Raw genomic sequence first — 57,671 nt, 5'->3', positions numbered from 1 at the left:
GTGCTTGGGCGATATCGACACTGGCTTTTTGTGCGTCAATTTCGGTTTGGGTGATGGCATTGCGGCTGATCAGCTTTTCAAACTCTTTGAGTTTACGTTTTTCATCGTTGAGAAAGGCATTAGCCTCAGCAACGGCGGCTTGGGCTTTCATATCATCGAGTTCGATAAGCAACTGACCTTTTTTCACCGCTTGGTTTGAGGTCACGGCGACTTGTTTAATCTTACCTGTGACTTGCGGCGCGATCACCACAGCGCGTTCGGCAGCGAGCTTGCCGATAAGTGAAATAGATTGTGCTAACGGATATTCAACGACTTCACCCGTGACCACTGGAACGGTTCGCATAAGATGAGGTGCGCTTTCGGGTTTAGCCGCTTGAAGGACATCACTAAAACTTACCGCTGTGGCGATAACCGCAAGCAGGGCAATGGCAATAATGGTTTTTTTCATTGTAATTATTATCTCGCGCAAAGGCAGTTTAAAAAGGTAATCGCTCTAATGGCGCTATTCTAGTGAATAACGTACGCCAGTTGGGTAAAAGTTTGTAAAGGTAAGCGAACGAAAATGAAAGAAATTGTGTTTTTTGAGCCTTGAGCACAATTCAACGCAGCTTTTGTGGTTTTTTTGTGCAAATGGCCTGAGCGAGAAGCCCCTCGAGCGCTAGGGATGGACCTCTGTAGGCGATTTTTCGACAGGTGCTTGAGTCGTTTCCACCTGAGGAAATTGGCTTAAAATAGAAGCTAAGCGACCATCGCTGCGCATACTGTCTAAGCCTTGATTAAAATCCGTCACTAACTGCTGATGATCCGTCACGGCCAAAGACACCCCTAAGTGAAATACCTCTGTCGCTATGGGTTGACCGACTTGTTCAAAGGCATCGTCATATTCAGCGGGGCCTTTTTTGATTAAGTATCTGGCTAAGTTATGGCCAATCAAGACTAAGTCGATACGCTTTAAAAATAGCTTCTTGAGGTTTATTTCATCCGAATTGCTTTCTTCGGTGGTGAGCCCAGCGGCGAAGATTTCGGGTGGATTAGCGTAACCGCGGCCTATGCCAATCGTGTAGGGTTTGAGCTCTGAGAGCTGACTGAAACTCAGCGGCGCATCTTTACGTTTATAAAACACGATTTGTACGGGTTGGATTGGCGCAGAATATTGGGCCCATTGCTCACGCTCTTTACGATACCAGAGTCCAATAATACCATCAGCTTGGCCTGTTTTAACGAGTAGGGCTGCGCGAGCGAAGGGATAAAACTTGAGGCTGGCATTGTAGCCTTGGCGTTTAAAGGCTTCTTTGACGACTTGGGCAACGCCGCCTTGTTCGGGTAAAGCATCGGCATAAAAAGGAGGGTAGTTAGTGGCGACTAAATGGAGTTCTCGACCCGCAAATGCGGGGTGGATAAAGCCGAGCATAAACAAGCAAAAGCCAGATAATGTGAGTAATTTTTTCCCCATATCTACTCCAGCACTTAGGTGAGTCGCACTTGGCTTGAGTATAGTCAGAGTTAATAAAAACTGGCGAACTTATGAGTACTAAGATGAGTGCATGTTGAGAGCAATATAGATTTAGAACTATGCCGATTAAGAGCCATGCAGATTGAGAACGCTACAGATTTAGAACCATGGTGGGTGCCCGTTTTACCTTTGCTTATTTATACATTCGCGCCCTAACTTATTCATGCATTAGGGCGCTTGGGCATTCACATATTATGGCGAAGATATTAGTGAGGTATTTTATAGCGAAACCTGCTCACCCTGATACAGACCGCGGCTGAGTTTGCCGGCGTCAATAAGTAACAGTTCACCGGATTGACCATTCTTAATGCTGCTGTCTATCGCAATGATTTTATTGTGATAGAGACCAAGCACTTGCTCCTGCGATGTGTGTCCAACGACAATATGCTCGACCTTGAAATAGTTCAGTATGCTATCGATATCCGACTCTTTCAGTTCATCTTTAAAGTAACCGCGATACCAAGTCGGGCCATTGGTAAAAAACAGAAAGTTGAGTAAATCATCTTTCTTCAACTCGGCTTTTTTATCATCTAAATGCTGACGAAATAGTTGGTTAGCCTCGCTGATATGTAATTTACGCTCGACCCATTCAGGGCTGATGCCGCCGTGCATAAACAAGATATTATTGATTTTGACTAAGGTGTGTTTGCTGCGAAGCCATTGGCCGATTTCGGTGTTTTTGTTGTAGAGCGCATCGTAGTGGCGTTTGAGTAAATCTGCCGAGACTTGATAGCGTTCGTTGACGTAGCGTAAGTCGCCGCGAAACACCATTTGCTCGTGGTTGCCCATGAGTAGATGTAAGCGCCCGCCCGCAGCTTGGGCTTCTTGATCTAAGGCATATAAAAACCACAATACTTCATTGACTTGATGGCCACGGTCAAACATGTCACCCGTCATTACCATATGACCGTCACCAAAGGCCCAGTGGTTATCTTTGTCGATAATCTTATGGGCTTTTAGCAAGTTAATCATTACATCAAACTGGCCGTGTACATCGCTAAGGGCGACAATTTTGCTGACATGAGTAAAGGTATCGGGCTCAACGGTGGCAGCTAGTGTGTGAAGATGGGGCTCTGGTAATTCACCGCAACTGGCAGGGCGAGTTAACTGCGCCTTCGCAATCGGCGTTTGTTTAAGCTCACTCTGGCAAATCCAATAGGCAGTGTCTTTTTGAGCATTGTCCAAAAACACATAAGGGCCATCGGTGACGCTGCTTTCTTGAATCTTTAGTTCTGGCTCGGCCTCACTGGTATTGGCCGCGAATGAGTTAAAGGAGAGTGAGACAAAGGGAAGCGCGGTAACAAGCCATAACAGGGACGTGAATTTTCTATGTCGCTTGAGTATCCATTGGCTGGCTCGGCTCAGTCGGGTATTAGAGTGTGTTATGGGGGGAGCCCCGACTGGTATCGAATTGATTCGCATTAGACCGCATCCTTGTTCTTGTTTTAGTTATTCATTCTGTCATTTTAGACACTTGAGTTGATGAGTCTTCGCATGTGTAACTTTACGAAGTTAATCTCAAGTGTTCAATTTTAAACGTTCAGTCTCAAAGGCTTAATCTTAAGCGCTCAAGATATTCAAAACACTAAATCATACGGATAAGGCTTAATATCGACAAGTCACGAGGCGGGCTAAATTAAACTTGCCCACCTCACTATTCAGTTATTTCATGTCTCAATATCATGACTTCAGTTACATGATATTGACCGTTACATGGCATTGACGACGGTATGACTATCGACAAACTGTTCGAAACTGACGATTTTGCCGCTGTGTATCTTCCATAAATGGGCGACTCGGGCGCTAAAATACTTGCCCGTTTTGACATAGGTACCTGAATAAGTGCCGAAGGCAAAAACCTTATCGCCTTGGGCGACATAGTCTTCGATATCGACGCGGTAGTTATCCCATTCAGTTTCGAGGCGAGCGAACACCTTGGTGGCTATCGCGCTAAAGCCTACGTAAGTGCCCGCATAGGGAAAACCTGCCGCCTCTGTCCAGCGTGCGTCACTCGCTAAGGCATGCTGAAGATTTTTGGCGTTCTCGGCTGAGCGACTTCCCTCATAGGTGCTTTTAACCAGTGCAAGATTCGCATCAGTCTGCCTTGCTGTTTCGATAAGACTTAACTGAGCAGGCTCACTCACTAATGAAGCTGTTGAAACACCATTAAGCATTGGCATGATTATGACTCAAATTGCGCTTCAAGATGGCTTAACCACTGAGCGGGTTGGCCGTAGAAGCGATTGATATTAATGGCGGTGATGTTGCCGTCATCACCCTCTATAGCCATCGAAGGGAAACCTTGGGCACCTATCAGATTCAATAATGCTCTGGACTCAACGATATGCTCATACAGCTTGTCTTCACCTTGGGCATAATGCTGCGCAAAGCTTATCGGGTCGAGCCCAAGTTCAGCGGCTAACCTTGCGAGATTACCTTCATCACTGGCGCTGTGACCATCGCGGTAATGGGCGAGTTGTACTGAGTGTAGATAAGCCAAACTATCGCCGCCCATCGCATCGACTGCGAGCATGGCTTTAATGGGGGGCGCCGAGTCGAGTACGACTGTGGTATCGCGCAGCAGACCATCAAAGTAGTTCTCACCAAAAGGCTGGCCAGTTAGTTCGGCAATGCGCAGATCGTGGGGCATAACATAGTCGCGCCAGTTGGCATCGATTTGTTTGCGTCTTGGTCCTGTAAGCATACCGCCGCCGTGGAGCTTAATGCTAAAGCCAGCTTTTGCGGCTGCATCGAGTAACGGCGCTGCGGCATAACACCAACCACATAAAGGGTCGATAATGGCGTGCAGAGTACGCACTTTGGCCGTTGCTGTGCTGTTGGCCGTGCGAGTAGAAGGAGTTGTTGGGGTAGTCATAGTGTTAAACCTTTTGGCTTAAGTTCGTCGTTACATTAGCGACTTAAGCCCTTTGAAATCATCGATTAAAATCGTTAGTTTGGTACCGTTATTTAGGTGCAGTCATTTAGCTAAAAAAGTGGCACGCAATCGAGCACGTGCCTGTCTTTAACTGTTTGCACTTAACTATCTTTTACACCTAACTAGCTGTACTTCATCGCCGAGATAGGTATGGCTGGACTTACATAGGCCAGGTCATTTCGCCCATGTAAACTTTGGCGCTAATTTCAAGCCCTGCATCGGCTGGCATTTGTGGGTATAGCGCCAGCATCTTTTGGATTAATTCGGCTGAATCTTTCGAGGCTTTTGCTGCGATTTCAAAGGCTTTTACATAGTCACAGGTAAAACCGATGGCACGGGTATCAAATCGCGCTTCGCCTAAATAGTGCCCCGGGATCACTGTGGTCGGCAGCAGTTTTTCCATCGCATCTAAATGAGTTAACCATTCCTGACGCTCTGCGGTAGTTTGAGTGTCAGCCATCCAAACATGCGTGTTATCAAATACTTCTACGCCACCTGTAATGGTTTTTGCCGATGGTACCCACAGGAAAGTGTGTTTAGGATGTTTATCATTGAAACCTTCGATAATCACTTGCTCACCGTCGATGGTGAAAGTGTCGCTGTGAATCGCCTTAGGTAACACTAATTCACTTGGCGCATTGTCCTTTAAAATCGGACCCCAGTAGGCGAGCTTGCCTTCCATTGAGGCTTTAATGGCATCGACTGTGGTTTGAGTCGCGACGATTTGTGCATCGGGGAAATTCTTTTTAATCACGGCTAAACCGAAATAAAAGTCAGGATCGCTATGACTGATATACACCTGAGTCAGTTTTTTACCGCTGGCCTTGATGGTATCAACCAAGGTTTGGGCATCGTTATTTTGAAATTGTGCATCGACTAACATCATTTCGTGTTCGCCGCTGATAAAGCTCGATGACACGGCAAAGATGCTGTTTTCGCCCGGATTAAAATGGCTCACTTGCAATGGTGCCGCATTGACCGCGCCCAGTCCCGTTAGCAGTAAGGTAGCGGCTAGGCTGATTTTAGACGAGGCCTTCAATGTGGCGTTAACTGTGTTGCGTATAGCATAGGTCGATGTGTTCATTTGGCTCACTTATAGTCACAGGATGAAAGAGTAAAAAGGTTCGATTTAGCATTCATTGATTTGCAGTTGCTGCAAAAAGTGAGTTAAGTATAGGTTGCAATAATCAATAGATAAATGCGAGTATCTGCCCATGTTTGTTGCATAAATCGGACGAATTGCCGCGTGCGTCCTTGGACTCTGACTTACCTTGAACTCTGAGTTATTGTTATGCGGGAACGCGAAAATGTGAGTGGAGATAAATCATGGATAGACTCGAAGCGGCTAAGGTGTTTATGACTATTGTTGAGCGCGGCAGCATGGTAAGCGCCGCCAATGCCTTAGATATGTCGCGTTCTATGGTGACCCGTTACTTGAGCGAAATGGAGGAATGGTCTGGTGCTAGGTTATTGCATCGCTCGACGCGAAGCCTCAGCTTAACGCCAGCGGGCGAGCAAGTGCTGGACTATTGCCATCGGCTGCTCGAACTGGCAAATGAAGTGCCCGCGGTGAGTCATGCTGCGGTGGCGATTCCGCGCGGATTATTGCGCATTAGTTGCTCCCAGTTTTTGGCGCATCAGATTTTAGCGCCCGTGGTGCGGCAATACTTAGCCAGTTATCCGCAGGCGAGTGTGAATATCCACGTGAGTAGCCAAACCGTCGATCTGGTCGCCGAGCGGATTGATCTGGCGATTCGCATCACCAATGAACTCGATCCCAATCTTATCGCGAGGCGCTTAGGTGAATGTGAATCTGTGGTGTGCGCTGCACCGAGTTATCTTGCCGCGCGTGCCGCCGTGCTGCATCCCGAAGATTTGACCCAGCATAATTGCTTAACCTATTCCTATTTTGGCGATGTGATGTGGCGCTTTTATCAAACCGATGTGGCTGCGAAACAGGCTCTGGTGCAGTACTCAGATCCTAAGTTAAACCAAGGCAAGGCGTTTAATGTGCCTGTGAATGGTAATTTCAGCGCCAATGATTCCATGGTGGTACTCAATGCTACGCTGGCAGGAGAAGGGATTGCGATGCAGCCGCTATGGGCGGCGAAACCCTATTTAGACTCGGGTCAGTTGGTGCCTTTATTGACTGAGTTTAAGCCGCAGTCCCTTGGAGTGTATGGCGTGTATCAATCTCGCAAACATATGCAGCCCGCATTAAGAGTGATGATGGATATGCTGGTGGCCTACTTTGCTAGTTTGAAATAGTGCCAGTTTGAAATAGTGCCAGTTTGAAATAGTGCCAAAGCTTGCGGCACTCATAGCCTAACGGGATGCCATAAAAAAGGAGCTTACCCTTTCGAGTTAAACTCCTCAGAGACATGCTTGATTAGATTCTATATCTACTTAATCATGCGCTTGTATTTCAAGCGGTGTGGCTCAACCACATCGGCGCCATAGGTGTTTTTCAACCATGCCGAGTATTCTGTGTAGTTACCTTCGTAGAAGTTCACTTGGCCTTCGTCACGGTAATCCAGAATGTGGGTCGCGATACGGTCGAGGAACCAACGGTCATGCGAAATCACCATAGCGCAACCTGGGAATTCCAGAATCGCTTCTTCCAGTGCGCGCAGGGTTTCAACGTCTAAGTCGTTGGTGGGTTCGTCGAGTAATAAGACGTTACCGCCCGCTTGCAGCAGTTTGGCTAAATGCACGCGGTTACGTTCACCACCCGACAGAGTGCCGATGACTTTTTGCTGATCGCCACCACGGAAGTTGAAGCGGCCCACATAGGCGCGGCTCGGGATTTCCATGTTGTTGATACGCATAATGTCTTGACCACCGGAGATTTCTTCCCAAATGGTGTTCTTATCATTCATCGAATCGCGGAACTGCTCAACCGAGGCCAGTTGCACAGTATCACCCAGCTCAATGCTGCCGCTGTCAGGCGTTTCAGCGCCGGATAACATGCGGAACAGGGTCGATTTACCCGCGCCGTTGGCACCGATAATGCCGACGATCGCGCCCTTAGGCACAGAGAACGACAGGTTGTCGATCAATACGCGGTCACCGTAAGACTTGGTCAGGTTATTCACTTCAATAACCTTGTCGCCTAAACGTGGTCCGGGTGGAATAAACAGCTCGTTGGTTTCGTTACGTTTTTGGTAATCGTTAGTGTTCAGTTCTTCAAAGCGCGCCATACGGGCCTTGCCTTTAGACTGACGGCCTTTGGCACCTTGGCGTACCCATTCTAATTCCTTGGCAATGGTTTTTTGGCGAGCACTTTCGGTGGCAGATTCTTGCTTCAGACGGGCATCTTTCTGCTCAAGCCATGAAGAATAGTTACCTTCCCACGGAATTCCTTCACCGCGGTCGAGTTCTAAAATCCAGCCAGCAGCATTGTCGAGGAAGTATCTGTCATGGGTAATCGCGACCACAGTACCAGCATATTCCTGCAGGAAGTGCTCAAGCCACGCCACAGATTCAGCATCCAAGTGGTTGGTCGGTTCGTCCAGTAACAGCATTTCTGGTTTTTCAAGCAGCAAGCGACAAATCGCCACGCGGCGACGTTCACCACCCGATAATACTTCGATTTTCTCATCCCAATCTGGCAGACGCAGGGCGTTGGCGGCGCGCTCAAGGACGTACTCTAAGTTATGGGCATCTTGGGCTTGGATAATGGCTTCGAGTTCGCCTTGCTCTTTTGCAAGGGCGTCGAAATCGGCGTCCGGCTCGGCGTAGGCTGCGTAAACGGCATCGAGGCGAGTCAGGGCATTTTTTGCCTCTGCTACCGCTTCTTCAATCGCTTCACGCACGGTTTGATTCGGATCGAGTTTAGGTTCCTGCGGTAGGTAACCGATTTTCAATCCCGGCATTGGGCGCGCTTCACCTTCAATTTCGGTGTCGATACCCGCCATAATGCGCAGTAGTGTCGACTTACCTGAACCGTTGAGGCCGAGTACGCCAATTTTGGCGCCGGGGAAAAAGCTTAAAGAAATATCTTTAAGGATCTGCTTCTTAGGCGGAACAATTTTACCCACCCGCAGCATGCTGTAAACAAACTGAGCCATTTTTCTCTATCTTAAGTGACTAATGATGCGGCTAATTCTACTCGATTGTGCGCCGAACTCAACTCGACAATGAGCCAAGTTCAAGTACTATCCACAGGAATTTCATGTTTCAAATACTGGGATTGTGGTCGCGATCCGAGTAGAATACCGCGCAACCCTACCTATAAGAATTGGCAGCTGGAGTAAGCAATGCTGAAAAAAGATATGAATATCGCAGATTATGATCCGGAACTGTTTAAGGCAATTCAGAATGAAACTCTGCGTCAAGAAGAGCATATTGAGCTGATTGCTTCTGAAAACTACACCAGTCCACGCGTGATGGAAGCGCAAGGTTCACAGTTAACCAATAAGTACGCAGAAGGCTATCCAGGCAAGCGTTATTACGGTGGTTGTGAGTATGTGGACGTAGTTGAAACCTTAGCGATTGAACGTGCGAAAGAACTGTTTGGCGCAACTTACGCTAACGTACAACCTCATTCTGGTTCTCAGGCAAACAGCGCTGTTTACATGGCATTGTTAAAACCTGGCGATACTGTACTGGGCATGAACTTAGCCCACGGTGGTCACTTGACCCACGGTTCACCCGTTAACTTCTCTGGCAAACTGTACAACATCATTCCTTACGGTATCGACGAGTCTGGCAAAATTGACTACGACGAAATGGAACGTCTGGCCGTAGAACATAAGCCTAAGATGATGATCGGCGGTTTCTCTGCCTATTCTGGTATCGTTGACTGGGCAAAAATGCGTGAAATCGCAGACAAAATAGGTGCTTACCTATTTGTCGATATGGCGCACGTTGCCGGTCTTATCGCTGCTGGCGTTTATCCAAACCCAGTTCCACACGCACACGTTGTGACGTCAACGACCCACAAAACCTTAGCCGGTCCTCGTGGTGGCGTGATCCTGTCTGCTGCTGACGATGAAGACTTGTACAAAAAGTTGAATTCAGCGGTATTCCCAGGCGGTCAAGGTGGCCCATTAATGCACGTTATCGCTGGTAAAGCGGTTGCGTTCAAAGAAGCACTAGAGCCAGAATTTAAAGTGTACCAACAGCAAGTGGTTAAAAACGCTAAAGCTATGGTTGAAGTGTTCCTTGAGCGCGGTTACAAAATCGTCTCTGGTGGAACCAGCAACCACTTAATGTTAGTTGACCTGATTGGTCGTGACTTAACCGGTAAAGAAGCCGATGCCGCCTTAGGTAGCGCTAACATTACTGTGAACAAAAACTCAGTGCCAAACGACCCACGTTCACCTTTTGTGACCTCAGGTGTGCGTATCGGTACGCCAGCGATTACGCGCCGCGGCTTTAAAGAAGCGGAATCGAAAGAGCTGACTGGTTGGATTTGTGACATCCTTGATGATGCAAGCAATCCTGCTGTGATTGAGCGTGTGAAGGGCCAAGTACTGGCACTGTGTGCACGTTTCCCTGTTTACGGCTAATTTGCTGACGCATCTACGCTAAGTAGATGATTGGCTGAGAGTGATCGCTTGCTGACTAGGTACTTACATGAGGTACTTACATCAGGTACTTACATCAGGTACTTAGCATCCGGTAGTTAACCTCAGCCCATAAATAGGATAAAATCCCATGGCCGCATCAAGCGGCCATTTTTATTGGTAAAATCTTAGGCTTAAATCCATTGCGTTTAGCTGAGATTTAACAGGTAAAGCCATTAACGCTTTACTCGCATTCACTGGCAGGAGGCTCAATGCATTGTCCATTTTGCAGCGCGACAGATACTAAAGTCATCGATTCTCGATTAGTGGCGGAAGGCCATCAAGTGCGCCGTCGCCGAGAATGCACCGAATGCCATGAAAGATTTACCACCTTCGAAGGCGCCGAGTTAGTCATGCCTAGGGTGATTAAACGTGATGGTTCACGCCAACCCTTCGATGAAGAAAAACTCCAAGGTGGCATGCTGCGCGCCGTTGAAAAACGCCCCGTGTCTATGGATGAAATCGAGCAAGCGCTTAGCAAAATCAAATCTACCCTACGCGCCACTGGTGAGCGGGAAGTGCCGTCAGAAATGGTGGGTAACTTGATGATGGAGCAATTGATGAGTCTCGATAAAGTCGCCTACATACGTTTTGCTTCTGTGTACCGCGCTTTTGAAGACGTGTCTGAATTTGGTGAAGCCATCGCCAAACTGCAAAAGTAGTTATTCGATTTTTGTGGCCTGTCGTTCAGGCTTCTGGTTGCGTTAGCTTTAAAAGAGGCTTTTGATTAATAGCTTCTGCAAGACAGGTTTTAAACACAGATTTACAAGACTGGTGAAAGCCGAAACCTTTAACAACAGGGTTGAACATGAGCTTGAACATAAGTTGGTCCGTACTCGATACCCAAATGATGAGCCGCGCGATTCAATTGGCGCGCAAAGGCTTTTACACCACGAGACCCAATCCCAGTGTGGGCTGCGTTATCGTTAAAGATAATCAGATTGTCGGCGAAGGTTATCATCAAAAAGCGGGTGAGCCCCACGCCGAAGTTCATGCCTTACGCATGGCAGGTGAACACGCCCGCGGCGCAACAGCCTATGTCACCTTAGAGCCGTGCAGTCATTATGGCCGCACGCCGCCCTGCGCCTTGGCGCTGATCAATATTGGCGTTAAACGTGTGGTGGTAGCGGTAGAAGATCCTAATCCGCAAGTGGCTGGTCGCGGTATTCAAATGCTGCGCGACGCTGGTATTGAAGTGGATGTGGGATTACACCGCGATGAAGCTTATGCCTTGAATTTAGGTTTTATGAAGCGCATGGAATCGGGTTTACCCAGAGTTACAGTCAAATTGGCTGCGAGTCTCGATGGTAAAACCGCGCTGTCTAACGGTGTGTCTAAATGGATTACCGGGCCTGAATCTCGCCGCGACGTGCAGCGCTTACGCTTACGTTCCTGCGCGTTGGTGACTGGGATTGAAACCATACTGGCTGACGATCCCTCACTCAATGTACGATATCAAGAGCTTGGCGGCATAAAAGACAGCGTAACCGAGGCGCAATTACTGCAGCCATTAAGAGTCATACTCGATAGTCGCGCCCGTTTGCCGTTATCGGCTGCCTGTTTGGCTATCGTATCGCCGATACTCTTGGTCTCGACCGTGGCTTATCCCGCAGAGTTTCAAGCACAATTGCCCTCCCATGTGAGTTGCCTCGTGTTACCTGCAATTGCAGGTCGCGTATCCTTACCTGAACTATTAAGCTATTTAGGCCAAAGTTGTAATCACGTGCTGGTGGAAGCGGGTGCAACCTTAGCGGGCGCTTTTTTAGCAGAGGGGCTGGCCGATGAATTAGTGCTATACCAAGCGATGAAAATCCTTGGTGGGCAAGGGCGCAATCTGCTGCAGCTACCCGATTATAAAACCATGGCGCAAATTCCTGCATTAACTTTGGTCGATGAGCGCAAATTAGGGCCAGATACCCGTTTAATCTTGAGCGTTAAGCCTGATACTTCTTTATTTAATTAAGTGAGTTAACCATGTTTACTGGGATTATTGAAGCCGTTGGCACCCTGCGCAAATTGGAGCGTAAAGGCGATGATATTCGTCTTACCGTGGCGAGTGGCAAACTGGATTTAAACGATGTGCGTTTAGGCGACAGTATTGCCACTAACGGTGTGTGCTTAACGGTTGTGCAGCAATTAGCCGACGGTTATGTGGCTGATGTCTCTGCCGAAACCGTGAGTCTAACCGGTTTTGCTAACTACAAAGTGGGCACTAAGGTGAATCTTGAAAAAGCCGTCACCCCAACCACACGCTTAGGCGGACACATGGTCAGCGGCCATGTAGACGGTATTGCTATGGTTGAGCAACGCCTAGTGCGTGGTCAAGCTATCGAGTTTTGGTTAGTCGCACCCGCAGAGCTTGGGCGTTATATTGCCCATAAAGGTTCCATCACCATTGATGGCGTGAGTTTGACGGTTAACGAAGTGGACGGCAGTCGATTCCGCCTGACCATAGTGCCGCATACCGCAGGGGAAACCACGTTAATCGATCTGCAAGCGGGCGATAAGGTGAATATCGAAGTGGATTTAATCGCCCGTTATCTTGAACGCTTGATGAATTATGATGGCAAAGACAGCAAGAGCGGTGGTGTTACCATGGAAATGTTAGCCCGTGCCGGCTTTGTGCGTTAGTGCACTGGTAATCGTACTGCTAAGGTATAGAATTTCATAACAACAGCAAAATCATAAGGTCCTACAATGGCGCTGCACAGTATAGAAGAGATCATCGAAGATATTCGTCAAGGCAAAATGGTTATTTTGATGGATGACGAAGACAGAGAAAACGAAGGTGATTTGATCATGGCGGCCGAAATGGTCACGCCAGAAGCGATTAACTTTATGGCGAAATATGGCCGTGGACTCATTTGCCAGACCATGACCAAAGCCCGTTGCCAGCAGTTAAATCTGCCCTTAATGGTCACGAATAACAACGCCCAGTTCTCGACTAACTTTACGGTTTCTATTGAAGCAGCCGAAGGCGTGACTACCGGTATTTCGGCCCATGATCGCGCGGTAACGGTAAAAGCTGCCGTGGCTAAAGAGGCTAAAGCGTCGGATTTAGTGCAACCTGGGCATATCTTCCCGTTAATGGCACAGGACGGCGGCGTATTAACCCGCGCAGGCCACACTGAAGCCGGTTGTGATTTAGCCCGTCTTGCGGGACTTGAGCCATCGGGCGTTATCGTTGAGATTTTGAACGAAGACGGCACTATGGCACGCCGCCCAGATTTAGAGGTTTTCTCTGAGTTGCACGGTATTAAAATCGGCACCATCGCGGCATTAATTGAGTATCGCAACACCAAAGAAACCACGGTTGTGCGTGAAGCTAAATGCAAACTACCGACCCGTTTCGGCGAGTTCGACATGGTGACTTTCAGAGACACTATCGACAATCAACTGCATTTTGCCTTAGTCAAAGGTGAGGTGAAGAGTGATTGTTTGGTGCGCGTGCATCTGCAAAACACCTTCAACGATTTACTCCATTCAGAGCGCGATCAGCAACGCAGCTGGCCACTCGAAAAGGCGATGGAGCGTATTTCTGCAGAAGGTGGCGTATTGGTTTTATTAGGGAATCAAGAACATCCCTGTGAAATCCTCTCTAAGGTGAAAGCCTTTGAAGCCGAAGATCAAGGCCAAGCGCCTGCTTCTGCAAAATGGCAGGGGACGTCGCGCCGTGTGGGTGTGGGTTCGCAAATCCTCGCTAGCCTTGGCGTGACTAAGATGCGTCTGCTCAGCTCGCCTAAACGTTACCATTCACTTTCGGGCTTTGGCCTTGAAGTGACTGAGTATGTGGCGGACTAAAACCCAAAGTTACACTGAAGTAAAATTAACAATTTCTGATAATTTGCATAGGGCTCTGGGCAATTGGCTGTGATATCATGTCGCCACTTTTCGCCCCGAGCTGGGTGCTTTAGCTAAATTAGGTAAGATAATGAACGTAGTTCAAGGTAATATCGAAGCGAAAAATGCCAAAGTTGCGATTGTAATTTCGCGTTTCAACAGCTTTTTAGTTGAGAGCTTGCTTGAAGGTGCACTTGACACGCTGAAACGTTTTGGCCAAGTCAGCGACGACAATATCACTGTTGTCCGTGTACCAGGTGCGGTTGAGTTGCCGCTAGCTGCGCGTCGCGTAGCTGCCAGTGGTAAATTCGACGGTATTATCGCATTAGGTGCGGTGATCCGTGGTGGTACTCCTCATTTTGATTTTGTTGCAGGCGAATGTAATAAAGGTCTAGCTCAAGTTGCTTTAGAATTTGATCTGCCTGTTGCTTTCGGTGTTTTGACCACAGATACCATTGAACAAGCTATTGAACGTTCAGGTACCAAAGCGGGTAACAAAGGCGGCGAAGCTGCTTTAAGTCTGCTTGAAATGGTCAATGTTCTGCAAGAACTTGAACAACAGTTGTTATAGTAGGAAAAATAATGAAGCCTTCTGAGCGCCGCAAGGCCCGCCGTTTAGCCGTTCAAGCCATCTATTCATGGCAACTAAGCGGGAATAATATTGCCGATGTCGAGCATGAGTTTTTAACTGAACAAAGTCTCGACGGTGTTGATGTAGCTTATTTTCGTGAGCTATTTTCAGGCGTTGCAACGAAGAAAACCCAATTGGATGAGCTGATCATCCCGCATCTGGAACGCCCGATTGATGAAGTGTCTCCAGTAGAGAAAGCCATAGTTCGTTTAGCGACCTATGAGCTGACTTTCCGTAAAGATGTGCCATACAAGGTCGCGATTAACGAAGCGATTGAGTTGGCAAAAGCTTTCGGTGCGGACGAGAGTCATAAGTTTGTGAACGGACTGCTCGACAAACTGGTTGCACGCAAGTAATAAAGACAAACGGTATCTTAGGATACCGTTTTTCATTGCTAACAAAGGTGGCCGATGTAAGTCGTGCCAAACTGTACAGTGAAAGAATTCCAATTAATTGAATGTTATTTTAGCAACCGCGGCCCCACTCGCCGCGATGTGAAGCTTGGCATCGGTGACGATTGCGCTTTAGTGCAACCCGCAGAAAATAAGTCGATTGCTATCTCCTGTGACACCTTAGTCGAAAATGTCCACTTCTTCCCCGATATGCCTCCCGCTGCCTTAGGTTACAAAGCCTTAGCGGTAAATTTATCTGATCTGGCTGCCATGGGTGCTGAACCTGCGTGGATGACGCTTGCCTTGACGTTACCCGCAGTCGATGAAACTTGGCTCAGTGGTTTTAGCGAAGGTTTATTTGAAGCGGCCGATTACTATGGCATCGCCTTAATTGGCGGCGATACGACGCGTGGCCCACGGGCGATTAATATCACAGTGCACGGCCAAGTCCCACAGGGGAAGGCCCTCACGCGTCATGGTGCTAAAGCCGGTGATTGGATTTATGTTACGGGCACGCTCGGAGATTCGGCCTTAGGTCTGGATATCATTCGCGGTGCGCAGCAAGCCAGAGCCGAACATAAAGAATTCCTGATTAATCGCCATTATCGTCCAACACCAAGAGTCTTAGCCGGCCAAGCTTTGCGCTCGCTTGCCTCCAGTGCAATCGATCTTTCCGACGGGTTTATCTCGGATATCGGTCATGTGCTTAAGGCTTCGGCAGTCGGTGCGGTTGTCGATGTTAATTGCATCCCGCTGTCACGCGCGATGCAAGATACCGTCAGCGAGGAAAGTGCTTTAGGTTATGCGCTGACAGGGGGCGAAGATTACGAACTGCTGTTCACCGTTCCTGAGGCGCAAAAGGGCGCACTGGAAACTGCCTTGAGCCATGCAGGAGCAAAGTTTGTTCGTGTTGGACAAATTTGTGCGGGCAGTAAGCTCAAGTTGCAACTCAATGGCGAGCCGTTTGCGCCGCCTTATAACGGTTTCGAGCACTTTTAAGCTAAGAGCATGTTAATGAAATGGTTGTCAAAGGATCAGGTGCTAACGCGCCTGTCATTAAAAAATCCTGTCCACTTTTTGGCACTCGGATTTGGTAGCGGACTCGCGGCTAAAGCGCCCGGAACCTTTGGTACCTTAGCTGCTATTCCCCTCTATTTATTGATGGCGCCCTTACCACTTGCTTGGTATATCGGCTTAACCTTAGTGGGGGTATTCGCAGGATTTTATATCTGTGGTAAAGCGGCGCAAGACATGGGTGTTCACGATCACGGTGCTATTGTGTGGGATGAAGTGGTTGGACTACTGATCACTATGCTAGCGGCACCAAGTGGTTGGGGTTGGTTGTTAGTGGGCTTTGGTTTATTTCGCTTTTTCGACATCATCAAACCTTGGCCTATTCGATGGCTTGATGCCAAAGTTCATGGTGGCTTTGGCATTATGATTGATGATGTGTTAGCGGGCGTGTTTTCGTTTATTTGTCTGCAAGGGCTAGTCTGGTGTGTTAGCTAACATTTTCGCTAGTCTGACATGATAGCTAATCTAACTTGTTAGTTAACATGGGCAACAACTAACCCTTACTCTTGATTTTGCATTTTTCTGATTGAAGCTTGATTGAAGGGATTCGCTGCTTATCCCTTTTCTGTTTGATTCTACTATTGCAGCAGTTCCCTTGCGTTCGCTAGGGTATTGCTGGTGATAGTATCGCCACCTAACAGCCTTGCCAGCTCTTGAATACGTTGCTCACGATCGAGCGACTTCATTGTGGTCTCAGTATTGCCCGCCTTATTAAATTTATCGACGAACATGTGTTGATGACCATTGCCCGCAACTTGCGGCAAGTGAGTCACGCACAGTACTTGGGTCGATTCCCCTAAGCTACGTAACATGCGGCCCACCACTGCGGCGGTGGGGCCGGAAATCCCAACATCCACCTCATCGAAAATTAATGTCGGCGTGGCAACTTTCTTCGCGGTAATCACTTGGATACCTAAGCCTATCCGTGAAAGTTCACCGCCAGATGCGACTTTCGAAATCGGTTGCAAGGGTTGGCCAGGGTTAGTGGTGACCATAAATTCGATATTGTCACTGCCATTGGCTGACATTTGCTCTGGGTTGAAATTGACTTCGATAGTAAATTTCCCCTTAGGCATATTCAGTTCGTGGATTGACTGAGTCACCAGTTTGTCGAGTTCTTTGGCATATCGAGCGCGGCTTTGACTGAGCTTTTGTGCGTTGCTAAGGTAAGCGGCTCTGCTGGCATCGACCTGCAATTGAATTTCTTCGAGCTTGCTTTCGTCACTGTCTAAGGTGCTCAGTTCTGCCTTTAATGCTAAATGATGTTCGGCCAGTTTATTTGGGCTGACATGGTGCTTACGCGCCAGTTGCATGGCTTTTGATAGCCGTTCTTCTAAATAGGCAAAATGAGCTGGATCGAGTTCAAGCTTACTCAAATAGTGCTGTAATTCGCCTGCGCTTTCTTGCACTTGGATTAATGCATCATTGAGCATAGTGTTGATATTGCTTAATGCAGGATCGTAGCTTTGCAGATCTTCGGCGAGGGAAACGACTCGATTAAGCAGCAACTCTATATTGTTCTCTTCGCCTTCAGTGAGTATATCTAAGCTCGCCTGACAGGTATCAATCAACTCAGTGCCATTGGCCAGACGTTTGTGTTCTTGCTCAATTTCATCGAACTCATCGACTTTAAGATCAAACTCATCGAGTTCTTCTACTTGATATTGCACTAATTGCTTACGGGCAATACGTTCATGCTGGGAGGCTTCGAGTTGTTTTAGATCGGCCTCAATTTGCTTGCAGCGTTGAAAGCTGGCGGCAACCGTATCGATAAGCAATCTATGGTTGGCATAACTGTCGAGCAAGGTGAGTTGATGTTCACTTTTTAACATTGCATGGTGCGCATGTTGACCGTGAATACCGATAAGCAACTGACCCAGTAATTTGAGCTGTGTCAGTGGTACTGGATTACCATTGATGTAGGCGCGTGAGCGGCCATCGCTACCAATCGTTCGACGTAGGATGCACTCATCATCGAGTTCAAGATCGTTATCTTCTAACCAACGTTTTGCCAGTGGAATATCGTCCAAGGAAAAGCGGGCGCTGACCTCGGTTTTATTGGCTCCGGGGCGAACACTGCTGGCATCGGCGCGATTGCCTAGGCACAGGCCTAGCGCATCGATGGCGATTGATTTACCTGCACCGGTTTCACCTGTGATGCTGGTCATACCGGGGCGAAAATCCAGTTCTAAAAAACGGACGATAGCGAAGTTATTAATGCTGAGTTGGCAAAGCATAGTGAATTCCTGTCGAAAAACATACCAAACCACTGTATTGATAAACAGTATATACTGATTTTATATACAGTAAAGTGGCTTGGGTAAATAATCGGCATTATTGGCAGTAAATATTTTTAATTAACTGATTATGCATGGGTTCTTACTAAGCTTTCTAAGATAGGCAAACTAAAAAAAGTAACTAAGGTGCCAAATAGAATGCCCTGAGCACTGGTTGAAGCCTGAGTATTATAACGCTGGGCGAGTAAGTACACGCTAGCGGCTGTGGGCAGTGCGCTCAAGATCACGCCCATGATCAGGTAGTCGCCGCTCACGCCAAAACGGTTAAGCATAAAGTAGACGAGTGCCGGTTGGATAGCCAGCTTGAAGAGGTTGATAAGGCTCAGTTCGATAAAATTCTTGGGGCTAAATACGCTGCTATCTTTCTGGTAGCGCATCGCTTTGGCGAGTACCATGCCGATAGCAAATAGTGCGCAGGGGCTTGAGGTATTGCCAATTTGCTGGATCATTAGCGCCAGCCCAGAAGGTAGTTTTATCTCTAGCGCCGAAATGCCGACACCAATTAAGCTACCAATAACGATAGGGTTTTTACCGACCGCCATCGCCATTATGACTAAGGCGTGGTGTTGTCTTTGGGTGTTTGTGGCCAGTTCCATCGAGACTAAGGCGACGGCAAACATCAGCACGGATAATAAGCTGGCAATCGCGGCGGCGACTAAGGCACTTTGCTGCTGCGGGAATAAGAGGATAAGCAGTGGAATACCAATAAATGCCGTATTACCAAAGGTGGCATTGAGGGCTCGAATGGCGGCAACCGCATGCTGTTTAGGGGTAGCAAGCAGCGAGAGCCCAAGGCAGACAAGATAAGTAATCACCATAGCCGTGCTGTAGCCTGCAATAAATCCCCATTGCAAAATTTCATCAATCGGCTGCTGGGCGAGGGCGATAAGCATGATCGCAGGGAACGCAATATAGTACACATATTGGTTCAGGACTTGATCCGTATCGACGGGCAAGATTTTTAATTTTTGCACTAGTGTGCCGAGCAACATGATCCCGAAGACGGCAAACAGAGGGGTTAAAATGGTCATTTCCCTCACTCATCCTTACGATTAAATTTGAATAAACTCAGCCACCACCGTCATTTCTACTATCGCTCTGATTTTAGGTGGGCGCTTGCCTTTTTTATGTCACGTTAGAACCAGAACTAGCGCCAGCGCAGTAAAACTCGCCACAAAATAACATATCATTTCAGTCTAAGGCTATTGCGCTATGGTCGTATAAGTGGATTAATTGATGTTTAAAACACAATGACTTAGCGTACGCTGTGATTGTTGATGACTTTATATAGTGCCTAAAGTGGGCAGCTAGAACAGAATTAGGACATGCAATGAGTGATGATTTAGGCGCTGAACTACAACTTGTCTATCTTTTTGTGCATTTAGTCAATGCGGGCAGTTTTTCGCAGGCGGCGAAGGAGCTTGATATGCCCATTGCCACAGTGAGCCGCAAGTTAGCGAAGTTGGAAGAGAAGCTCGATAAGCAGCTTTTTATGCGCAGCACACGCAAGTTACGACTGACGGAGGAAGGACTGGCGCTCTTTCAACGCTACCAGAGTGTGGTTACCCAATTTGATGAACTGAGTGGTGCGGGCAGCGATAAACCCGAGGGCACCCTGCGCATCGCCGCGCCAATTTCGATTATTTCCATCGTGTTTATTCAAGCTTTGAATGAATTTGGCCGCCTGTATCCCGATATCCGTTTGCACATTTCCCAGAGCAATGAGTTAGTCGATTTGATTGACAAGGGCATAGATGTGGCGATTGTCGGCGGGGCTCAGCCTGATTCTTCTTGGGTGTCGAGTACCTTAGGCGAGCTGGATTATTGCCTGTTTGCCACGCCAGAATACTTGGCTCAGGCACCTAAACTTGAGCATCCCGACGATCTCGAAGCCCATCAACTGATAAAAGTCTGGCCGCTGTTTAATTGGCATTTAAAGCATCCGAGCGGTGAGTCTTTCTATTTTAATGGCCCAACTAAGTTGACCCTCACTGATTTACACGGTGCGATTCAGGCGACCTTAGGCCATGGCGGGATCTTGTATGGTCCCGAACTATTTGTAAAACAGCAGATTAAAGAAGGGAAACTTAAAGTATTATTACCAGAATGGATTGGCGAGCAGAGGCGGATTTCGATTTTATATCATCAGCGCAGTCAGCAGCCGCTAAAGGTAAGAGTCTTTATTGAGTTTATGCAGTCAAAAGCGCCAGAGTTATTCTCTATGCGTTGATTTAACGAGGGGAACGGATGCTTAACGTCTTTTAGGTTTTACCGTGTTTTTGCTCATGGTATTTTGCGTTTGTTTCGCGTCCTGCAGGCTGGAGCGTGTCGCGGGTAATATGCCGAGCTCTAAAAAGTATCCCACTAAACGACGCAGTTCGAATAAAGAACCGATACGCTGTTGATCTTTGATGGTCAGTTTCCAACTGTCGGTTCGTCCTTCGCTATTGGTTAAGACAAATCCTTGATAAACAATCTTTTTCATTGGAATAACTCAATATTGGCTGATGGAACTTGCTAGATTTGGTCTTACTCGTTTTGTGGCTTGCTTGAAAGTGATTGCAGTCGAGACTAGAGGCTTATTGTTTCTAAACATTGTTTAGACATACTGTTTAGAAATAAAGGTGCTTGAGTTACCCCAAGCACCCCATCAATTAAGCGATGCTGATGCCGATATTTGATACGCCAGCTTCGATAATGTCTTTGCGTAAACCTTTAACCAGTTCCGCTGTGATCTTGGGATTTTCTTCGATAATTTCCAGCAGAGAATTTTGTAACTCTTTTTCTTCTTCCATAACTTCATGGGCAAAAACGAAATCATCTAATGCTTCATCGACTAAATCGACATCGCTGATGGCTTCGATATAGTTAGCCACAGTGCTCGATGACAGTTTGCTGATATTGACGATATCTTCTTCAATCTTGCCTTGAATCGCCCCCAGTAAGGTCGATATGGCGACCACAGCATCCATGGCTGGATAGACGCCATAGGCTTCAAAATCAGCGGGTTCTGGGGTGTTATCCTCAAGACGTTGCAGATGCACATCGATATTGAATTTAAGCTTAGGGTCGTACAGGGATTGCCAGAGTAGTTCTAACGCAGTACTCAACACAGCAGGGTCACCAAACTCACAGACTTCGGAAAACAGTTGATAGTTGGGCAACATGCGTTGGCAAAGTGCAGTGGCGAAGAGTTGTTTTTGTGGCAATGTTAACGCCTTAAGACGTTTAAAGAAGCCCGTTTTTTTGGTCATCTGTTATTTCCGCTGATAGCTGTGATATCACTTGATTTGCCGCAGATTCTACCTTAGTTAACTCATCAAGTAACTCTAGTATTTCGGGTTCGAGATCTTCGACCGCTGTTTCACGTTTTAGCGCCGATTCTATTTCTTGGCATAATCTTTGGGTTGTTGGCACGCCGCAGTAGCAGCTCGCACCATGCAGTTTATGGATAGTACTGAGCATGACGGGATGATCGTTTTGACTCAGCGCCGTCTGAATTGTCGTCACGGTTTGCGGCAAGGAGTCGAGCAACATTCTCAGCATGTCTAAGGCGAGGTCTGCCTTGTGATTAGCTTGGGTTAAGCATAAATCCCAGTTCAGCGTATGCAGGTCAAAATGGGTGAATTTAGGCCGAGTGATCCAGCGATGGATAACGTCTTTGAGCGCCGCTTCATCAATAGGTTTCGGTAAATATCCATCCATGCCACTGCCTAAAATTAGCTCGCGTTCTTCAGCAATCGCATGGGCCGTCACGGCAATAATCGGCGTGTTACGGTTCATCGAGCCTTGGCGAATTTGCTTAGTGGCGCTGATGCCATCTGTACCTGGCATCTGAATATCCATAAAAATCAAATCGAAGGTGCGAGTCTTCGCCTGTTTAACCGCTTCATCGCCACTGTTTACCGCAACTACCGTTGTCACTAACTCACTAAGCAAGGTGTCGATTAGCTTTAAGTTGGCAAAGTTATCATCCACCGCCAGTACGGTTAAGGATTGGCGCGCCGCCGGCGTGGCTATGGTCACTGGGGCTATGATGTCGTATTCCATCGGTGGATAGAGTAAGTTGCGGGCAAGCTGGTGCTCACTCACGGGCAGAGACAACACCACATCGGCATTCGGGCGGATAAACTGGGTTAAGGCGTCTTGTTCTTGGCAATCGTATAGCACCACAAGGCAATCGGTTTTGGTCTTTGCCAAGTTAAGTGTGCTTACCAGTTGTCCAGCATCGCTAAACCCATGGCAACTCAATAGAACATAGTCGTATGGCGCTTCGGCCGTGTTGAGTGTGGTCAGCAAGCTTGGGATATGCTGATGGTGAGTCACTTTGGTATCCCATTGATTCAATTGGCGACTCAAGACAGCATGAGTCAGCACTCGGGGCTCATAAAATAGTATGGTTTTGTCTTTGAGTTTTTCGAGCGGCAGTGAGTCACCGATTTGGAACTGACCTAAGCCGAGCGGTAAACTGAACCAGAAGTTTGAGCCTTTTTCTGGGGATGAAGTAAAGCCAATTTGGCCGCCCATTTGATTCACTAAACGTTTAGTGATCACTAAACCTAAGCCCGTGCCACCAAAGCGGCGTGAAATCGACGAATCGGCTTGGCCAAAGGCTTGGAATAAAAAGTCCTGCTGACTTTCATCGATACCGATACCTGTGTCGACCACATCACAACGCAGTACCACTTGTTCTTCCGACTGGCTTTGCAGTTCGATTTTGACCATCACGCTGCCAGAGTCGGTGAATTTAATCGCGTTACCGACCAAGTTATTGATGATTTGGCACACACGCATTGCATCGCCATTCACATTGTCCGGTACGTTAGGAGCGATATCGACGACGAGTTCTAGGCCCTTAGCCTGAGCGCTGCCCGAGATTAGCGTGATGGTATCGCCTATGGTTTCCCTTAGACCGAAGGGCATGTTTTCCAACACCATTTTACCGGCTTCGAGTTTAGAAAAGTCGAGAATATCGTTGATGATGCCCAGCAGGTTAGTGGCGCTGCGTTCAATGGTTTTGATGTAATCGACTTGGCTCGAATGCAAAGGGGTTTTCACCAATTGCCGCGCAAAACCGATAACGCCATTGAGCGGCGTACGTAACTCGTGGGACATGTTGGCTAAGAATTCTGATTTAATTCGGCTGGCTTCTAGGGCGCGTTTTTTCGCTAAATCTAACTCTACGTTTTGGATTTCAATCTGCTCTAAGGTTTCCCGCAGATCCGAAGTCGCTTGGTCGATATTTTGCTGCATCTCATCATGGTATTCCGACAACGACCCCGCCATGGCATTGATGCCGCGTTTGAGTAAGTCGAGCTCACCAATCAAGTTGCCATCTAAGCGGGCGTCCAACTTACCTTCACGGATTTTAGCGACGACGCGCACCATCTCAGTAATGGGCTGAGTGACGTTTTTCACCAGCCGGAAAGTGAACAGCAAGTTCAACTGCACCCCGATCAACACGATTATAAAGGCGGCGACGGCGGCTCTATGTTGCTCGAGCAAGGCGCGTTCTTTATTGATGATGATGGAGATATAACCTAACAGCTGACCATCGTCGGTTTGGATATCGTAATTTGCGGGAGCGGCGCTGGGCCCGGTGGAGAAAATCGGTGTCCGTAAAATCAGGCTGTCGCCCACATGCTCTATTTCGGTTTTATGCAGTGTGTTAAGCGCTTCTTTGTAGCGCATAATTTCAAAGTCTTTGTGGTAGTGCGAGGTCACAAAGAGCTGATTGTTGGCATCGAAAATCGCGATGGATTTCACGAGGGTGGACTTGTTGAGCTGCGCCGCGGCGAGTAAGCGTTTGGTCGCCTCGCGATCATTAGCCACTAAACCGATTTCACTGGCAATCGACAGCGGCTCGATAATATTGCTGCCCTGTTCGACGAGCGTATCTTCGAGCTCATAAAAACGGTTTATGGTAAAGTAGCTGCCCAGAAGGATACCGACCAAGATTGTTGGCGCGAGCGCCAGTACAAGAACCCAAGAACGTAGGCTGTATTTGGTCATGTTGTTGACTGGGTTCATAGCAGCGGCGGTGTTTCCTGTGACAGAGACTAAGATAATTTTATAAGACTGCCAGAAAGAGGGCGGTCTTTGCCAGTATTTTATTGATTTAGAGGCCGAAATGGCGCAATTTTTTAAAGCAAAACCAAATAGTTCCAAACAGTTGTCGGCTAAGTTATCGCTGAGCGTCAATCAGCTCGATCACTTAGGGGCAGGTATAGCACAACATCAAGGTAAAGTCGTGTTTATCCCCGGCGCACTGCCCGATGAAACCGTGACGGTACAACTCACCGAGCAAAAGAAAAATTATGCCCGCGCTAAGTTAATTAAAGTCGATTCATCAAGTCCTGAGCGCGTCGAGCCCGAGTGTCCACACTATCACACCTGCGGCGGCTGCGACTTACAGCATATGTCATTACCGGGCCAGCGGGAGCATAAAGAAGCGGCGTTGCTGGATATTATGGCTAAGTTTGCCGGCGCCGAAGGCGGCGCGTTATCGCCCGCACTCACGGGTGAAGGTTGGCATTATCGTCGTCGTGCGCGTCTTGCGACTTTATTTGATAAAAATACCAAACACTTAAGCTTAGGTTTTCGTGCCGCCAGTAGCAGCAATGTGGTGCCGATCAGCCAGTGTCAGGTGTTAGCTAAGCCGTTATCGGACTTAATCGTCCCCTTTGCTAAGTTGCTGAATCAATTGTCGGCTAAAGCCAGCTTAGGCCACCTTGAGTTGATTGCCGCCGATAATGGTCACTTTGCCGTGCTGCGTATCACTAAGGCGCTCAACGATAAAGATCTCGCTAAGCTGTCAGCCTTTGCCGAGCAGCATCAGATCCACATTTGTCTGCAGGATAATGAAGGCCAATTCCAAGGAGTTGGCGCCGATTTAGTGTTACCGGTTTATCAGCTGTTAGATGACAAAGCTGAGTCGGATGCGGTGAGTTTAAGTTTCACCCCAGGTAACTTTGTGCAAGTGAACGGACAGATTAACAAGGCCATGGTCGCTCAAGCGATGGATTGGTTAGCGCCAGCGCCTGATGAGCGCATTTTGGATTTGTTCTGCGGCATGGGGAATTTCAGTTTGCCCTTAGCGAAAATGGGCGCGGATGTGATTGGCGTCGAAGGGGTTGCCGAGATGGTGATTCAGGCACGGGTGAACGCTAAAGCTAACAATTTGGATAAACTGACCTTTTATCACGGCGACTTGAGTGCGGATTTATCCCTTGAGCCTTGGATGGGCAAAATTGATAAATTACTGCTCGATCCCGCCCGCGCTGGGGCGTTTGAAAGCTTGCAATGGCTGAAGAAAATGAAGCCGCGCAAAGTCGTGTATGTATCTTGTAATCCTGCGAGCTTGGCCCGCGATAGCGCTGTACTGTTAGAGCGCGGTTACCGCTTACAGCAATTGGGACTTATCGACATGTTCCCACAAACACACCATATCGAAGCCATGGCACTGTTTGAATTAACCAAGTAATTTGCGCTGGCAAAGTAAGCAAAGCGTTTGAATAACGTAAAAAATGTGATTATTACGTCGGTTGGGTTTGACAAGTTCGCGCCAATGCTGAAGATAGGAGAGCTGAAGTGGTGCCCACTTTCTCTCTGAGCACGGATAAGGAAATAAATTAGATGGTCTCTGTTCGCGAAGCGCACTTTAATGATCCCGATTTTCACTTAGAAGATTGGGTGGCTCGCTATATCGGTCATGCCGATGAAGCGCAGATGCTGCTCTCCTTGATAGGGCAGATTGACGCCTTACCCGCTAAGAGTCCTGCGGCGAAGAGAGAACTGCTCGAACGTGCTCGAGAGATGATCGAAATCCTCGCACCGCTGAACATGGACATTGAAACCCTGCAAGCGGCGATTCTGTTTGTGGTGTTCGATGCTGGGTTACTGACTGAAGAAGCCATCAAAGAAAAATTTGGTGAGCCGCTGGCGCGTTTAGTGGCGAGCGTTGTGACCATGAATGCCATCGGCGCCTTAAAAATCAATCCCAACAGTCGCTCCACCGAGCCGCAAATCGACAACATCCGCCGCATGTTATTGGCGATGGTTGAAGATGTGCGCGCTGTGGTCATCAAACTGGCCGAGCGTGTGTGCTTGCTGCGGGCAGTGAAAAATGCCGATGAAGAAACTCGCGTGCTGCTGGCCCGCGAAATTGCCGATATTTATGCGCCGCTGGCCAACCGTTTAGGTATAGGTCAACTAAAGTGGGAGCTGGAAGATATTTCTTTCCGCTACCTACATCCAGATACCTATAAAGACATCGCTAAGCAATTAGATGGCAAACGACTGGACCGTGAAGTCTTTATCGACAAGTTTGTCAGCCAGTTGCAACAAAGACTAGATGAAGACCAAATTCGCGCTAAGGTCTACGGCCGGCCGAAACATATCTACAGCATCTGGCGCAAGATGAAGGGCAAACACCTCAAATTTGATGAGTTGTTTGACGTGCGCGCCGTGCGTATCGTGACCGATCGTCTGCAGGATTGTTATGGCGCGTTAGGTGTGGTGCATACGCTTTGGCATCATATTCCGCGGGAATTTGACGACTATGTCGCTAACCCTAAACCTAACGGTTATCAATCGATTCATACCGTAGTGGTGGGGCCTGAGGGCAAAACCGTTGAAATTCAAATTCGCACCCAAGATATGCATGAAGATGCAGAGCTGGGTGTGGCTGCGCATTGGAAATACAAAGAAGGCAATAATCATTCCGGTAAGCAAAGCGGCTACGAAGAAAAAATTAACTGGCTGCGTAAAATTCTGCAATGGCAGGAAGACGTGGTCGAAAGTGGCAACTTGGTCGACGAAGTCCGCAGCCAAGTGTTTGAAGACAGAGTCTATGTGTTCACCCCAAGCGGTGAAGTTGTCGACTTGCCACTGGGCTCAACCGTGCTCGACTTTGCCTATTACATTCACTCCCAAGTGGGACATAAATGTATTGGCGCTAAGGTCGATGGCCGTATTGTGCCGTTCACCTATCAGGTTGAAACGGGCGAGCGTATCGAGATCATCACCTCGAAACAGCCCAATCCCAAGCGCGACTGGCTTAACCCTAACTTAGGTTATATCCGTACCTCACGTGCGCGTTCGAAAATTCAGCATTGGTTTAAGCAGCAGGACAGAGACAAGAATATTGTCGCCGGCAAAGAAATGCTCGAATCCGAATTGGCGCGGGTGAGCCTTAAAATTAAAGACGCCGCCATCGCGGTCGAGCGCTTTAATATGGCGAGCATGGATGATTTACTGGCGGCGATTGGCGGCGGTGATGTGCGTCTGCATCAAGTGGTTAACCATATTCAGAGTCGTCTGCGACTCGACGAAGTGTCAGAAGAAGATGCCGTCGAAGAATTAGTTAAGAAAGGCCAGCATAAGCCGACCTCCAGTGGCCGTGGTCAGGTTGAAGTCAACGGTGTGGGTAACTTGCTTAACCATATCGCCCGTTGTTGTCAGCCAGTTCCCGGTGATGAAATCTTAGGTTTTATTACTAAAGGCCGTGGCATTTCTGTGCATCGCGCTGATTGTGAACAAGTTAAAGAGTTAATGCGGGTTCACCCAGAGCGCGGTGTCGATGTGGTCTGGGGCGAAAATTACTCCGGCGGTTATCGAATGCGTCTGCGGGTATTAGCCCACGATCGCAGTGGCTTATTGCGTGACTTAACCTCAGTGCTGGCTGCTGAAAAATCCAATGTATTAGCCATGAGCTCGTCATCGGATACCAAAAACCAGACAGCCGCGATTGAGTTGGAATTAGAGCTTTATAACCTCGATGGTTTATCGCGGGTGTTATCTAAACTGACCCAGGTCGATAGCGTGATCGAGGCAAGACGGCTTTAGGGTTCGCAATGCTTTTCGAAGCGATTAGCCTCGAAATCACAAGCAATATAAAAGATACAAAGAAGCCATCTAGAAGCAGAGATAAAGGATTGGGGCAGCAGGGATGCTCTTCATCATTCTGAGACATGGTTTGCCATGGCATTTGCTCCCAGACGCGCAGCAAGTCCGTCCTTGGATGCTCGACCGCCCCGTCCATGGGGCGAACGGTCGTCTCGCTAATCACCATGGCTCACCTTTTTGGCATTAGCGTAACCTGTAGATTTAAAAGCGTTACGCAGCACGCTTTGGGACAAAAGCGTGTTAGGTCCTGGGCTGTACCATGTGAATTTCGAATAAAATTTTTATGGGTAATGCTCAATTAAGGGGCCGAAAAAGCATAGCTTTTGAGATCCCAGCCCGCCTGCGGGCGACTTTAATTTTTGTTAGGTATTTTTACAGATGGTGGTGAGATAAACGATACCACTTTCGACCCTTTCTTTTATGGCACGTAACTGCGAAAACTCGAATCTTCCAGCCGAACCATGAGTACCATCGTTGAATACACGAAAAAGTTGCAGTACGTTGGTAATATCTTCATCAACGAATTCAACTGCTTCCTCACTGACGATACCCGAATTTACCAAAATGTGTTTGATTTTCCAGCGTCTAGTAGGCTGTCCTTTATCTGTTTTTTCACATTGTGGAAAGCGGGTAAGAACGTCGGTATCGGGAGCAAAGTGATCAAGAATTTGTATAAATATTTCCCTAGCACTAGTACAAAAGTGGCGCGAAGCATCCGGATTCATAGGACTCAGAGAAAAGAGTGCGCCTTTCCACCTGCTATCTAAATCAAGTGATATTTCAATTAGTTCGCCTGTGATATATGTTGAGATGAGATCGCCATCATTGCCAGCATTTGTTTGTGGCTCATCTGACTCCATAGCATTTGAAACCGCAAGGCTATTTGCGTTTTCTTTCTCAGATAAATCAAGAAACTGGTTCCCGAAAGGGATGTTCTCAAACTCTTGTTCGCGCTTTTCTAGGCTTTGGTACGATCTATTTAGTGAAACTGTAGATGTATGGAGGACCTGATATCGCACTGTTGTGCGGCTTTGCAATCTGTTTAGCTCATTTATAATTCTTTGACGGTTTGCCCTTACCCGCACATTGTGTTGCCCTACAGCGCTGTTGTATTTGTTCACGGCGTTTTTAATATTTTGATTGTGTTTTCTAACTTCCTGATTGTACTTATTTATGGCTTGACGCTGATTACTTTCAATCTGACGCAATTTACTTTGTAATTGTGAAATATTAATTTTCTTAGCCATATCTTCAATTCCTTTTATGTTTAACGCCCTGTTAACAGGTAAAATATTGTTGAAAAATCTGGCCATCCATTTTAGATCAACAACATAATGCACTTTTGGTTTATCTACAACTTGTACGAGCTAAAATTGCTTAAATGAGAGTCATCAAAAGTTGAAGGGCTCAAGCTAAGGCATAAAAATGAGCTTACTCATTAAAAAATAGTGGATTTAAGACATGCTAACCCACCCAATAAAACAAATGGGCAGAGATTGATTTAGTTAAACAGGATTACAGTTAGTTGCTGTGAAAGTGCTGACAGCTTGCGGCAAAGTGCCGTCGTCGCTTTTCCAGATGTTCGCAGTAATCAGTGAGTGCTTGCAGCTTACCCACCGGACCATGAAATAGCTTGCCAAACTCAGTGGTGAGCTTGAGCCAATTGTCATGTGGGATATTTAATCTTGCCAGTAACTTAGCGCTATTTACACTGATAGCCCCACGTTTATCACTTCGAATAATTCGACCTGTATCATCGACCAATTCAAGGTAATCCGATAATAAAAACGCAATGCCATTGGGCTGATTGTCGCGCTCATTACCGATAAAAGGCAGTAGATTTTTAGGTTGCTCACCTTTTAATGCGGCCCGAATACGCAGCTGAATACTGGTATGGCCGGATTGTTCTGGTGTATCAGCCAGTTGCGCTCTAATAGGATTCAAATCAACATAGGCCATACAAGTTAACACAGCGGCTTCATCGAGCAGGGCTTGCGATTTAAAGCGACCTTCCCAGAAACGACCTGTACAGTTATCTTCTTGATTTGCTTGTCTTGCTATCGGTTCATTAAGGCAGCGCATAAACCATGAAATATCGCATAATCGGCTGCGGTAAATTGCGATTGAATGCTTTAATCTGTGAACTTCATGCGCCTCAACTAACTCACCTTTGGCGAATTTTTGCGTTAATTCATCGCCTTTAAACAGCTTATGCCACTGCTCAAGTACTTCGCGGTCAGTCCAACGATTCGCGCTGTCGATATCGACCCGCAGCACCACATGCAGATGATTGGACATCACTGCAAAGGCCGCCACATCAATAGCAAAAACCGCTTCGAGTTCAAACAGTAGCAACTCTACCCATGCGCGGCGATGGTCATAATTTTTTCCCGAATAGGCATCATCACCACACAAAAACGCACGCCGCACAACGCGACTACAGCAATGGTAATAGGGTGTGTCTTCAACACTTATCTGAGTTCTACGTGGGCGCGGCATACAAACCTCCTTGTTTAATGCTTAACCCAAGCATAGTCGGAGGTTAACAACTGCGCTATTTAGGCTGGGTGTCCACTTTTACTCGTCGGTTTCCAGTTTCAGCAGGGCTTTATCCAGCTTGGCGGGCACTAATCCGGTTTGTAGGTATTTGTCGGTGAAGCGGGCCGCTCCCTTTTTCTGTTCGAGGTATAAATCAAGAGGTGGCAATTCCGATTCATCGTCGGTCTGAAAGAATGATCCTTCATCTTCACTGTCGGCAATTTTTTGTTGATAAGCTTCTGGCAATGGTAAAAATCTGAGTGTATTTTCTTGCTCAACCAGCATTTCAAATATCTTGGCAGATTGCTCATCAATAATGTCGAGGGCTTTACTACCACTGCGGTAATTCAGCTGAGGGTTGGATCGAAGACCCATATCAAGTAATTCCAGACGCGCACGTTCCAGCTGCTGCTCAACAACCATAAAAATCCATCTCCGAGATATGCTGAACAGCAATAGTTTTCACTAGGTTTTTGCTGGTGGCGTTGGTTAAAAATCTACCATATCAATGGTTGTTTCTAAAAGCAATCTTGCGGATTATTAGAATGATAAGAACAAGTCGGGCAGGAAGTGAATGGCTGGATATTATTTTTAGGGGCCGTTAATAAATTTAACGATATTAGCTAAAGTTGATGGTGCTATTCGCCATGAGATTACTGCTCACCTCATTCCTAATTAAGAAAAATGTGTCCCAGCATTCCTGAGTATGCCCTTTTGCCTGCAAATTACTTAATCGGCCAGTCTCCTTGGGGCTATTATGCTCTACGGAATTATTTAATCCACAACGCCATGCTAATCGATCATGAATATGGCTCATGTTCTATGTGAAATAAAACCGTTTTTGTTCATGTGCCGAACCACGTATAAATGACTCCAAGCTAAATATGAGTCAAGCCTGAAGTTTCACCCTAGCTAAGCCATCAGAACTTAAGTTATTGGCACTTAAGTTAAATAGAACCTCAGACAGAACACGAATAATGTCTATCAGAGTCGGGTCAGAAGCTAGAATAACAGGGCATAAACTCAGGTTTGAAATCAGACAATGGGATACTGGATCACTATGAATAAGCATTTTACATTTACGATTAACAGCATTTGTCTTGATGAAAATTATCATCCCTCAGACAAGACGCGTATTACCACCAACTTTGCTAATTTGGCCAGAGGCAGTCATCGCCAAGCGAACTTACGCAACGCGTTAAAGATGATTGATAACAGCTTTAATGCCTTAGCGCATTGGGATAATCCTAAAGGCGATCGTTATAGCGTTGAGCTGGAAATTATCTCCGTTAATCTGGATATTGACGGCAGTGGTCAAACCTTCCCATCGATTGAAGTTTTGAAAACCAATATTGTTGATCATAAAACCAATAAACGTATTGAAGGCATTGTAGGTAATAACTTTTCATCTTACGTACGCGATTATGACTTTAGCGTATTACTGGCAGAACATAATAAGGGCCAAGCCAAATTTAGTATTCCAGATGATTTTGGTGGTCTACATGGCAAGCTCTTTCAGTCTTTTGTTAATTCTGATGCTTACAAACAGAATTTTAATAAGCCACCTGTTATCTGTCTCAGTGTTTCGGATAATAAAACCTACCATAGAATTGAGAATCAGCATCCTGTATTAGGGGTTGAATATCAGCCAAATGAATCGTCTTTAACTGAGCAATATTTCAAAAAAATGGGCTTACAGGTGCGCTATTTTATGCCGCCAAATAGCGTGGCGCCGTTAGCTTTTTATTTCTTTGGTGATTTACTCAATGATTACACTCACCTTGAGTTGATAAGCACCATCAGCACTATGGGCACTTTTCAAAAAATCTATCGCCCTGAGATTTATAACGCCAATGCTGTTGCAGGGAAATGCTATCAACCCAATTTGAAAAACTTGGATCATTCATTAACTCAAATTGTTTATGATCGAGCAGAACGTAGCCAATTGGCTAATGAGCAAGGCAAATTTGCAGCGGAGCACTTTATCAAGCCCTACCAAACGTTTTTTGAACAATGGTCTGCTCATTTCGTTTAGTCGCTCTGCGCTTACTTAATCGTCACGCTCAATAATTAACCCAATACGGCATCAATATCATGACAACACTACTTAATAAAACACCGCTTAACAAAACATTGCTTAACCAAACCCTGTTACCGACTTCAACGGCAGGCAGTTTGCCTAAACCTGTGTGGCTGGCAGAGCCTCAAACACTTTGGTCTCCTTGGAAATTACAAGGTGAGGAATTAATTGCAGGTAAACACGATGCACTGCGTTTGTCATTACAGGATCAACTACATGCAGGGATTGATATTGTCAGTGATGGCGAGCAAACGCGGCAGCATTTTGTCACTACGTTTATTGAGCACCTCAACGGCGTTGATTTTTCAAAACGTAAAACCGTGAAAATTCGCGATCGTTATGATGCGAGTGTACCCACGGTTGTCGGCCCAGTGAGCCGCCAAAAGTCGGTGTTTGTTGAGGATGCCAAATTTTTACGCAAGCAAACCACGCAACGGATTAAATGGGCGCTGCCTGGCCCAATGACCATGATAGATACGCTTTATGATGACTATTATAAAAGTCGCGAAAAGCTTGCTTGGGAATTTGCCAAAATTCTTAATGAGGAAGCCAAAGAATTAGAAGCGGCCGGTGTTGATATTATCCAATTTGACGAGCCTGCTTTTAATGTGTTTTTTGATGAGGTAAACGATTGGGGCATTGCCTGTTTAGAAAGAGCCATTGAAGGCCTTAAATGCGAAACGGCGGTACATATTTGTTATGGCTACGGCATTAAAGCCAATACAGATTGGAAAAAAACTTTGGGCTCAGAGTGGCGCCAATATGAAGAAGCATTTCCTAAACTGCAAAAATCGAATATCGATATTATCTCGCTTGAATGTCACAACTCCCATGTGCCAATGGAGCTACTTGAGCTCATTCGCGGTAAGAAAGTCATGGTCGGCGCGATTGATGTTGCCACCGATACCATTGAAACCGCAGAGGAAGTGGCTGACACCCTACGAAAAGCTCTTAAATTTGTCGATGCTGACAAGCTCTATCCTTGCACCAACTGCGGCATGACGCCTTTATCCCATCAAGTCGCAAGAGGCAAACTCAATGCTTTAAGTGCTGGCGCAGAGATCGTCAGAAAAGAACTCTTGGCATTAAGATAAGACGCGATAAGTGCTGCTGTCTTTTTTACAGCAGCATGTTTTATAGCAGTATGAGTCTAGCTTTGTTGAAAAGGTATCGACGTCGGTATTAAAAAAAACGGGATTGGCATCTTAATGCCAATCCCGTTTTTATTTCTAAGCTCATGCATTTAGTGCTTACATAGGCTTATGCATTGTCTTAGCACTTATTCACCAAGCTTTGGTGTGCGTGGCGGTATCATGCGCCTTTCATCTGTTGACTCAAATGCACCTGCAAATTTAAGCAGGTTATTATCGTCATAGGCACGGCCCGCGAAGGTTAACCCCACTGGCATACCAATATCGGCCATCACGCCCATAGGCACAGTCACAGTTGGTACCCCTAAGTGACGAATCGCGAGGTTTCCGTTTGCGACCCAAACTCCGTTGCTCCAAGCGATATCGGCTGAAGCCGGATTCACATGGGCATCCGCAGGGCCGACATCTGCCACGGTTGGGAACAGCACGGCATCAAGTTTTAGCCCGTCCATCCAGTCTTCGAGATCTAGCTTACGGGTCTTCTCTAAGCCACGCAGACCATCGGGAATAGTGTCGATCTGGTCATAGGATTTAAGACCACGCTTAGCCATGTTGACGTACTCTTCCATGCCGGCGGCGAGGTCTCCCTCACGATTTGGCAAGGTGCCTAAATCATGGGGGAATATCAAATGCCCAACAACATCAGCAAGTTTGTTGAGTTTAGGGTCATTATTAGCACGCAGGAATTCATCGAACGCCCAGCCGGAAAGTTCCCACAGCTCATCATTGAGGAACTCAGGCGTGACTATGCCGCGGTTAAACACGGTCGGCGCGCCAGGGCGGTCGCCTTCACAATTTGATACCAGCGGAAAATCAACTTCAATGACTTCGGCGCCGGCAGCTTCTAGGGCTTTACGCGCCGCTTTCCATAAATCGATAACTGATTGGCGAGTATGGATGCGTTGTCCCGTTGGTCCACCGATACCTGGGTTTTCGCTGGTACCTGCTAGTTCATCTTTGTTGATGTACATGCGCGGTACGCCAAAACGCTTACCCTTCAGCGTGTCGGCTTGAGCGGCAAGCGCCAGATAAGATGCTGGACGGACACTTGATGCTTTAGGGATTTGAACCCAAGCTTGTAGACGCCAGAGGTCGCCACGGGTAATTGGGTCATCGGCTACAATCACATCCAGCACTTCGAGCATGTCTGCCATAGTGCGGGTATAAGGCACGACGACATCCATGGTCGGCGTTAACGGCCAGTTACCGCGCACGGAAATCACGCCGCGAGACGGCGTATAGGCACACAAACCGTTATTGGACGCGGGACCACGGCCACTCGACCAAGTTTCTTCAGCAAGACCAAAAGCAGAGTAACTTGCTGCCGTGCCCGTGCCCGCCCCATTGGAAGAACCCGAGGCGAATGGTGCAGTAAGATACTCAGCATTGTATGGGCTTTCAGCGCGGCCATAGTGACCACGCTGCATACCGCCATTTGCCATGGGTGGCATATTGGTTTTGCCTAAGCAAATGGCACCCGCGGCGCGTAGGCGCTCAACGGCGAAGGCATCGTATTGCGCCACTAAATCCTTAAAGGCTGGGCTGCCAGACGCCGCTGTCAGTCCCTTCACTAGATAGCTGTCCTTAGCGGTATACGTAATACCCTCAAGTGGGCTTAAGGTTTCACCACGGGCGCGGCGCGCATCTGACGCCTCAGCTTCTTTGAGCGCATCGGGATTGTGGACCACTAACGCATTAAGCTTAGTCTTTGTCGCAGGGCCGTCATAAGCCTCAACCCGCGCGAGATACGACTTAACCAGCTCAACTGCGGTGGTGTGGCCAGATTCGAGCGCTGCACGCAGCTCGGCAATAGAAACTTCAGTAACTTCAAACATCTTACGCCCTCCCGCTGAAAGCCAATTGTGGTGCATTAACAGTGACATCAATCGTCATGCTGTTCTCCTTGGGTTACTTTCCAGCAGGGATTTGCTGAGTAATACAATGGATATTGCCGCCACCTAATAAAATCTCACGGGCTGGCACACCCACAATTTCATGCTCTGGGAAGATTTCCTGCAGTTTTTCGGCTGCGATATCATCGGTTGCAGGATCAAGCAACGGGAACACGATGCGATTATTGGTTATTAAAAAGTTCACATAAGAACCGGCTAAACGCTCACCCGCCGTGCGTGGCACGCCAGTGCCTTCAGCCACACCTTTTGATTCTTCTTCGGTGCAATACAGCGGCCCCGGTTGTGGCAACAGATGGATTTTTAACTTACGGCCTTTGGCATCCACGGTATTTTGCAACATCTCTAGCGCCGCTTTTGAGCGTGGATATTGTGGATCAGTCTCATCATCGGTCCAGTGCAGAATGACTTCACCAGGACGGGCGAAACAGCACATATTGTCGATATGGCCATCGGTCTCATCCATATAAACGCCATCTTGCAACCAGATAAACTGCTTAACATTCAAATAGTCACGCAGTAAGTCTTCAATCTGTTCTTTCGTCAGTTCAGGATTACGGTTGGCGTTGAGTAAACATTCGGCACTCGTCATACAGGTGCCTTCACCGTCAACATGGATAGAACCCCCTTCGAGGATCAGCGGCGCGCTGTAACGGGCAAAACCATGCTGCGCAAGCATTTGCTGTGCAACTTGTTCGTCCTTATCCCATGGGAAGTACAAACCACCGTTATGGCCGCCCCAAGCATTAAAGCCCCAGTCAACACCGCGGCATTCGCCCTCGGCATTAACGACCACAGTTGGCCCAGTGTCACGCGCCCAGCAATCGTTACTGTCCATTTCAACCAAAGTGACGTGGGATGGCATCACTTTTTGAGCTTCCGCTAAAAAGGCTTTAGGAACACCCATATACACGGGCGTTGCACCACTAATGGCATCGGCCACCTTAGCAAAGGTCGCTTGAGCATAAGCGCCCGCAGAGCGCCAGTTATCGGGACGATATGGCCAAATCATCCATACGGCTTGCTGCGCTGCCCATTCGGCGGGCATATAAAAACCATCTTGAGATGGCTTAGTCGTTAACGGCGTGGTATCCACAGTCGCGTTTGTCATGAATTTTGTCTCCAGTAATGCTCAAATCTATAAGGGTGTACGCCCCATTTTGGGCGACAGAATAGAAATACACCTAACATAATCAAATAAATCGAATGACCGTATTCATTACGCTGCGCTCATCACGAGCATTTATTACATGCATCCATCACATGTATAGTTAGGCCGAAATTGTTAGGTCTTCACTCAGTGAGTTTTAGCTTCATTGAAATATTGCTGCGTATCTTATCATTTAAGATGGCTTGCGCTAAATACTTGTATGCAGGACATAGATGAGAATTTGTTGAGTCGTTAAGTCGTCAGTTTATTGCTCTTTGGGTGAATTTCACCACTACATGGCGCGAATGCACTTTTAGTTAAAATAAGACCTATTAAATAAGAACCCTAAGATCTGATCTCAGCATCAAAATAGCGCTTTTATGTGACCTCGCTTATCATCGCGTTATTATAGCCTTTCATTAACAAGCACTGCTGAGGCGTATTCTTTTTGTTCATCCTCAGCATTAGTCCGCTTAAGTATTTATCTTTTAAGGATATCAGCATGACTTCCCACACTGTGCCATTAACTTCATTTTCGACCACTGAACCTTCTACAACGGAATTTTCTATAACAGATGTTGAGCCGCTACTTAAGATCATGGAAAAATTGCGCGACCCACAAACAGGTTGCCCGTGGGATAAAGCACAAACCTTTCAAACCATAGTGCCTTTTACCTTAGAGGAAGCCTATGAGGTTGCCGATACCATAGAGCGCTTAGCCTGGGATGAGTTACCCGATGAACTTGGGGATTTATTATTTCAAATCGTATTCTATTGTCAGCTTGGTAAAGAGCAGGGGTTGTTTGATTTTGCTACTGTGATTGAGAAAATCAGCGACAAGTTGACCCGCCGTCATCCCCATGTGTTTGGTGAGCAAAATCCGCAAATAGGCGATGGCGCTCAAGCGATGAAAGCCAATTGGGAGGCGATTAAAGCGACTGAGCGTGAACAAAAGGCGCAGCAAGTGGCGGGTGAAACCCAAGCTGATACTGTGGTTTCAGCGTTAGATAATATTCCGCGTACCCAACCTGCGCTGTCGCGCTCAATCAAAATTCAGCAAAGGGTGGCGCGAGTCGGTTTCGATTGGGCCGAACTTGAGCCCGTGGTCGCTAAAATCCACGAAGAAATCGATGAAGTCTTGCATGAAGTGAATCAACCCGAGCAAGACCAAGCGAAAGTGCAGTCCGAAATGGGCGACTTGTTATTTGCCGTGGTGAATCTAGCTCGCCATCTTAAGGTCGATCCAGAACAAGCGTTGCGCCAAGCCAACCTTAAATTTGAACGCCGTTTTCGCGGCGTAGAACAGTTGGCGAGTGACAGCGGTAAAAGCATGCAAGAGCACACATTAATGGAGCTGGATGCCTATTGGGACCAAGTAAAAGCGACAGAGACGAGATAAACGGCAAATTATCCCGATTGGTGTTTGTCGAATCGCGCCGCCTTTGGTATACTACTGCCCCGTCCTAGTGCTTTCTTACAAGCACGTATTTTCAAACTCATTTTCTCAGGTTCAGCATGACTACAAGGTATATCTTCGTTACTGGTGGCGTTGTTTCATCACTAGGTAAAGGCATTGCAGCAGCATCATTAGCTGCAATTTTAGAGGCCCGCGGTCTCAATGTAACCATCATGAAACTGGACCCTTACATTAACGTTGATCCGGGTACCATGAGCCCAACCCAACATGGCGAAGTATTTGTTACTGAAGACGGAGCAGAAACAGATCTCGACTTGGGTCACTACGAGCGTTTCATCCGTACTAAGATGAATCGTCGTAACAACTTCACTACCGGTCGAATTTACGAAGAAGTATTACGTAAAGAACGTCGTGGCGATTATTTGGGCGCAACCATTCAGGTTATCCCACATATCACTAATGCGATTAAAGAAAAAGTATTAGCAGGTGGCGAAGGCCATGATGTGGCTATCGTCGAAATCGGCGGTACTGTGGGTGATATCGAATCTTTGCCGTTCCTAGAGTCTATCCGTCAGCTCGGCGTTGAGCTGGGTCGTGATCGTACTCTGTTCATGCATTTAACCTTAGTGCCTTTCTTAGGTGCTGCAGGCGAAGTGAAAACTAAGCCAACTCAACACTCAGTGAAAGAGCTGCGTTCTATCGGTATTGCACCAGATGTGCTGGTTTGCCGTGGTGACCGTGCGATTCCTACTAATGAAAAAGCCAAAATCTCGCTGTTCTGTAACGTCGAAGAGCGTGCGGTTATTTCATTAAAAGATGTTGATAGTATTTATAAAATCCCAGCTTTGTTACGTTCACAAGGTTTGGATGACTTAGTGGTTAAGCGTTTCGGTTTAGAATGCCGTGAAGCGGATCTGTCTGAGTGGGAAAATGTGATTTACCAAGAAGCTAATCCAAACGGCGAAGTCGTTATTGGTATGGTGGGTAAATACATCGAACTACCAGATGCCTATAAGTCAGTTAACGAAGCATTAAAACACGCAGGCCTTAAAAACCGCGTATCTGTGACCATCAAGTACATTGACTCACAAACCGTAGAAGCCAAAGGCGAAGAAGTCTTACAGGGCTTAGACGGTATCTTAGTACCAGGCGGTTTTGGCGAGCGTGGTGTTGAAGGTAAGATCTTGGCGGCAAAATTTGCCCGTGAAAACAATCTACCGTATTTCGGTATTTGTTTAGGTATGCAAGTTGCCCTGATTGAATTTGCGCGTAATGTTGCAGGCATGGCTGATGCACATTCAACTGAATTCAATAAAGAAACACCATTCCCAGTCGTGGGTTTGATCACTGAATGGATTGACGAAGAAGGTAACGTCGAGCAGCGCCATGAAGCGTCTGACTTAGGTGGCACTATGCGTTTAGGCGCTCAATTGTGTCATTTACTCGATGGTTCGAAAGCGGCTCAAGCCTACAAAGGCAACAGCTGTGTAGAACGTCACCGTCACCGTTACGAAGTGAACAACAAATACAGAGAGCGTTTAGAACAAGCTGGCATGATCTTCAGCGGTTTGTCTTCTGATCGTAAGCTGGTGGAAATGATCGAATTAAAAGATCACCCATGGTTTGTTGCCGGTCAATTCCATCCTGAGTTCACCTCAACTCCGCGCGATGGTCACCCATTGTTCGAAGGGTTTATTGCTGCGGCTAGTGCGCATCAAAAACGTGATCTGAAGTAAGAATATTTGAGGCCGGACCCGCGACAGTGGGGCCGGCCTTTTGTTACACTCATCAGACTTGAAACATAAGAATTTAATACCTCTGGGTATAAGCAGCATGCGTATCAGTTGCATCTGTATGGACGCAAACCGTAAATGGAATTTTGTTATTTTCTGCGGTATGTGACTTCCATTTATTCCCATAGGTATTGGTTTTTTCTTTTATCTTTAAACTTAAATCGAGGGTGTTATGGCTAAGATTATTAACGTGATTGGTCGCGAGATTATGGATTCTCGTGGTAACCCAACTGTTGAAGCCGAAGTGCATTTAGAAGGTGGTTTTGTGGGTATGGCTGCGGCGCCTTCTGGCGCATCTACCGGTAGCCGCGAAGCGTTAGAATTACGTGATGGTGATAAAAGCCGTTATTTAGGCAAAGGCGTATTAACGGCTGTTGCCAACGTAAACGATTTAATCCGCACTGCGTTATTAGGCAAAGATGCCACTGCACAAGCTGAGCTTGATCAAATCATGATCGACTTAGACGGTACAGAAAACAAAGACAAGTTAGGCGCAAACGCGATTCTGGCTGTGTCTTTAGCGGCTGCCAAAGCGGCTGCAGCATTTAAAGGTCTTCCTTTATACGCGCACATCGCTGAATTGAACGGCACGCCAGGCCAATATTCTATGCCTGTGCCTATGATGAACATCTTAAACGGTGGCGAGCACGCGGATAACAACGTTGATATCCAAGAATTCATGGTGCAACCAGTTGGTGCGAAAACTTTCCGTGAAGCACTGCGCATGGGCGCTGAAATCTTCCATACGCTGAAAAAAGTATTGCACGACAAAGGCCTAAGCACTTCTGTGGGTGACGAAGGTGGTTTTGCACCTAACTTAGCGTCAAACGCTGATGCGTTAGCCATTATCAAAGAAGCGGTTGAACTGGCTGGCTACAAGTTAGGTACGGATGTGACCTTAGCGCTAGATTGTGCCGCATCTGAATTCTACAAAGACGGCAAATACGATTTAGCGGGCGAAGGCAAAGTATTCGACTCGAACGGTTTCTCTGATTTCTTAAAATCATTGGCTGACCAATATCCAATCGTGTCTATCGAAGACGGCTTAGACGAATCAGATTGGGATGGTTGGGCTTACCAAACTCAAATCATGGGCGACAAGATCCAATTAGTGGGCGACGATTTATTCGTTACTAACACTAAAATCTTAACCCGTGGTATCGAAAACGGTATTGCAAACTCAATCCTTATCAAGTTCAACCAAATCGGTTCATTGACTGAGACTTTAGCGGCCATTCGCATGGCGAAAGAAGCGGGTTACACAGCAGTGATTTCACACCGTAGTGGTGAAACTGAAGATTCAACGATTGCTGACTTAGCCGTAGGTACTGCAGCAGGCCAAATCAAAACCGGTTCACTGTGTCGTTCTGACCGTGTTGCTAAGTACAACCAATTGCTGCGCATCGAAGAGCAATTAGGTGAAAAAGCCCCATACCGCGGTTTGAAAGAGATCAAAGGTCAGGCGTAATTTAAACTTTGATGTAAAAAGGCCACCACTTGGTGGCCTTTTTTGTTGTACTATCTGCTGTATATTTTTTTAATCCAAGATACTGACGCTAATTCCTCCATGAAATTTTTTGTCATTGCACTCATAGTGCTACTCGGTTTACTGCAATTTCGTCTTTGGTCGGGAGATAATAGTCTTCCTGAATATTTCGTCCTGCAAAAACAAATTGCCGCGCAGCAAGAAGGTAACGCCAAACTTAATGAGCGTAACCAAGTGCTGAAGGAAGAAATCATCGATTTGAAAAGTGGTACCGAAGCCATAGAAGAACGTGCGCGTAACGAACTTGGCATGGTCAAAGAAGGTGAAACCTTCTATCGCGTCGTGGGTGGTGATCGCTCAGTATCGAGTCCATCCCAGTAATATGGAGTTAGGATGTCAGAACTAGGACATTTAGATCTTGGATTAAGCGAACAATCCAATCCAGGCAGTCAATTTGAGCCGGTAATGCAAACTGAATGGCAGTGCCAAGCTGATGATATCACTCAAGCTGTGGTGGCTATCGTTCCCGCTGCGGGCATTGGTAGCCGCATGGGCGCCGACAGACCTAAACAATATCTTGAAGTGTGCGGCCAGAGTATTCTCGGCCATACTTTAGATAAGCTGTTGTCTCACCCGCACATTTCCCACGTCATCGTCGCCTTACATCCGAATGATACTATCTTCAATACCCTGCCACAGGCCGCGCATCCTAAATTGACCACAGTATTAGGTGGCGGTGAGCGCGCTGATTCTGTGTTGGCGGCGCTGCAAATTGCGCCTGAGCACAGTTGGGCCTTAGTGCATGATGCGGCAAGACCTTGTTTAACCGCGACGGATATCGACAAGTTACTCGCATCCAGAGTGCAATTTCCCCAAGGCGCGATTTTGGCCATGCCAGTGCGCGATACCATGAAGCGCGCCAATAAACAGGGCGAAATCAGTACTACTGTGTGCCGCGATAATTTATGGCATGCATTAACGCCGCAGTTATTTCCGGCAGCGCAACTCAAAGATTACCTCAATGCCGCTCTGGCCGCAGGTGCGGTAGTGACAGATGAGGCTTCGGCGATGGAATGGGCGGGCATCTCACCTGGACTCGTTTCGGGCCGTGCCGATAATATAAAAGTGACGCATCCCGATGATTTGGGATTGGCCGAATTGTTTTTAATGCGTGCCGCAAAATAGTCATAATCCAAGTAAAATAATACGTTAGGAATATTAAATGAAAATCCGTATCGGCCATGGTTTCGATGTGCATAAATTTGGCGAAACACGCCCGTTAATTTTGTGTGGTGTGGAAGTGCCCTATGAAACTGGTCTCGTTGCTCACTCCGATGGTGATGTGGTATTGCATGCTATTTCCGATGCGATCCTCGGTGCGCTAGCGCTGGGCGATATAGGTAAACATTTCCCCGACACAGATACCGCCTATAAAGGTGCCGATAGCCGCGTATTGTTACGTCATTGCTATGCTTTAGCGAGGGCAAAAGGCTTTGTGCTAGGGAATCTTGACGTCACTATCATAGCGCAAGCCCCTAAAATGGCGCCGCACATTGAGGCAATGCGCCAGATATTGGCCGCCGATTTAACCGCGGAACTTGACGATATTAATGTCAAAGCGACCACGACAGAAAAGCTAGGATTTACCGGGCGTAAAGAAGGTATTGCGGTAGAAGCCGTGGTATTGATGACCCGTAAACACGATTAACTTAAGAGTAAAAAAGTCCCATGAGCGAATTACATTATCTGTATGGCAAGCCTTTAGGTACAGCAGATCTAAGAACCCAAAATAGCGATTTTATCGTGAAAGAGATTTTGCCTTTTAGCCCAACGGGTGAAGGTGAACATCACATGCTGCATGTACGCAAAGAAGGGCTAAATACAGTACAAGTCGCTGAAATGATCGCTAAGTTCGCTAAGGTGCATCCAAAGGAAGTCACCTACGCTGGTCAAAAAGATAAAAATGCCATCACAGAACAATGGTTCGGTGTGCGTATTCCGGGTAAAGAAACACCGCTTTGGAAGGATCTCAATAGCGAACGTTTGACTATATTGTCGAGCAGCCGCCACAGCAAAAAACTGCGAATTGGTGCCTTAGTCGGTAACCGTTTTATTCTTACCCTGAGAAATGTCACCCAAGTCGAAGACATTATCAGCCGTATCGAAAAGGTCGCTCAAGTGGGCGTGCCCAATTACTTTGGTGAGCAACGCTTTGGTCACGATGGTAAAAACTTAGTTTTTGGTCGCCAAATGATGGCGGGTAAAAAAGTCAAAGATAGAAATAAGCGCAGCATGTATCTGTCTGCGGTGCGCTCAAATCTGTTTAACACTGTGGTGTCGTACCGTTTAGCCAACCATGGCACTAAGCCGCTAGCGGGTGATTGTGTGATGTTGGCGGGCAGCAAAAGCTTCTTCGTTACGCCTGAATGGGATCTCATCGTATTGAAACGTCTGATTGAAAAAGACATTCAACTATCAGCACCATTATGGGGCCGCGGCATGATGCTGCCTCAAGGTGAAGCTGCTGCGGTGGAAACCTTGGCCATGAGTGAGTTGGCTGACGATTGCTATGGCCTTGAACATGCGGGATTAGAGCAAGAGCGTCGTCCGTTACTGCTTGAGCCCCAAGCCCTTAAATACGAACAAACCGCCGATGGTCTTGTGCTTGAGTTTGTGTTGCCTGCGGGTAGTTTTGCCACATCCTTGTTGAGAGAGTTAGTCAATTATCAAGATGTTAAAGAGCAGCAATGGCAAGCGACACTGGTGCAGGAGCCTGGGCCAGAGGCAACGAATGCTAACGTAGCGGCTGATACCATTGAAACTAAGACTGAAGCTGCACCTAACATTGAAGCAGAGTCATGATCCGCATCTTAGTGAGCAACGATGACGGGGTTAATGCACCGGGGATCAAAGCCTTAACTGAGGCCTTGGCTGAAATTGCGACTGTGCTGACAGTGGGGCCAGATCGCAATTGTTCTGGTGCGAGCAATTCATTAACCTTGACTAATCCATTAAGAATTAATAGGTTAGATAACGGTTACATTTCTGTTCACGGTACACCGACTGATTGTGTGCATTTGGCTATCCGAGAATTGTACGATGGCGAACCCGATATGGTGGTATCTGGTATCAATGCTGGCGCGAACATGGGCGATGATACCTTGTATTCGGGGACTGTCGCTGCCGCGATGGAAGGGCGCTTTTTAGGTTTTCCTGCGGTCGCGATTTCGCTCAATGGCCGCAAATTCGAACATTATCAATCGGCGGCTGTTTACGCTCGGCGGATAGTTCAAGGCTTGTTGGCCCAGCCTTTGGCAAAGGATCAGATTTTAAATGTGAATGTGCCAGACTTGCCGCTTGATCAAATCAAAGGCATTAAAGTGACTCGCCTTGGTGCTCGTCATAAGGCTGAAGGCATAGTACGAACGCAAGATCCCGCTGGACGTGAGATCTTCTGGCTCGGCCCACCAGGACAAGAGCAGGACGCCACTGAGGGCACTGATTTTCATGCTATCGCCAATGGCTATGTGTCAATTACGCCTTTGACGGTTGATTTAACTGCCTACAGACAACTAACGGCATTGCAAAATTGGGTAGATAAAATATGACTCGAGTTGCCTTAACATCGGCGGTGAACTTAGCTAAAAAGCTTCATGATGCGGGGATCCGCAATCAAGCCGTGTTAAAGGCGATATCGCACACGCCGCGGGAAATGTTTCTCGATAATGCGCTAGCCCATAAAGCCTATGAAAATACCGCTTTACCGATTGGCCAAGGGCAAACCATCTCGCAGCCTTATATCGTCGCCCGTATGACCGAACTCTTACTGCATAAGATGCCTCAGCGCGTATTAGAAGTGGGTACAGGATCGGGTTATCAGGCGGCAATTTTGGCGCAATTAGTGCCGCAGCTTTGTACTATCGAGCGAATAAAAGGCTTACAAATTCAAGCGAGACAGCGCTTAAAACGATTAGATTTGCATAATGTGTCGTTTAAATATGGTGATGGCTGGTTAGGTTGGGCGAATCGTAGCCCGTTCGATGCCATTATGGTGACCGCTGCCGCTTCGACTATACCTGAGGCCTTACTGTCTCAATTAGCCGAGGGCGGAGTGTTAGTTCTGCCAGTCGGCGAAGATACCCAGCAATTGATGCGAATCACTCGTACTGCGGACCGCTTCAGTTCGGAAACAATTGAAACGGTTAAATTTGTCCCTTTGATTAATGGAGAGTTAGCTTAACCTTGTGTTGTGCTACTGTCTCCACTGAACAGCTTGTCTTGCAACGAGGGCATTGTTTTCTCATCATAAACAGTAATACAGCCTCACCAAGGAGTTTTTATTGTTGAATGCGGGTTTAGTCTTAAACCTCTGCTTTATATTTCTGCTTGCAGGCTGTAGCTTTCAGGCCAGCCGACCCGCGCCCGTCGAAAATATTTCCCATAGCTACTCTAAAAACAACAAAGGCCACATTAAATCGAATTTATATAAAGTTAAGAAAGGCGACACGCTTTACTCTATTTCTTGGGGCGCAGGAAAGGATTTTTCTGAAATAGCTAAACTTAATCAGTTAGATAACCCTTATACAATTTACCCCGGACAGATTTTATATTTAACGAATGCTAAGTCGAGTAGTCAGTCCAAATCTACAACTTTAGATGGAAGGAAAACGAGCTCCTCGGGTAATAATTCTAGTAAAAATGATAAAAAACAAATAGATAATCAAGTTTCTCAAACCGGTGCTAAGTCAAGTAATGATCTGAAAAAAACACTTGATCAGAAAGCTAAGCCCGCGTACCTTGTAACAAGTTCCCAACAAAATGTTAACTCGCTCATGGTTCCACCGACTTCGACACTACCAACCAGTGTGAGTCAGTGGGAGTGGCCAGTAAGAGGGAAGTTAATCGGGACTTACTCTGCCAATGAGCAGGGAAATAAAGGCATTAAGATCGCGGGGAATCGGGGAGATATCATCAAAGCTGCTGCAGATGGGCGGGTGGTATACGCAGGAAGTGCTCTTAGGGGTTACGGTAATTTAGTGATTATTAAACATAGTGACGATTACCTTAGTGCTTATGCTCATACGGACAAGATCTTAGTCAAAGAAAAGCAACATGTCCTCGCAGGGCAGACAGTTGCAAAAATGGGCAGTACAGGTGCCAATCGGGTAATGTTACATTTTGAAATTCGTTACCATGGACAGTCTGTAAACCCACTTACTTATTTACCCAAACAATGATTGCTTGGGGCCTTGTTGGCAAATGGAGGATAGGAAATTGCACTAATTCAGCAGTTTAATCAGGTTTGGGAGATTTAATCATGAGCCGCATAAAAAGCACTGCCGCAGAAGCACTAGTAGATTTATCCGTAGACACTGTTGACTTCGATCTGGAAAAAGAAGAAGTTGCATCCGATTTAGTTCAAGAGCTAGGAATAGAACAACAGGTTCAAGATGACCTGCAAAAAAATCTTGATGCCACTCAACTTTACCTAGGTGAGATTGGTTTTTCCCCACTGCTTAGCGCAGAAGAAGAAGTTTACTTTTCCCGTAAAGCCTTAAAAGGCTGTGCAAAATCCCGTAATCGCATGATCGAAAGTAATTTACGTCTGGTCGTAAAGATTGCCCGTCGTTACAACAATCGCGGCTTAGCACTGCTTGATCTTATCGAAGAAGGCAACTTAGGCTTAATTCGTGCCGTTGAAAAGTTTGACCCAGAAAGAGGTTTCCGTTTTTCAACCTATGCGACTTGGTGGATCAGACAGACCATTGAGCGCGCCATTATGAATCAGACTCGTACTATTCGATTGCCTATTCATGTTGTTAAAGAACTCAATGTTTACTTGCGCACCGCTCGCGAGTTAGCACAAAAACTCGATCACGAACCAACGGCTGAAGAAATTGCCGAAAAACTACAAGTGTCGAGTGCAGATGTCAGCCGTATGCTTAAGCTGAATGAGAAAATCACCTCTGTCGATACGCCTTTGGGGGGCGATAATGACAAGGCGTTGCTGGATATTTTAGCCGATGACGATAACGTTGGCCCTGACTATAAAGTGCAAGATGAAGATATTTCTAATTCAGTGGTCAAATGGCTCAATGAGTTAAACACTAAACAAAGAGAAGTGTTAGCCCGCCGTTTTGGTCTGTTAGGTTATGAACCTTCTACACTCGAAGATGTGGGTGCTGAAATTGGTTTGACCCGCGAACGTGTACGTCAAATCCAAGTAGAAGCATTGAAACGTTTACGCGACTTATTAGGATCTCAAGGTTTATCTGTTGAAGCATTGTTTAGAAACTAATTATTTCGAAACTAATAAATGAGAAACTAAGATCAGTTGTTCGTTGATCTCTATGCCTAGCTCCTAGCTAAGGTCTAGTGATTTAGTCTAGTGCTTAGGTCTAGTCGATAAAAGTAAAACGCCCACTAAAGAGTGGGCGTTGTTGTTTCTAGTCCTTTATTGCTGATCATATCGCTTAGCGAATATCACTCGTTCACAGAGTGTTAGCTCAGACGTTTCAGCTCATAGAGCAAATCAAGTGCTTGTTTTGGCGTTAAGTTATCGGGATTAATGCTACTTAACTTCGTTAACGCTGGATTCTCAACTGGTTCAGGTAACGCGAGTAAGCTTTGAATAGGCGTCCTCGTTCCTTCAGCTTGATGATCGCGACTCTCCAATTGCTGCAACTTATGTTTAGCGGCTTTAATCACTTTGTTTGGTACGCCGGCAAGCGCCGCAACTTGTAAGCCGTAGCTTTTACTGGCGGCGCCTTCTTGCACTGCATGCATAAAGGCGATGGTATCGTCGTGTTCAATGGCATCGAGGTGCACATTGTAAACACCAGCCATTAATTCAGGTAACTGAGTTAGTTCAAAATAATGGGTGGCGAATAGGGTCATAGCGCCGACTTGCTGGGCTAAATACTCTGCCGCCGACCAAGCGAGCGATAAACCATCATAGGTGGATGTGCCGCGGCCGATTTCATCCATTAACACTAAGCTACTGGCGGTGGCGTTGTGTAGAATGTTGGCGGTTTCTGTCATTTCGACCATAAAGGTTGAACGGCCAGAGGCCAGATCGTCAGAGGCGCCAATACGGGTAAAGATACGATCGATAGGGCCTATCAGTGCGCGATCTGCTGGCACAAAACAACCAATATGGGCCATCAGCGTGATCAAGGCGACTTGGCGCATATAGGTCGATTTACCGCCCATGTTAGGTCCGGTGACAATCAACATACGTCTTTGATTGTGCAAGGTCACTGGGTTAGCGATAAACGGTGTTTGACTCACACGTTCCACGACTGGGTGACGACCAGCCTCTATCTGTACGCCGATATTTTGGCTCAGCTCTGGGCAAGTGTAGCCTAAGGTTTCGGCGCGTTCGGCAAAGTTACTCAACACATCAAGTTCTGCCGCCGCTCGAGCAAAATCTTGTAATTCATGCAATTTTGGCAGAATAAGATCGAACAACTGTTCCCATAATTGCTTTTCGAGTGCCAGCGCTTTACCTTGGCTCGAGAGCACTTTTTCTTCGTACTCCTTAAGTTCGGGCGTGATATAACGCTCCATATTCTTAAGGGTTTGACGGCGTTGATAATTGAGCGGCACCTGCGAGGATTGCAAGCGACTCACTTCGATGTAATAGCCGTGTACACGGTTATAGCCGACTTTAAGGGTGTTGATACCTGTACGTTCTTTTTCTCTGGCTTCGAGTTGTACTAAGTAATCGCTTGCACCTTCGCTAAGACCGCGCCATTCATCTAATTCGCTGTTGTAGCCTTCACGGATCACTCCGCCATCGCGGATAAGCATGGGAGGATTATCAACTATCGCGCGCTCAAGTAAGGCTTGTTCAGCGGGGAACTCACCTAAGTGTTGCCGTAATTGAGTCGTATGCGGCGCGCTCAGTGTGCTTAAACTCTGTTGTAATTCAGGTAGTAAGCCCAGCGCTTGACGTAAACGGGCAAAGTCTCTTGGGCGAGCTGTACGCAGCGCGAGTCTTGCCATGATACGTTCAATATCGCCAAGTGCCTTTAACTGCTCATGCAGACCTTCGTGGGCGGTGGTATCGAGTAATTCAGTCACCGCCTGTTGGCGTGCTTTGATGTGTTTTGGATCTCGCAGCGGCTGATGGATCCAGCGTTGCAACATGCGGCTGCCCATAGGCGTCGCCGTGTTATCCAATACTGCGGCTAAGGTATTATCGCGGCCACCAGCAAGGTTTTGAGTGAGCTCTAGATTTCGGCGAGTTGCCGCATCGAGCACTATGCTATCGGTTTGATTGAAGCGGGTAATGGCATTGATATGGGGCAGAGCTGTGCGCTGTGTGTCTTTGACATATTGCATTAAGCAACCCGCAGCTTGCAGTGATAAACGTGCATCAGCGATGCCAAAACCATGCAAGTCTTTTGTGCCAAACTGAGCCAGTAGTAACTTGATGCTAGTGTCGTAATCAAATTCCCACTCAGGGCGACGACGTTTACCTTTAAAACCGTTTAGTAGACCTAGTTCGCCAAAGTCTTCACTGTAGAGAATTTCAACGGGATTAGTGCGTTGCAATTCAGCTTCTAATGACTCTCGTGTGTCGAGCTCAGCAATCACAAAACGTCCGGATGAAACATCCAGAGTGGCATAACCAAAACCGACTTTACCTTGATAAACGGCTGCCAATAGATTGTCTTGACGTTCCTGCAGCAGGGCTTCGTCGGTTAAGGTGCCAGGCGTGACGATACGCACCACTTTACGCTCAACAGGACCTTTAGAGGTTGCTGGGTCGCCAATTTGTTCACATATCGCAACCGATTGACCAATTTGAACTAATTTCGCAAGATAGCCTTCCACAGCATGGTAAGGCAGTCCCGCCATGGGGATAGGATCGCCACCACTTTTACCGCGCGCCGTGAGTGAAATGCCTAACAGCTCAGAAGCACGTTTAGCATCATCATAAAACAACTCGTAGAAGTCACCCATGCGATAAAACAGCAACATGTCATGATGTTCTGCTTTCATGGTCAAGTACTGACGCATCATAGGAGTATGTTTTTCTAAATCATCGGTATCAATTACATTCATTAAATCGTTATCGTCCGTTGTGACTGCCTAAAGGCGATACAGTTTGTGTGGTTACAGGGGATTAAGCGCTAGAGAAGCAGAAGACTGCTATACAATTTTCAGCCAAAAAGACCACGCAAAATTTGCTGCGCCAATCTTAGCAATAATTTACCGAAAATTGAGCCCTTGATGACGGATATTCGTCAAAGGGATGCGATATCGGATTTGATATTCGCTAAAACCTTGGCCATATTAAAAATCCCATGAGCTAAAAATAATTCAGTCACAGGTCTTGATACTGTATGATTGTACAGTATACTAGTCAGCAGAATTAAGACGAAAAGCGCGGCTTTTTGAATTACCCGTTTGTAAATTGAATATTACTTTTGACAGCTTAAGGCATGTCTTGATGAGGGAACTGGAATGAAGGTCGATCCAAATAAAGAGAAAGCACTTGCTGCGGTATTGAGCCAAATTGAGAAGCAATTTGGTAAAGGCTCCATCATGAAGCTGGGCGAAGATCGCTCTATGGATGTTGAGACCATTTCTACCGGTTCTCTGTCTCTGGACGTTGCTTTAGGTGCTGGCGGTTTGCCAATGGGTCGTATCGTTGAGATCTATGGTCCTGAATCATCAGGTAAAACGACACTGACTTTAGAAGTCATTGCCGCAGCGCAACGTGAAGGCAAAACCTGTGCCTTTATCGATGCTGAGCATGCACTCGACCCTATCTATGCTAAAAAATTGGGCGTAGATATTGATAACCTGCTGTGTTCACAACCGGATACCGGCGAGCAAGCGCTTGAGATTTGTGATGCATTAACTCGCTCTGGCGCTGTTGACGTTATCGTTGTCGACTCAGTGGCGGCATTAACGCCTAAAGCTGAAATCGAAGGTGAAATTGGTGATTCTCACATGGGCCTAGCGGCACGTATGATGAGCCAAGCCATGCGTAAACTTGCGGGTAACTTAAAGCAATCTAACACCTTACTTATCTTCATCAACCAAATCCGGATGAAGATTGGTGTGATGTTCGGTAACCCGGAAACGACAACCGGTGGTAACGCGCTGAAGTTCTATGCTTCTGTTCGTTTAGACATTCGTCGTACTGGTGCCATTAAAGACGGCGATGAAGTTGTCGGTAACGAAACACGCGTTAAAGTGGTGAAAAACAAGGTTGCAGCACCGTTCAAGCAAGCCGAATTCCAAATCCTTTATGGACAAGGTATTAACCGTACTGGTGAGTTAGTTGACTTAGGCGTAGCCCATAAGTTGATTGAAAAAGCGGGTGCTTGGTACAGTTATAAAGGCGATAAAATCGGTCAAGGCCGCGCTAATGCAGGTAAATATTTGACTGAAAACCCAGCCATTGCTACTGAAATTGACAAGACATTACGTGAGTTACTTTTGAGCAATCCTAGTGCACTGGCTGCTAAAGATGATGCTAGCACGGAAGATAATGTTGATTTAGAAACAGGCGAAGTATTCTGAGTCAGTCAGCCCGTCAAATCGCGGTCGCGCTGTTAGCGCGCCGCGATTATTCCCGCCTACAAATCCGCGATAAATTGCTCGAAAAAGGTTTCGAACTGAATGATATCGAACCTGTGCTCGATGCATGTGAATCCTCCGGTTTTATCAATGATAATCGCTATGCTGAACTGTTGGTCCGTAGCCACATTAGTCGAGGTCACGGTGCCATCCGCATTCGCCAAGCGATAGCGCAAAAAGGCCTGTCTAAAGATTGCATTGAAGCGGCGATAACCAATAGTGATTGTGACTGGTTTGAGCTTGCAAAAGATAAGGCCACCAAAAAGTATGGCGTTCCCCGCGTAACAGAAGTGAAGGGCTCTAAAGCCCGGGATCTCATCGCGAAGGAAAAGGCCAAACGAGTGCGGTTTTTAATGGGCCAAGGCTTTAGCTACGATCAAATCACTTATGCGTTAGATTCAGATCCCAATGATCTCGACAACGATTATTAATCGCTTCAACTCATCGATTGCGATGTAACCTTAAGACTGCAAAAGCTTCTTTAACAAGTCCTCAGAAAATCTCCCCTAAAATGTCATCAAATGGGCTTTGTTGCTTTCGTGCCCGACCCTTTACCCACTTGCTCAAATACTGTACTTTTTGCACCTAACCCGCAGAGTCTGTCATTGTCCTTTATTATTGCTGTTTTGCCTCTAGCTACTCTGGTATGGGCTATTCACGCAAAAATATTAAATTCCTGATGTGCATATCACCAATCAAGGCTGGTCGTCCTTACTCAGTCTGCTTATAATGCTGGGCAAATAGAAATACGGCTAGCCTAAGGCGTAGCTGGTAATGCTTACCCAATTCAGGATGATTTCATGTATCAAACTACAGCAGAGCTTAGAAGCGCTTTCCTCGAATTTTTCCGCAGCAATGGTCATCAAGTTGTGGACAGTAGTTCATTAGTGCCAGGCAACGATCCCACACTTTTATTTACCAATGCAGGCATGAACCAGTTCAAGGACGTGTTTCTTGGCATGGACAAACGCAATTATACGCGTGCGACCACTGCTCAACGTTGTGTACGCGCCGGTGGTAAGCATAACGATTTAGATAACGTCGGTTATACAGCACGTCATCACACCTTTTTCGAAATGCTGGGTAACTTCAGTTTTGGTGATTATTTCAAAGAAGAAGCGATTCGCTTTGGCTGGACTTTCTTAACTGAAACTTTAAAGCTGCCGAAAGAACGTCTGTGTGTCACTATTTATCAAACAGATGATGAAGCCTTTGAAATCTGGAATAAAAAGATTGGTGTTGCTGCCGAGAACATTATCCGTATCGGCGACAACAAAGGTGCTGCTTATGCGTCAGATAACTTCTGGCAAATGGGTGATACCGGTCCTTGCGGCCCATGTTCTGAGATTTTCTATGACCATGGCGACCATATTTGGGGCGGCCGTCCTGGCAGTCCCGAAGAAGATGGCGACCGTTTCATCGAAATCTGGAACATCGTTTTCATGCAGTACAACCGTCAAGCATCGGGTGAAATGCTACCTTTGCCTAAGCCATCGGTTGATACTGGCATGGGGATTGAGCGTATTGCCGCGATTATGCAAGGCGTACATTCTAACTACGAAATCGATATCTTCCGTACGCTGATCGCCAAAGCGGCTGAAATCATCGGCGTAAGCGATTTAACCGAGAAGTCACTGCGCGTCATTGCTGACCATATCCGTTCATGTGCATTCCTTATTGCCGATGGTGTTATGCCGTCGAACGAAGGCCGCGGTTATGTGCTGCGCCGCATTATCCGCCGCGCAGTTCGCCATGGTAACAAGTTGGGCGCGACCGAAGCTTTCTTCTATAAGTTGGTTCCATCTTTGATTGCGGTGATGGGCGATGCGGCTAAAGGGTTAGCTGAGACGCAAGTCATTGTTGAAAAAGCGCTGAAAGCGGAAGAGGAGCAATTTGCCCGTACGCTTGAACGTGGTTTAGGTATTTTAGATACGGCCTTAAACGAGTTGAAAGGCGACACCTTAGACGGCGAAACCGTATTTAAGCTGTATGACACCTATGGCTTCCCAATGGATTTGACCGCTGACGTCTGTCGTGAGCGCAACATCATTGTCGATGAAGCAGGTTTCGAAGTCGCCATGGCTGAGCAACGTAGCCGCGCCCAAGCTGCTGGTAACTTTGGTGCAGATTACAACGCAGCGCTGAAAATCGATGCTGAAACCGCATTCACTGGTTACACCGAATTAGCGGGCCAAGCTAAGGTCACCGCGATTTATCTAAACGGTGAGTCAGTGACGGCTATCAAAGCGGGTGATGAAGCCGTTGTCGTGCTTGATGTCACCCCTTTCTACGCTGAATCTGGCGGTCAAGTGGGCGATAAAGGCCAACTGGTCGCGAGCGGTGTTGAGTTTACGGTAAACGATACGCAAAAGTATGGTCAAGCAACGGGCCATCAAGGTGTGTTGGCTACTGGTAGCTTGAGTGTTGGCCAAGTTGTTGAAGCAAAAGTCGACAAAAAACTGCGTCACCGTACTCAGTTAAACCATTCTGTTACACATTTATTGCATGCTGCACTGCGTCAAGTGCTCGGTACTCACGTTTCGCAAAAAGGTTCATTGGTTGATCCTGAGCGTTTACGTTTTGACTTCTCCCATTTCGAAGGTGTAAAAGCCGCTGAATTAAAAGAAGTTGAAGAATTAGTTAACACTCAAATTCGTCGTAACCATGAACTTAAAACCGCTGAAATGGGCATAGATGAAGCTAAAGAGAAAGGCGCTATGGCACTCTTTGGTGAGAAATATGACTCACGAGTGCGTGTTGTGACTATGGGCGATTTCTCTATCGAATTGTGTGGTGGTACCCACGTGGGCCGAACGGGCGATATCGGTTTATTCAAAATTACCTCTGAAGCGGGTATTGCAGCAGGTGTTCGTCGTATCGAAGCCGTGACTGGTGCCGCTGCTATGGCTTATGTGGCGCAGCAACAAGCTGAACTGGAAGAAGCTGCGGCCTTATTGAAAGGCGATGCCAACTCAGTTGTCGCTAAATTAAAAGCCCAGCTCGACAAAATGAAGCAACTTGAAAAAGAAATGGCGCAGCTGAAAGACAAGCTAGCTGCCGCAGCGAGTGCAGATTTAGTGGGCGATGCCGTTGTAGTTAATGGCGTTAACGTGCTGATCAAAAAATTAGACGGCGTTGAGGCAAGTTCATTACGCGGCTTGCAAGATGAATTAAAACAGAAATTGAAATCGGCCATTATCGTGCTTGGCACCGCGCAGGAAGGGAAAGTTAACCTGATCGCCGGTGTGAGTAACGATCTGATCGGTAAAGTCAAAGCGGGTGAGCTCGTCGCTATGGTCGCTGCACAAGTGGGCGGTAAAGGCGGTGGTCGTCCTGATATGGCTCAAGCGGGCGGTAGCCAGCCAGAAAATCTTGATGCGGCATTGGCTCAAGTATTACCTTGGATTACTGAGCGTCTAGCTTAAGAGGTTGCTGTGCCCCAAAAACGAAAGCTTAGTGGTAGCAAGCTTTTTGTGAAAAAGTTCGGCGGCACTTCGGTGGGTTCTATTGAACGTATCGAAGCGGTCGCTGAGCAGATTACAAAGTCAGCTCACAATGGTGAGCAGCAAGTCTTAGTCTTATCTGCAATGGCGGGTGAGACTAATCGCCTATTTGCACTGGCAGCACAAATTAATCCGCGGGCCTCGGCGCGCGAATTAGACATGTTAGTGTCAACGGGTGAGCAAGTGAGCATTGCCTTGATGTCGATGGCGTTACAGCGTCGCGGTATTAAGGCGAAATCCCTTACGGGCGATCAGGTACAAATTCATACGAACAGTCAATTTGGCCGTGCCAGCATCGAGCGGGTGGATACTGAGTATTTGCAATCCTTATTAGCCGACGGTGTTGTGCCGATCGTTGCAGGGTTTCAAGGCATCGATCCTCAAGGCGAAGTCACCACCTTAGGACGCGGTGGTTCAGATACCACTGCTGTCGCCTTAGCGGCGGCGTTAGAAGCCGATGAATGCCAGATTTTTACCGATGTGGCAGGGGTATTCACCACAGATCCGAATATCGATAGCAGTGCCCGTCGCCTCGATGTGATTGGGTTTGATGTGATGCTCGAAATGGCAAAGTTAGGCGCTAAAGTATTGCATCCCGATTCAGTCGAATACGCCGAGCGTTTTCGTGTGCCATTGCGAGTCTTGTCGAGTTTTGAAGCTGGGCAGGGGACGTTAATCCAATTTGGCGACGAGTCTGAACTCACTATTGCCTCGTTAGTCCAAGGTATTGCGATTAATAAGGCGCTGGCAACGCTGACGATTGAAGGGCTGTTTACCACCAGTGAACGTTATCAAGCGCTGTTAGGCTGCTTAACGCGATTGGAAATTGATGTGGAATTTATTTCCCCATTGAGGGTCCACGAGGATGATCCTTCGGGTCGAGTTAGTTTTATGCTCGCTGAAGCTAAGGTTGATACTCTGCTTAATGAGCTCGAAGGCTTAAGCGAAAGCCTTGCTCTCGGACCATTGATTATCGAACGGCAACGTGCAAAAGTATCTTTAGTTGGCAAAGGTTTACAGGCAAAAATGGGATTATTGACTAAGATGTTAGAAGTCTTGGGTAATGAAACTATTCATGCTAAGTTACTCACGACGTCAGAGAGTAAATTGTCAACCGTTATCGATGAAAGGGACTTACACAAGGCGGTTCGGGCGTTACATCACGCTTTCGAGCTAAATAAGGTGTAATTAAATAACCGTTTGAGTATTGAATACTATTAATTTGTACTAAGCTGACCTTATAATAAGCCCATCTACCGGATGAGTGCCGTGTGTAAGCTGAATTAAGAAATAAAGGAGCTATCGAATGCTGATTTTGACTCGTCGTGTTGGCGAAACACTGATGATTGGTGATGAAGTCACAGTTACAGTGCTAGGGGTAAAAGGCAATCAAGTGCGTATTGGTGTGAATGCACCAAAAGAGGTTTCTGTTCACCGTGAAGAAATCTACCAACGCATTCAATCTGAAAAATCAGGTACACCATCGGAAGGTGGTAACTTTTAGTACCTTGTCTCGGCAAGAGTATTACGGCAACAGAAGAGTCAGTTTTTTAACTGGCTTTTTTATTTTTTAGACCGAAAGATTGGCGCAAATCAATACATTGGCTTGATATAACAGCAATGTGATTAAAAACAGTTCAAATGGAATCTGTTTCGGAAAAAGGGTTTGACTTATTTTCGTCAAACAGTAATATGTGCGCCAAGAAAACGGAGAGGTGGCCGAGTGGCCGAAGGCGCTCCCCTGCTAAGGGAGTATGGGCTTTAACTCCCATCGAGGGTTCGAATCCCTCCTTCTCCACCATTTCTTACCGATAGAAAACAGTGCGCGTGTAGCTCAGCTGGATAGAGTACCTGGCTACGAACCAGGCGGTCGGAGGTTCGACTCC

General features: G+C 46.9%; 49 protein-coding genes and 1 tRNA gene (1 of these 50 running past the window's edge). 32 read left to right on the top strand and 18 right to left on the bottom strand.

Going from position 1 to position 57,671, the window contains the following annotated elements:
* From FW758_RS10500 to FW758_RS10475, 6 genes are all read right to left on the bottom strand, one after another.
* A protein-coding gene (locus FW758_RS10500) for an efflux RND transporter periplasmic adaptor subunit (RefSeq protein ID WP_446445342.1) crosses the window boundary here: on the bottom strand, positions 1-448 show its 5' portion. The gene continues 662 nt to the left of window position 1, outside the view; 448 of the gene's 1,110 nt are visible here — the first part of the coding sequence; its start codon is at positions 446-448; its stop codon lies off the left edge, out of view.
* A gap of 210 nt (positions 449-658) precedes the next feature.
* On the bottom strand, positions 659-1,453 hold the full coding sequence (locus FW758_RS10495) for a substrate-binding periplasmic protein (protein WP_446445341.1): 795 nt from the start codon (positions 1,451-1,453) through the stop codon (positions 659-661).
* 279 nt (positions 1,454-1,732) lie between these two features.
* Complete coding sequence (locus FW758_RS10490; RefSeq protein WP_446445340.1) at positions 1,733-2,935, bottom strand: metallophosphoesterase; 1,203 nt, start codon at positions 2,933-2,935, stop codon at positions 1,733-1,735.
* 287 nt (positions 2,936-3,222) lie between these two features.
* Complete coding sequence (locus FW758_RS10485) at positions 3,223-3,693, bottom strand: nuclear transport factor 2 family protein (protein WP_446445339.1); 471 nt, start codon at positions 3,691-3,693, stop codon at positions 3,223-3,225.
* Between the two features lie 2 nt (positions 3,694-3,695).
* A complete protein-coding gene (locus tag FW758_RS10480) occupies positions 3,696-4,388 on the bottom strand; it encodes a DsbA family protein (protein WP_446445338.1) in 693 nt (230 codons plus the stop codon).
* A gap of 220 nt (positions 4,389-4,608) precedes the next feature.
* The gene (locus FW758_RS10475) at positions 4,609-5,532 is read right to left on the bottom strand and encodes an MBL fold metallo-hydrolase (protein WP_446445337.1); all 924 of its coding nucleotides are present in this window, start codon (positions 5,530-5,532) and stop codon (positions 4,609-4,611) included.
* 242 nt (positions 5,533-5,774) lie between these two features.
* Between FW758_RS10475 and FW758_RS10470 the strand changes: the two genes are divergently transcribed.
* The gene (locus FW758_RS10470) at positions 5,775-6,716 is read left to right on the top strand and encodes a LysR family transcriptional regulator (RefSeq protein WP_446445336.1); all 942 of its coding nucleotides are present in this window, start codon (positions 5,775-5,777) and stop codon (positions 6,714-6,716) included.
* 134 nt (positions 6,717-6,850) lie between these two features.
* Here FW758_RS10470 and ettA read toward each other — a convergent pair whose 3' ends face one another.
* A complete protein-coding gene (gene ettA, locus FW758_RS10465; RefSeq protein ID WP_006086878.1) occupies positions 6,851-8,518 on the bottom strand; it encodes an energy-dependent translational throttle protein EttA in 1,668 nt (555 codons plus the stop codon).
* Positions 8,519-8,707: 189 nt separating this feature from the next.
* Between ettA and glyA the strand changes: the two genes are divergently transcribed.
* The 9 genes from glyA to FW758_RS10420 all read left to right on the top strand — a co-directional run bounded on the left by glyA (position 8,708) and on the right by FW758_RS10420 (position 16,390).
* Positions 8,708-9,961, top strand: a complete 1,254-nt coding sequence (gene glyA, locus FW758_RS10460; RefSeq protein ID WP_432329827.1) for a serine hydroxymethyltransferase — start codon at positions 8,708-8,710, stop codon at positions 9,959-9,961.
* A gap of 269 nt (positions 9,962-10,230) precedes the next feature.
* Entirely contained in the window at positions 10,231-10,680 is a 450-nt protein-coding gene (gene nrdR, locus FW758_RS10455) for a transcriptional regulator NrdR (protein WP_006082643.1), read from the top strand.
* Between the two features lie 146 nt (positions 10,681-10,826).
* Complete coding sequence (ribD, locus tag FW758_RS10450; RefSeq protein ID WP_446445335.1) at positions 10,827-11,981, top strand: bifunctional diaminohydroxyphosphoribosylaminopyrimidine deaminase/5-amino-6-(5-phosphoribosylamino)uracil reductase RibD; 1,155 nt, start codon at positions 10,827-10,829, stop codon at positions 11,979-11,981.
* Positions 11,982-11,992: 11 nt separating this feature from the next.
* Positions 11,993-12,649, top strand: a complete 657-nt coding sequence (locus tag FW758_RS10445; protein WP_446445334.1) for a riboflavin synthase — start codon at positions 11,993-11,995, stop codon at positions 12,647-12,649.
* A gap of 66 nt (positions 12,650-12,715) precedes the next feature.
* On the top strand, positions 12,716-13,819 hold the full coding sequence (gene ribBA / locus FW758_RS10440; RefSeq protein ID WP_063882553.1) for a bifunctional 3,4-dihydroxy-2-butanone-4-phosphate synthase/GTP cyclohydrolase II: 1,104 nt from the start codon (positions 12,716-12,718) through the stop codon (positions 13,817-13,819).
* A 130-nt stretch (positions 13,820-13,949) separates the two neighbouring features.
* Positions 13,950-14,429, top strand: coding sequence for a 6,7-dimethyl-8-ribityllumazine synthase (gene ribH, locus FW758_RS10435; protein ID WP_006082639.1), 480 nt, complete (start codon positions 13,950-13,952; stop codon positions 14,427-14,429).
* An 11-nt stretch (positions 14,430-14,440) separates the two neighbouring features.
* Entirely contained in the window at positions 14,441-14,845 is a 405-nt protein-coding gene (nusB, locus tag FW758_RS10430; RefSeq protein ID WP_006082638.1) for a transcription antitermination factor NusB, read from the top strand.
* A gap of 78 nt (positions 14,846-14,923) precedes the next feature.
* Positions 14,924-15,880 carry a thiamine-phosphate kinase gene (thiL, locus tag FW758_RS10425; RefSeq protein WP_446445357.1) on the top strand — a complete coding sequence of 319 codons (957 nt, stop codon included), beginning with the start codon at positions 14,924-14,926 and terminating at the stop codon, positions 15,878-15,880.
* A 15-nt stretch (positions 15,881-15,895) separates the two neighbouring features.
* A complete protein-coding gene (locus FW758_RS10420; protein WP_220590854.1) occupies positions 15,896-16,390 on the top strand; it encodes a phosphatidylglycerophosphatase A family protein in 495 nt (164 codons plus the stop codon).
* Positions 16,391-16,533: 143 nt separating this feature from the next.
* Here the strand turns inward: FW758_RS10420 and recN are convergent, their stop codons facing one another.
* Together recN and FW758_RS10410 are read right to left on the bottom strand one after the other, a co-directional pair.
* Positions 16,534-18,192, bottom strand: a complete 1,659-nt coding sequence (recN, locus tag FW758_RS10415; RefSeq protein WP_446445333.1) for a DNA repair protein RecN — start codon at positions 18,190-18,192, stop codon at positions 16,534-16,536.
* 128 nt (positions 18,193-18,320) lie between these two features.
* Entirely contained in the window at positions 18,321-19,283 is a 963-nt protein-coding gene (locus tag FW758_RS10410) for an AEC family transporter (RefSeq protein WP_446445332.1), read from the bottom strand.
* Between the two features lie 299 nt (positions 19,284-19,582).
* Between FW758_RS10410 and FW758_RS10405 the strand changes: the two genes are divergently transcribed.
* The gene (locus FW758_RS10405; protein WP_446445331.1) at positions 19,583-20,482 is read left to right on the top strand and encodes a LysR family transcriptional regulator; all 900 of its coding nucleotides are present in this window, start codon (positions 19,583-19,585) and stop codon (positions 20,480-20,482) included.
* A gap of 21 nt (positions 20,483-20,503) precedes the next feature.
* Here FW758_RS10405 and FW758_RS10400 read toward each other — a convergent pair whose 3' ends face one another.
* The 3 genes from FW758_RS10400 to barA all read right to left on the bottom strand — a co-directional run bounded on the left by FW758_RS10400 (position 20,504) and on the right by barA (position 24,282).
* Positions 20,504-20,737 carry a DUF3319 domain-containing protein gene (locus FW758_RS10400; protein WP_006082632.1) on the bottom strand — a complete coding sequence of 78 codons (234 nt, stop codon included), beginning with the start codon at positions 20,735-20,737 and terminating at the stop codon, positions 20,504-20,506.
* A 169-nt stretch (positions 20,738-20,906) separates the two neighbouring features.
* Positions 20,907-21,506 carry a YjaG family protein gene (locus tag FW758_RS10395; protein WP_259526992.1) on the bottom strand — a complete coding sequence of 200 codons (600 nt, stop codon included), beginning with the start codon at positions 21,504-21,506 and terminating at the stop codon, positions 20,907-20,909.
* Positions 21,481-24,282 (bottom strand): two-component sensor histidine kinase BarA, encoded by a 2,802-nt coding sequence (gene barA, locus FW758_RS10390; RefSeq protein ID WP_107948631.1) that lies wholly within the window; start codon positions 24,280-24,282, stop codon positions 21,481-21,483. The genes FW758_RS10395 and barA overlap by 26 nt, the downstream gene beginning before the upstream one ends.
* 100 nt (positions 24,283-24,382) lie before the next feature.
* On the opposite strand from barA, the gene rlmD reads away from it, so the two are divergent.
* Both rlmD and relA read left to right on the top strand, forming a co-directional pair.
* Complete coding sequence (gene rlmD, locus FW758_RS10385; protein ID WP_446445330.1) at positions 24,383-25,735, top strand: 23S rRNA (uracil(1939)-C(5))-methyltransferase RlmD; 1,353 nt, start codon at positions 24,383-24,385, stop codon at positions 25,733-25,735.
* 152 nt (positions 25,736-25,887) lie between these two features.
* A complete protein-coding gene (gene relA, locus FW758_RS10380; RefSeq protein ID WP_446445329.1) occupies positions 25,888-28,098 on the top strand; it encodes a GTP diphosphokinase in 2,211 nt (736 codons plus the stop codon).
* 422 nt (positions 28,099-28,520) lie between these two features.
* On the opposite strand, the gene FW758_RS10375 is transcribed toward relA, so the two are convergent.
* From FW758_RS10375 to FW758_RS10365, 3 genes are all read right to left on the bottom strand, one after another.
* Positions 28,521-29,405 (bottom strand): pPIWI-associating nuclease domain-containing protein, encoded by an 885-nt coding sequence (locus tag FW758_RS10375; protein WP_446445328.1) that lies wholly within the window; start codon positions 29,403-29,405, stop codon positions 28,521-28,523.
* A gap of 274 nt (positions 29,406-29,679) precedes the next feature.
* Positions 29,680-30,657, bottom strand: a complete 978-nt coding sequence (locus FW758_RS10370; protein ID WP_446445327.1) for a transposase — start codon at positions 30,655-30,657, stop codon at positions 29,680-29,682.
* 78 nt (positions 30,658-30,735) lie between these two features.
* Positions 30,736-31,119, bottom strand: a complete 384-nt coding sequence (locus FW758_RS10365; protein ID WP_446445326.1) for a DUF4011 domain-containing protein — start codon at positions 31,117-31,119, stop codon at positions 30,736-30,738.
* Positions 31,120-31,756: 637 nt separating this feature from the next.
* Between FW758_RS10365 and FW758_RS10360 the strand changes: the two genes are divergently transcribed.
* Both FW758_RS10360 and FW758_RS10355 read left to right on the top strand, forming a co-directional pair.
* Entirely contained in the window at positions 31,757-32,731 is a 975-nt protein-coding gene (locus tag FW758_RS10360) for a DUF1852 domain-containing protein (protein WP_446445325.1), read from the top strand.
* A 59-nt stretch (positions 32,732-32,790) separates the two neighbouring features.
* Positions 32,791-33,870, top strand: a complete 1,080-nt coding sequence (locus FW758_RS10355; RefSeq protein WP_446445324.1) for a methionine synthase — start codon at positions 32,791-32,793, stop codon at positions 33,868-33,870.
* Between the two features lie 185 nt (positions 33,871-34,055).
* Here the strand turns inward: FW758_RS10355 and FW758_RS10350 are convergent, their stop codons facing one another.
* Together FW758_RS10350 and aguA are read right to left on the bottom strand one after the other, a co-directional pair.
* The gene (locus FW758_RS10350) at positions 34,056-35,762 is read right to left on the bottom strand and encodes an amidase (protein ID WP_446445323.1); all 1,707 of its coding nucleotides are present in this window, start codon (positions 35,760-35,762) and stop codon (positions 34,056-34,058) included.
* A 73-nt stretch (positions 35,763-35,835) separates the two neighbouring features.
* Positions 35,836-36,948, bottom strand: a complete 1,113-nt coding sequence (aguA, locus tag FW758_RS10345; protein ID WP_446445322.1) for an agmatine deiminase — start codon at positions 36,946-36,948, stop codon at positions 35,836-35,838.
* Between the two features lie 541 nt (positions 36,949-37,489).
* On the opposite strand from aguA, the gene mazG reads away from it, so the two are divergent.
* The 11 genes from mazG (at position 37,490) to rpoS (ending at position 47,981) form a co-directional block, all read left to right on the top strand.
* Positions 37,490-38,386 carry a nucleoside triphosphate pyrophosphohydrolase gene (gene mazG / locus FW758_RS10340; protein WP_446445321.1) on the top strand — a complete coding sequence of 299 codons (897 nt, stop codon included), beginning with the start codon at positions 37,490-37,492 and terminating at the stop codon, positions 38,384-38,386.
* Between the two features lie 116 nt (positions 38,387-38,502).
* Entirely contained in the window at positions 38,503-40,140 is a 1,638-nt protein-coding gene (locus FW758_RS10335; RefSeq protein ID WP_446445320.1) for a CTP synthase, read from the top strand.
* A gap of 229 nt (positions 40,141-40,369) precedes the next feature.
* Complete coding sequence (gene eno, locus FW758_RS10330; RefSeq protein ID WP_446445319.1) at positions 40,370-41,665, top strand: phosphopyruvate hydratase; 1,296 nt, start codon at positions 40,370-40,372, stop codon at positions 41,663-41,665.
* A gap of 99 nt (positions 41,666-41,764) precedes the next feature.
* Positions 41,765-42,064, top strand: coding sequence for a cell division protein FtsB (gene ftsB / locus FW758_RS10325; RefSeq protein WP_086010657.1), 300 nt, complete (start codon positions 41,765-41,767; stop codon positions 42,062-42,064).
* A 12-nt stretch (positions 42,065-42,076) separates the two neighbouring features.
* Positions 42,077-42,868, top strand: coding sequence for a 2-C-methyl-D-erythritol 4-phosphate cytidylyltransferase (gene ispD, locus FW758_RS10320; RefSeq protein WP_446445318.1), 792 nt, complete (start codon positions 42,077-42,079; stop codon positions 42,866-42,868).
* Between the two features lie 37 nt (positions 42,869-42,905).
* A complete protein-coding gene (gene ispF / locus FW758_RS10315) occupies positions 42,906-43,391 on the top strand; it encodes a 2-C-methyl-D-erythritol 2,4-cyclodiphosphate synthase (RefSeq protein WP_106651222.1) in 486 nt (161 codons plus the stop codon).
* 20 nt (positions 43,392-43,411) lie between these two features.
* Complete coding sequence (gene truD / locus FW758_RS10310) at positions 43,412-44,545, top strand: tRNA pseudouridine(13) synthase TruD (RefSeq protein WP_446445317.1); 1,134 nt, start codon at positions 43,412-43,414, stop codon at positions 44,543-44,545.
* Positions 44,542-45,291 carry a 5'/3'-nucleotidase SurE gene (gene surE / locus FW758_RS10305; protein ID WP_446445316.1) on the top strand — a complete coding sequence of 250 codons (750 nt, stop codon included), beginning with the start codon at positions 44,542-44,544 and terminating at the stop codon, positions 45,289-45,291. The genes truD and surE overlap by 4 nt, the downstream gene beginning before the upstream one ends.
* On the top strand, positions 45,288-45,923 hold the full coding sequence (locus FW758_RS10300) for a protein-L-isoaspartate(D-aspartate) O-methyltransferase (protein WP_006082610.1): 636 nt from the start codon (positions 45,288-45,290) through the stop codon (positions 45,921-45,923). Before surE ends, FW758_RS10300 begins: the two co-directional genes overlap by 4 nt.
* Positions 45,924-46,023: 100 nt before the next feature.
* Entirely contained in the window at positions 46,024-46,920 is an 897-nt protein-coding gene (locus tag FW758_RS10295; protein WP_446445315.1) for a peptidoglycan DD-metalloendopeptidase family protein, read from the top strand.
* Between the two features lie 80 nt (positions 46,921-47,000).
* The gene (gene rpoS, locus FW758_RS10290; RefSeq protein ID WP_006086853.1) at positions 47,001-47,981 is read left to right on the top strand and encodes an RNA polymerase sigma factor RpoS; all 981 of its coding nucleotides are present in this window, start codon (positions 47,001-47,003) and stop codon (positions 47,979-47,981) included.
* Positions 47,982-48,184: 203 nt separating this feature from the next.
* Here the strand turns inward: rpoS and mutS are convergent, their stop codons facing one another.
* Positions 48,185-50,755, bottom strand: a complete 2,571-nt coding sequence (gene mutS / locus FW758_RS10285; protein WP_446445314.1) for a DNA mismatch repair protein MutS — start codon at positions 50,753-50,755, stop codon at positions 48,185-48,187.
* 402 nt (positions 50,756-51,157) lie between these two features.
* On the opposite strand from mutS, the gene recA reads away from it, so the two are divergent.
* The 6 genes from recA to FW758_RS10255 all read left to right on the top strand — a co-directional run bounded on the left by recA (position 51,158) and on the right by FW758_RS10255 (position 57,586).
* Positions 51,158-52,225 carry a recombinase RecA gene (recA, locus tag FW758_RS10280; protein WP_342898046.1) on the top strand — a complete coding sequence of 356 codons (1,068 nt, stop codon included), beginning with the start codon at positions 51,158-51,160 and terminating at the stop codon, positions 52,223-52,225.
* Between the two features lie 17 nt (positions 52,226-52,242).
* Positions 52,243-52,713 (top strand): regulatory protein RecX, encoded by a 471-nt coding sequence (locus tag FW758_RS10275; RefSeq protein WP_446445356.1) that lies wholly within the window; start codon positions 52,243-52,245, stop codon positions 52,711-52,713.
* 369 nt (positions 52,714-53,082) lie between these two features.
* Positions 53,083-55,707 (top strand): alanine--tRNA ligase, encoded by a 2,625-nt coding sequence (alaS, locus tag FW758_RS10270; protein WP_446445313.1) that lies wholly within the window; start codon positions 53,083-53,085, stop codon positions 55,705-55,707.
* Between the two features lie 9 nt (positions 55,708-55,716).
* Positions 55,717-56,973 carry an aspartate kinase gene (locus FW758_RS10265; protein ID WP_446445312.1) on the top strand — a complete coding sequence of 419 codons (1,257 nt, stop codon included), beginning with the start codon at positions 55,717-55,719 and terminating at the stop codon, positions 56,971-56,973.
* Positions 56,974-57,091: 118 nt separating this feature from the next.
* Positions 57,092-57,289 carry a carbon storage regulator CsrA gene (csrA, locus tag FW758_RS10260; RefSeq protein WP_006082602.1) on the top strand — a complete coding sequence of 66 codons (198 nt, stop codon included), beginning with the start codon at positions 57,092-57,094 and terminating at the stop codon, positions 57,287-57,289.
* Between the two features lie 205 nt (positions 57,290-57,494).
* Positions 57,495-57,586: transfer RNA gene (locus FW758_RS10255), tRNA-Ser, on the top strand.
* The last annotated feature ends 85 nt before the right edge of the window (positions 57,587-57,671 follow it).

The sequence above is a fragment of the Shewanella sp. 1180_01 genome (genome assembly GCF_052850535.1).
This window is presented reverse-complemented; position numbering and strand designations above follow the sequence as displayed.

What these genes read in the sequence shown, in the direction of transcription:
- FW758_RS10495 (WP_446445341.1), bottom strand. Translation starts at nt 1,453, where the DNA reads ATGGGGAAAAAATTACTCACATTATCTGGCTTTTGCTTGTTTATGCTC.
- FW758_RS10490 (WP_446445340.1), bottom strand. Translation starts at nt 2,935, where the DNA reads ATGCGAATCAATTCGATACCAGTCGGGGCTCCCCCCATAACACACTCT.
- FW758_RS10485 (WP_446445339.1), bottom strand. Translation starts at nt 3,693, where the DNA reads ATGCCAATGCTTAATGGTGTTTCAACAGCTTCATTAGTGAGTGAGCCT.
- FW758_RS10480 (WP_446445338.1), bottom strand. Translation starts at nt 4,388, where the DNA reads ATGACTACCCCAACAACTCCTTCTACTCGCACGGCCAACAGCACAGCA.
- FW758_RS10475 (WP_446445337.1), bottom strand. Translation starts at nt 5,532, where the DNA reads ATGAACACATCGACCTATGCTATACGCAACACAGTTAACGCCACATTG.
- FW758_RS10470 (WP_446445336.1), top strand. Translation starts at nt 5,775, where the DNA reads ATGGATAGACTCGAAGCGGCTAAGGTGTTTATGACTATTGTTGAGCGC.
- ettA (WP_006086878.1), bottom strand. Translation starts at nt 8,518, where the DNA reads ATGGCTCAGTTTGTTTACAGCATGCTGCGGGTGGGTAAAATTGTTCCG.
- glyA (WP_432329827.1), top strand. Translation starts at nt 8,708, where the DNA reads ATGCTGAAAAAAGATATGAATATCGCAGATTATGATCCGGAACTGTTT.
- nrdR (WP_006082643.1), top strand. Translation starts at nt 10,231, where the DNA reads ATGCATTGTCCATTTTGCAGCGCGACAGATACTAAAGTCATCGATTCT.
- ribD (WP_446445335.1), top strand. Translation starts at nt 10,827, where the DNA reads ATGAGCTTGAACATAAGTTGGTCCGTACTCGATACCCAAATGATGAGC.
- FW758_RS10445 (WP_446445334.1), top strand. Translation starts at nt 11,993, where the DNA reads ATGTTTACTGGGATTATTGAAGCCGTTGGCACCCTGCGCAAATTGGAG.
- ribBA (WP_063882553.1), top strand. Translation starts at nt 12,716, where the DNA reads ATGGCGCTGCACAGTATAGAAGAGATCATCGAAGATATTCGTCAAGGC.
- ribH (WP_006082639.1), top strand. Translation starts at nt 13,950, where the DNA reads ATGAACGTAGTTCAAGGTAATATCGAAGCGAAAAATGCCAAAGTTGCG.
- nusB (WP_006082638.1), top strand. Translation starts at nt 14,441, where the DNA reads ATGAAGCCTTCTGAGCGCCGCAAGGCCCGCCGTTTAGCCGTTCAAGCC.
- FW758_RS10420 (WP_220590854.1), top strand. Translation starts at nt 15,896, where the DNA reads ATGAAATGGTTGTCAAAGGATCAGGTGCTAACGCGCCTGTCATTAAAA.
- recN (WP_446445333.1), bottom strand. Translation starts at nt 18,192, where the DNA reads ATGCTTTGCCAACTCAGCATTAATAACTTCGCTATCGTCCGTTTTTTA.
- FW758_RS10410 (WP_446445332.1), bottom strand. Translation starts at nt 19,283, where the DNA reads ATGACCATTTTAACCCCTCTGTTTGCCGTCTTCGGGATCATGTTGCTC.
- FW758_RS10405 (WP_446445331.1), top strand. Translation starts at nt 19,583, where the DNA reads ATGAGTGATGATTTAGGCGCTGAACTACAACTTGTCTATCTTTTTGTG.
- FW758_RS10400 (WP_006082632.1), bottom strand. Translation starts at nt 20,737, where the DNA reads ATGAAAAAGATTGTTTATCAAGGATTTGTCTTAACCAATAGCGAAGGA.
- FW758_RS10395 (WP_259526992.1), bottom strand. Translation starts at nt 21,506, where the DNA reads ATGACCAAAAAAACGGGCTTCTTTAAACGTCTTAAGGCGTTAACATTG.
- barA (WP_107948631.1), bottom strand. Translation starts at nt 24,282, where the DNA reads ATGAACCCAGTCAACAACATGACCAAATACAGCCTACGTTCTTGGGTT.
- rlmD (WP_446445330.1), top strand. Translation starts at nt 24,383, where the DNA reads ATGGCGCAATTTTTTAAAGCAAAACCAAATAGTTCCAAACAGTTGTCG.
- relA (WP_446445329.1), top strand. Translation starts at nt 25,888, where the DNA reads ATGGTCTCTGTTCGCGAAGCGCACTTTAATGATCCCGATTTTCACTTA.
- FW758_RS10375 (WP_446445328.1), bottom strand. Translation starts at nt 29,405, where the DNA reads ATGGCTAAGAAAATTAATATTTCACAATTACAAAGTAAATTGCGTCAG.
- FW758_RS10370 (WP_446445327.1), bottom strand. Translation starts at nt 30,657, where the DNA reads ATGCCGCGCCCACGTAGAACTCAGATAAGTGTTGAAGACACACCCTAT.
- FW758_RS10365 (WP_446445326.1), bottom strand. Translation starts at nt 31,119, where the DNA reads ATGGTTGTTGAGCAGCAGCTGGAACGTGCGCGTCTGGAATTACTTGAT.
- FW758_RS10360 (WP_446445325.1), top strand. Translation starts at nt 31,757, where the DNA reads ATGAATAAGCATTTTACATTTACGATTAACAGCATTTGTCTTGATGAA.
- FW758_RS10355 (WP_446445324.1), top strand. Translation starts at nt 32,791, where the DNA reads ATGACAACACTACTTAATAAAACACCGCTTAACAAAACATTGCTTAAC.
- FW758_RS10350 (WP_446445323.1), bottom strand. Translation starts at nt 35,762, where the DNA reads ATGTTTGAAGTTACTGAAGTTTCTATTGCCGAGCTGCGTGCAGCGCTC.
- aguA (WP_446445322.1), bottom strand. Translation starts at nt 36,948, where the DNA reads ATGACAAACGCGACTGTGGATACCACGCCGTTAACGACTAAGCCATCT.
- mazG (WP_446445321.1), top strand. Translation starts at nt 37,490, where the DNA reads ATGACTTCCCACACTGTGCCATTAACTTCATTTTCGACCACTGAACCT.
- FW758_RS10335 (WP_446445320.1), top strand. Translation starts at nt 38,503, where the DNA reads ATGACTACAAGGTATATCTTCGTTACTGGTGGCGTTGTTTCATCACTA.
- eno (WP_446445319.1), top strand. Translation starts at nt 40,370, where the DNA reads ATGGCTAAGATTATTAACGTGATTGGTCGCGAGATTATGGATTCTCGT.
- ftsB (WP_086010657.1), top strand. Translation starts at nt 41,765, where the DNA reads ATGAAATTTTTTGTCATTGCACTCATAGTGCTACTCGGTTTACTGCAA.
- ispD (WP_446445318.1), top strand. Translation starts at nt 42,077, where the DNA reads ATGTCAGAACTAGGACATTTAGATCTTGGATTAAGCGAACAATCCAAT.
- ispF (WP_106651222.1), top strand. Translation starts at nt 42,906, where the DNA reads ATGAAAATCCGTATCGGCCATGGTTTCGATGTGCATAAATTTGGCGAA.
- truD (WP_446445317.1), top strand. Translation starts at nt 43,412, where the DNA reads ATGAGCGAATTACATTATCTGTATGGCAAGCCTTTAGGTACAGCAGAT.
- surE (WP_446445316.1), top strand. Translation starts at nt 44,542, where the DNA reads ATGATCCGCATCTTAGTGAGCAACGATGACGGGGTTAATGCACCGGGG.
- FW758_RS10300 (WP_006082610.1), top strand. Translation starts at nt 45,288, where the DNA reads ATGACTCGAGTTGCCTTAACATCGGCGGTGAACTTAGCTAAAAAGCTT.
- rpoS (WP_006086853.1), top strand. Translation starts at nt 47,001, where the DNA reads ATGAGCCGCATAAAAAGCACTGCCGCAGAAGCACTAGTAGATTTATCC.
- mutS (WP_446445314.1), bottom strand. Translation starts at nt 50,755, where the DNA reads ATGAATGTAATTGATACCGATGATTTAGAAAAACATACTCCTATGATG.
- recA (WP_342898046.1), top strand. Translation starts at nt 51,158, where the DNA reads ATGAAGGTCGATCCAAATAAAGAGAAAGCACTTGCTGCGGTATTGAGC.
- alaS (WP_446445313.1), top strand. Translation starts at nt 53,083, where the DNA reads ATGTATCAAACTACAGCAGAGCTTAGAAGCGCTTTCCTCGAATTTTTC.
- csrA (WP_006082602.1), top strand. Translation starts at nt 57,092, where the DNA reads ATGCTGATTTTGACTCGTCGTGTTGGCGAAACACTGATGATTGGTGAT.